Source organism: Embleya sp. NPDC050154 (genome assembly GCF_044460165.1).
Lineage (GTDB): Bacteria > Actinomycetota > Actinomycetes > Streptomycetales > Streptomycetaceae > Embleya.
This window is the reverse complement of sequence record NZ_JBITJP010000017.1, coordinates 1-56,339: the sequence shown is the minus strand read 5'-3', so window position 1 is coordinate 56,339 and position 56,339 is coordinate 1. Positions and strand designations below refer to the sequence as shown.

The window sequence follows — 56,339 nt, the reverse complement described above, 5'->3', positions numbered from 1 at the left end:
AGCCCGCCGACGAAGTCGGCCGGGACGGGCATCCCGCGCCACGCGTGCAGCGCGAAGCCGTCGGCGTAGCTCAGTGCGGGGCCGTCGCCGTTGTGCAGCCGCGACTGGTCGTCGCGGTGCATCGTGGTGGGCCGCTCGCTGACGAGCACGACCCGCTCGTACGGCCACCACCAGCCGATGTGCCGGGCCACCTCGCCGAGTTCGGCCAGGAGCGGGAACTCGAACTCGGGGAAGCGCTCCTTGAGTCCGTCGAAGACCGCGAGCCAGGCCGCGTCGTGCTGACCGCCCAGGGCACTGTGCGTGGTCGCGCGGACCTTGTCCGCGACGTCCCAGCGGCCTCGCGAGGCGGGGGTGCGCACGGACGGGTCCCACGCGCCGACGCCGGAGTGCACGGCCTCACGGATCCGTTCGGTGAGCTGCCGGGTGGGCTCCCACAGCCGATCGGCGCCCTCGGCCCAGGCGAGATCCCAGCCGGTTGCGCCGAGCGCCGCGGTGGCCTCGGCCTTGGCGGCCGTCCAGGGGCCGCTCCAGAGCCGTTCCTGCACGGGGCGGCCCGGACGGCCGGGCACCTTCACCGACAGCCGGGTGGCGGCGAGGTCGGCGGGCTTGCAACTGCCGGCCGCCACGGCGGCGGCCACCGCCGCCGCGAGGGGCGAGTCGTACCAGACCACCCGCTCCGGCTCGGGCATGCCGGCAGCCCGGTACACGGCCTTGATGGCCGCCTCGGCGGCGGGTCGGTCGGCGGGACCGGTGGCGGCGGCCACGTGCGCCCAGTCGGTGACGGCCTCCGCCAACGCGAGCCGATCCGCGAGGTCGAGCACGGCGAAGTGGCGGGGGACGGTCGCGTGGTGGGCGGTCGCGGTCGGCCCCGGTCGGCGGGTGGCGGCGGGCCGCGGGGTCTCGGGCCCGGTCGGCCCGGGCTCGTCGGCCGTGTGGGTCGGGGCGTGATGCGGGGCGCGCCTGGCGCGGAGGGCGGCCCGTGCCGCCTGGTCGGCTTCGGAGATCGCCGCTGGGGCGGGAGCCTGGGCGTCGGCTGCCGCAGGAGCCGGGGGAGCGGCCGGCGTCGCCCCTTCGGCCGCCCGGGCCGCCCGTGCTACGCGGTCACGGTGCGCGGCCCAGGACGCGGCGGCCGGGTTGGCGGGTGGAGCCGGCGGGGGCGGGACGACCGCCTTGCGCGGCAGCGCGATCCCGGGCAACTTGCGGGGCGGCGTGGCCATCGTGTCTCCCGTGACTTGCGGTTGCGTCTTGGTCGGCTTGGGACGATCGCGCCCACCGGCTCCGCCCGAAGCATCCGAAGGCGGAGCCTACGGTTCTACCGGCAACGCCGTGCCCGCCTCCACCCGGCCGGCTCGATGGCAGTCGGGGAGCGGCTCCCGGCGTTCGGCGGTGATCCACCGGAACACTTCGGCGGGTGCGGGTGCGTTTCGGCGCGCGGTGGGTGTGGCGACCGGTCGTCGTGCCCTGCGCGCCACGCCGGGCGTGCCGCGGTGTCTCCGCTCCGCGGCTCGGAGTTCGGCGCCGAGCCGCGTCCGGCAGGTCTCTCGCATCGCCCACCGCGCCGGCACCGGCGGAGGTTCGGTGCGGGCCGCCGAAAGCCCCGGGCGGGCCCTACACCCGGCTTCAACCCTCGACAGGGCCCCGCGGATGCGATGCCGCGCGTCGCGGCGCTCGGCGAAGCGTCGAATTCGACGCTAGTCCGCCACCATCCGGACCGCGCCCGGGATGTACTCGCGCTGGCGGACCACGCGATACCAACCCATCGGGAGGTCGATCGTGGCGTGCTCCTCGTGCACGATGCGGGTGGCCTCGTCGAGGCGGAGGTGCCCGATCAGCATCGGCTCCGGGGCCAGGTAGAGCGTGCCGCTGCCCACGACGGCGTGTGCGTGCCCGGTGGCCTCGCCGAGCGCGAGCACCAACCGCCCACGCGCGTCACGGGGTTTGGTCGGCAGCGCCTTCACCCCGTTCGGCACGGTCTGCTCATGGATCGGCTGCAACAGGATGTCGCCCTGACGAAACACGGCGAACCTCCATCGTGATAGTCGAATCAGGGTCGGCTCAACCCCACCGCCCCACACGCTAACCACCCCGACCGACACCCGCGCCCCACCCGTGCGCCGGACCCCGCGTGCGCCGAAGAGCGACAGCCGACTCGGCCATCCGCCGGCGATGTCCCCCAAGCACCGACCGGCCCGTACATCCTCGTCGGCGGCACAGCCCCGAGCGCCCGCCGGCGCCGCCCGGCCACGCGCGCTCGGCCGGGCCCGACCGGCCCCACGTGCCCACCGGCGACACCCACCCCGCAGCCCCGAAGGCCCAGTGCGACACCGGCTCCGCCCCGAACCACCCGATCCCGCCCCGCGCGTCCCACGCACCGACCGCACCGCACCGCCCCGCGCGCTCGCCGCTCAATAGCCCGTCGGGCGGATCAGGCCGGATTCGTAGGCGTAGACCGCTGCCTGGGTTCGGTCGCGGAGGCCCAGTTTGATCAGGATTCGGCCGACGTGGGTCTTCACGGTTTGTTCGGCCACCACCAACGCGGCGGCGATCTCCGCGTTGGACAGGCCCTGGGCGATCAGGGACAGGACTTCGGTCTCCCGCTCGGTGAGGTCGCCGAGGCGCTCTTTGAGCGGGGTCCGGGGAGCGCCGCCGAGCCGGGAGAACTCGGTGATCAGGCGCTTGGTGATGTTCGGCGCCAGGAGCGCGTCGCCGGCGGCCACCACCCGTACCGCGTGCGCGAGTTCCTCTGCGGAGGCGTCCTTGAGCAGGAAGCCGGAGGCACCCGCGCGCAGCGCCTCGTACACGTACTCGTCCAGGTCGAACGTGGTCAGCACGAGGACCTTGGCCGAGCCGTCGCCGGCACCGGTGATCCGCCGGGTGGCCTCGATGCCGCCCAGCCGAGGCATCCGGATGTCCATCAGCACCACGTCGGGGGAGAGTTCGGCCACCCGCCCGACCGCGTCGAGGCCGTCCACGGCCTGCCCGACCACCTCGATGTCGGGCTCCGCGTTCAGCAGCACGGTGAAGCCCTGTCTGACCATCATCTGGTCGTCGGCGATCAACACCCGGATGGTCACGAACGGTCCTCCAACGGAAGCCTTGCCACTACCTCGTAACCGCCGCCGGGAATGGGCCCGTCGGCGAACTCCCCGCCCAGCATCGCGACCCGCTCGCGCATCCCGAGCAACCCGTGCCCGCCGGTCGACGCGGCCGGTTGCCCGGGCGGCTCCGACGCCTCGGCCGCGGTGTTGGCGATCCGGATGGCCAACCCGGTCGCCTGGTAGCCCAGTTCCACCCGGATCGCCGCGCCGGGCGCGTGCCGCAGCACATTGCTGAGCGCCTCCTGCACGATCCGGAACCCGGACAGCTCCACCCCCGGCGGCAGCGCCCGCCGCTCGCCGGTGATCCGGGTGTCGACCCGCAGACCCGCGCCGCGCACGTTGTCGACCAACTCGTCCAGCCGGTCCAACGTGGGCTGCGGGGCGTGCCGCATGGCGTCGGACAACTCGTCCTCCGAGCGCAGCACACCCAGCACCCGGCGCAGTTCGGTGAGCGCGTCGACCGCGTTCGCGCGGATGCCGACCAGGTTCTCCTTGAGCGCGTCGGAGGGGTTCTCCACCAGGTGCGGGGCGACCTGCGCCTGGATGGAGATCACCGACATGTGGTGCGCGACCACGTCGTGCAACTCGCGGGCGATCCTGGTGCGTTCCTCCAGGAGGGTGCGCCGAGCCCGCTCCTCGGCGGTCAGTTCCGCCTGGACCACCAACTCGGTCCGGGCCACCCGACGCCCGCGCAGCGCGGCGCCGATCACCGCCGCGGCCGTCATCATCAGCGCGGCCTGCATCAGGTCGGACCGGGACCCGGGGAGGGGGTCCGCCATGCAGCCCAGTCCGGCCAGCACACTGATCAGCAGCGCCTCGGCCGCGATGCGCGGGCGCGAGCGCAGGGCCACCAGGAACAGCACGCCCGCGTGCACCGCGATCCCGGCTCCGGTCCACGGATAGAGCTGCGGGCCGGCCGGATCCGCCAACAGGGCGGTCAGCACCATCGCCGCGGTCGCCACCCACCAGGCCGGCACCGGCCGGAACATCGCGGCCACCACCGCCGCCGGCCCGATCCCGCCGAGCAGCAGGCCGACATCGTTGCCCAGGCCGTACTGCCACGCGCTCTGGTTGACGTTGATCGCCCCGACGGGGATCACCAGGACCACCAACAGCACCGCGGAAGCCGGTTGCCAGTCCCGCCAGCCACGCGGCAGCGGATCGGGTTTCGGGTTCCACAGGTCGTGCCGCAGCACGCGCGCCACCGCGGTCGCCGCCGTCCCGATCCGCCCGATCCTCCCCTTTCGCACAGGATCAACCCTAGGCATGCCCCACCTCCGCCCTCCGGGCGGGCTCCGAGCACGCCCCGGAGGCGACGCTAGGCGCCCTCCGCACCCGCGGGCGTCCCGCCCAGGGGCCCACCCGCGGGGTAGCTCGGAAGTACTACGGGTATCGGGGCGCGCCCGCGTGGCCGACCCGCGCCGCCCGGCCCTCGGCCGACCCGCGCACCCCGACCCGCGCAGCCCGGCCCGCACCGGCCCGCGCGCCCCGACCCCGCACCCTCAGCTCCGCTCCTTGACCCCCGCCAGCATGCCCTCGATGCGATCGGGCGGTCCCGGCCGGGAGAAGTACCAGCCCTGCCCCGCGTCGCAGCCGATCGCCCGCAGCCGCTCCGCCTGGACCGCCGTCTCGATGCCCTCGGCCGTCACCGTGAGGCCGATCGCGTGCGCCAGTTCGACCAGCGAGGCCACGATCCGGCCGTCCACCGGATCGGAGTCGCCGGGTTGGCGCAGGCCCTCGACGAAGGAGCCGGCGATCTTCAGCTCGCACACCGGCAGTCGGCGCAGATAGGCCAGGTTCGAGTAGCCGGTGCCGAAGTCGTCGATCGCGATCCGGATGCCCATCGCGGCCAGTTCGCGCAGTCGCTCCAGCGGACCACCGTCGGTGGACATGATCTGACTCTCGGTCAGCTCGAATTGCAGCCGACCCGGATCCAGGCCGGTCTCGGCCAGCACCCGCTCCACCTGACGGACCAGGCCCGGTTCGCGGCACTGGCGTTCGGCCAGGTTGACGCTGATGAACGGCGCGCCGTCCGGCTCCAGGTCCTGCCAGCGGCGCGCCTCGCGGCAGGCCTGCTCCAGCACGTGCATGCCCAGCGGCACGATCAGCCCGGTCTCCTCGGCCAGCCCGATGAATCGATCCGGACCGACCAGGCCGTTGCGCGGATGGCGCCAGCGCACCAGCGCCTCGACGCCGAGCACCCCGCCGTCGGCGAGCGAGACGAGCGGTTGGTAGTCGACGTAGAACTCGCCGTGGTGCAGCGCGGCGGGCATCTCCGCGGACAGCGTGTAGCGGGCCACCTCGCGGTCGTTGCGGTCGGTGTCGAACACCGTCCAGCGCCCGCGCCCGTCGGACTTGGCCCAGTACAGCGTTATGTCGGCAGCGCGCAGCGTGTCCGCCGGGCTGGTGCCGGCCACCGGCCGCTCGACGATGCCGATGCTCGCGGTGACCGTCAGGTCGTGGCCGCGGATCCGGAACGGCTCGCGCAACGCCGCGAACACGCCGTCGGCCAGCGCCACCACCTGCCCGGTCCCGGTGGAGTGTTCGACCAGGATGACGAACTCGTCGCCGCCCATCCGGGCCATCAGATGCCCGGCCTGGCCCGCGTACCGGCTCAGCCGCCGGGCCACCGCGACCAGGAGCTGGTCGCCCACGTCGTGCCCGAGGCTGTCGTTGACCACCTTGAACCCGTCCAGGTCCAGGTAGCACAGGCCGACCCGGTCCCCGGGGCCCGGGTGTTCGAACGCCGCGGTCAGCCGCTCGACGAACAACGCGCGGTTGGGCAGCCCGGTGAGCTGGTCGTGCATCGCCTGGTGGCGCAGCCTGGTGTGCAGGCGATGCCGGTCGGTGACGTCCTCCAGCATGCAGACCTGGTACTCCGGGTTGCCCTTGGAGTCGCGGACCAGGGACAGCGACAGATGCGTCCACAACGTCTCGCCGTCGGCCTTCTCGAACTGCTTCTCCAGGGCGAAGTGGTCGCGTTCGCCGCTGATCAACTCGTCGTAGAGCTTCCACATGTGGTCGGTGTCGCCGTCGTGCATGAAGTCGCGGACCTGCCGCTTGCACATCTCCTCGACGCTGGCCGCGAACATCGTGGTCATCGCCTGGTTGACGTCGATCACGTTGCCGTCGACGTCGCCGATCCCGATGCCGAGCGCGGCCTGATCGAAAACCGCCCGAAAGCGCGCTTCACTCGTGTGCAGTGCGTGCTCGGCACTGTCACGAGCGACCAGGACGGCGGCGTGGATGGCCTCCTGCTCGTCCAGGGTCCGTCTGCGCAGCGCCTCCGCGTAGCCCGCCGCGAGGGCGCCCATCAGCGCGGCGATCCGCTCCAGGTACGCCTCGGGGTCCTGGCCGCGGGCGACCGCGTCGCGGCGCAGGATGGGCCACCACGGGCCGACCAGGCCCAGCGTGCGCTCCAGCGTGCCGCTGCCGGTGAAGTGTTCGCCGACCAGGGACGCGCCCACGTCGCGCGCGGCGGCCGGGTCGAACGGCTCGGTGCGCAGCGCCTGCGCCATGCGCAGCGCCTGCCCGCGCAGGTATTGCTCGATCTCGGCACCGCTCAACGGGACGAAGCTGGTGCCCTCGATGGTGCGGGCCCAGTCGCGGGCGAACCGGCTCAGCGACGCCTCGGCCCCGTCGGCCCGCGCGTCGTCCGTTCCGCCGTTCACCCTGCGCTCCCCACGGTGGTCCGGGCGCACGCGCCGGCCCCCCGGCACGCCTGGACCCACGCTGTGCCCGGCGCCCACGATGGTCGATCCACCGCCCCACCTTTCCTCCTCGGGGGCGATCCGCCACCGCGCAATGTCGGTGCGGTCGCCGCTCGGACGAGCCGGCCGCAATCCCCGGCGGCCGTGTGAACGAGCCATATCACCCGTTATCACCCGTTCGGACGAGCCGGTTGGTACGTCCGGTGCGCCCCGACGATCGCGTGATCATCGTTGACGGTATCCGCCGCGGCGCGGAAACGTCTTGCAGTTGGACACGGCGCGAGGAGCATCACTCCGGAGAGGGACAGGTGGTGCGCGCGGGTCCGTACCGAATTGTGGCGTACGCCCTCGTACTCCGGCGCACGCAGGGCTCCCGACGCGACGACTGACGGACCATCAGGTTGCCACCCCCGGGCCACGGTACGCTCTACCGGCTTGCGTCGGCGAGGTGGGGCGCAGCCGCCGCGGGCGAACGACGCACCACCCGAGTGGGGGTCGTGGTCTCGATGTTGGTGGAACTCGCGGTCGGTGACGCGTACGGGGCCGGGTTCGAGTACGCGGATCGGTCGTTTGTGGCGCGAGGCAACACACTCGCCGGTTATGTGCAGCATCCTCGTCATCGTGACGTGCTGCCCGGCCGATACACCGACGACACGCAGATGAGTATCGCGGTCGCGGAATGGATACTCGGCGACGATCACGGAATCCCGGCGCTCGCGGACCTGTTCGTGCGGGCGTACAAGCGCGACGCGCGCGCCGGATACGCGCGGGGCTTTCGAGGCGTTCTGGAGGAAGTCGCGGACGGGGCGCAGCTCCTGGCGGTGCTGCGGCCGGAGAGCGACAAGAGCGGCGCGGCGATGCGCGCGGGTGTGCTGGGCCTGCTGCCCGACCTTGCCGAGGTACGCCGCACGGCGGCGCTGCAGGCCCGGATCACCCACCGCACGCTCGGCGGGATGACCTCGGCGACCGCCGCGGCGCTCGCGGTGCACTACTGCCGGTACGGCCTGGGCCCGGTCGCGGAGCTGCCGACCTGGCTGGCCGCGACGTTGCCGGCCTCCACCGGCCCGGCGGTGTGGGCCACGCCGTGGCGCGGCAAGGTCGGTTCGCCCGGCATGGACAGCACCCGCGCGGCGATCACCGCGCTGGCCGCGAACACCGGCACGGCCGCGCTGCTGAAGGCGTGCGTGGCGTACACCGGCGACGTGGACACGGTGGCCACGATCGCGCTCGCGGCGGCGAGTTGCTCCGCGGAGTACGCCCAGGACCTGCCGCCGGCGCTGTTGGCGGGCCTGGAGAACGGCCCGTACGGGCGGGACCATCTCGCGGGCCTGGACGCCCGGTTGACGGCCCGGTTCGGCTGAGTGCCGCCGCCGGCACCGCCCCGACCGTTTCCGGGGGGTGTGGGCCGGTGAAAGGTCGGCGAAAGACCGCCCCCGAGTCGTCCCGAGGCGCGCGCGGGCGACGCGACGGGATGGGCGGAAAGACGGTCGGCCCGAACCGCCGTCGGGCGACGAGCCGGACGGGCCTGCCGGCGGCTCGGTGACACCCCGGTCGGGCGACGAGCCGGACGCGCGAAACACGAGAGGCCCCCCGGCGGACCGGGGGGCCTCTCGCTTGCCTGGAGCCCCAATACGGAATCGAACCGTAGACCTTCTCCTTACCATGGAGACGCTCTACCGACTGAGCTATTGGGGCCTGCGCGGCGAAAACTTACCGGATCCGCGTTCGGTTCGCCAACTTGATCCACGAGCGGGTCCCGGGCCGGTTCGCCGGAGCGTGTTCACCACTCGCCGGGGCTCATCGTGAACTGCGCGTAGGGGACCGTCCAGACCACGTCGCGCGCGTCGGCCGTGTCCGCTTCGCCGCCCTCGGCGTAGGCGGTTCCGTGGTCGCTGGTGACGATCGCGAAGCAGGGCCTGCGGCAGCTCATGGCGCGAAACAACCGCCCGATGTGTCGGTCGACGTACTCCAGCGCGGCGGCGTGGGTGTCGCGGTTGTCGCCGTCGGCGGCGGTGGCACCGGGGGTGTGGAACCAGTTCGGGTGGTGGATGGCCGCGACGTCGACGAGCAGGAACAGCCGGCGGTCCGGGTCCAGGCCGCCGACCACCAGTTCGGCGCGGGCGACCTGGGCCTCGAACGAGATCGGTGAGGTGACGCCGAGTTCGGGGTCCCAGTGGCTCTCGGCGAACATGCCCGGCAGCACGGAGTCGAGCGCGCCCTGCTTGTCGAAGCAGCCGACGCCGCCGATGCACGCGGTGTGATAGCCCGCCTTGGTCAGCGCGCTGGGCAGGTCCGGGGTGTCGAACTGCCACGTGTGCGCGTTCGTGGACTCGGTGTCGCCGAGCCGGGCGGCGAACAGGCGCGGGTGCGGGCCGGGACCCGCGGGGGTGGGCAGGTAGCCCGCGAGGAACGCGGTGTGCGCGGCGAAGGCCAGGCTGGCCGGGGTGAATCGGCGCTGCCAGCCGCCCTCGGGCAGGACCCGGGAGAGGTTGGGCAGCCGGCCGGCCGCGGCGAGTTCGACGGCCACGTCGTACCGCAGCGCGTCGAGCGTGACGAGCAGTAGGTCCTGCTCGCCGACGACGGCGTTCATGTCGGGACCGGTCATATCGGACATGCCACCTTCTCCGCTTCTGCTCGGGTGTTCCGGGCCGCCGCCGGTGGCCCGCACGCGGGCGGCGAATGGATCGCCCATGCCTACCAGAGGGAGGCGACTCTTCGAGGGATAACCCCCTCGCCGGTGTCCGGGTCGCCGTGTATGTTGTTCTCAACCTAAGAACATCTCATTCGGAGAACAACCGTCGCGTCGGTATCGGGAACGTGAACCGCCGGGGCCGCGTCGGACGTGCAGCGCAGTGGGCACATCGGAGGGAAGTGCGACATGGCCGACACCGCCATCACCGAACGCGACTGGCTCGCGTCCTACGACCCCAGAGCCTGGGAACCGATCGCGGTGACCGTCGACATCGTGGCGCTGACGATTCGTCAACTCACCGGCGCGGCCGGGGGCGACCCCGACGGCGCGGCCGAAGGCCCGGCCAAGGCGCTGCACGTGCTGCTCGTGCGGCGCGGCGAGATGCCCTTCGCGGGCCGGCTCGCACTGCCCGGCGGCTTCGTGCGGCCCGTGGTCGACCCGGACGGCACGCGGCGCGAGGAGGACCTCGGCGAGGCCGCCGAGCGCGAACTGGCCGAGGAGACCGGGCTCGCCGCCGGCGCCCGGCTCGACCGGGTGCACCTGGAACAACTCGGCACCTACGGTGCGCCCGGACGCGATCCGAGGATGCGGATCGTCTCGGTCGCGCACCTCGCGTTCGCGCCGGACCTGCCCGACCCGACCGCCGGCGGCGACGCCGCGCACGCCCTGTGGGTGCCGGTGGCCGACGTCGATCCCGGCGCGCTGGCCTTCGACCACGCGCGCATCCTGGCCGACGGCCTCGAGCGCGCCCGCGCCAAACTCGAATACTCGCCACTGGCCACCGCGTTCGCGGGTGAGGAGTTCACCGTCACCGAACTGCGCGAGGTCTACCAGGCGGTGTGGGGACAGCCCATGCACGCCGGCAACTTCCATCGCAAGGTGCTGTCGGTGCCCGGCTTCGTCCGCGACACCGGCGCCACCACCGCGCGCGGCGGGGCTCGCGGCGGTCGCCGCGCCCGGCTGTACCGCGCGGGCCCCGCACGTCTGCTGCACCCGGCGCTGCTGCGCCCGTCCCCGGAGGAGGACTCCCGATGACCAGGACGCCCGGCACCACCTCGACCACGCCCACCACCTTCGAAGCCGCGCTCGACCTGCTGGTCGGAGCGCCGGATCCGCAAGGTGTCTTCGGGCCCTACGACGGCACGCCGGAGGCCTGTCTGCGTGCGGGCAACCGCACCTACCGACAGTTGGCCCGCCTGCTCCACCCGGACACCGCCCCGGCCGCCCGCCGGGCCGAGGCCGCCGCGGCCTTCACCGAGCTGGGCGAGTTGTGGAACCGCTATCAGCAGGACATCACCGGCGTGACCGGCCGCCAAGTGGTGATCACCACCAAGCGCCGGGTCTACTCGGTCGGCGAGGAGCGCGCGAGCGGCGACATCGCCACGCTGTACAAGGTCGGCTACCGGGCCGAGGACGACGGCGAGGCGCGCGCCCTGCTCAAGCTGCCGCGCTCGGTCGCCGACAACGACCTGATGGAGCGCGAGGCCACCGCACTGGAGCGGATCGCCCGCGAGGGCGACCCCGAGTACGCGAACTACGTGCCCCGGCTGATCGAGACCTTCCGGCACCGGGACGCCAAGTCGGGCGTCGAACGGCGTGCCAACGTGATCGAACGGGTGCGCGGCTTCCGCTCGTTGACCGAGGTGCGCGAGGCGTACCCGGACGGGCTGGACGCGCGCGACGTGGCCTGGATGTGGCGCCGCCTGCTGGTGGCGATCGGGTACGCGCACCGCGCCGGCGTCGTGCACGGCGCGATCACCCCCGACCACGTGCTGATCCACCCACGCGAGCACGGCCTGGTCCTGGTCGACTGGTGCTACTCGGTGCTGCTCGACGGCCCGGGCGACGCCGCCCGACCGGAGGCGATCCTGCGCGCCAAGGCGGTCGAGCACGTGCCCGCGATGATCGACCGGCACGCGGACCTGTACCCGCCGGAGATCCCCGGAAAGCAGCCGCCGGAGACCGCCGCCGACGTGTACATGGCGACCAAGTGCGTCACCGGCCTGCTCGCCCCGGACGCGCCCAAGCCGCTGCTGCGCTTCGCCCGGGGCTGCTCGTTGCCGGCTCCCGCGCGCCGCCCGCACGACGCGTGGAAGCTGCTCGGCGAGCTGGACGAACTGCTCGGCAAGCTCTACGGCCCGCGTCGCTTCCGGCCGTTCGCGATGCCCACGCGGCGCGAGCCGCGAGCCGCGGGCGGCGCCGACCGGACCGAGCGCGCCGGCGGCGAACCGGCCGACGGCAAGCCGGCCGCGAGCAAGCCGGCCGCGGGCACATCGACCGGGGGCGGGTCGGTCGCCGGCGGGTCCGTCGATTCCGTATAGAGCCGGCGCGGCCCGACGGCCGTCCCGGCGCAGTGATCCATTCGTCCCGATCGGGGAGTGAGCACCATGGGCAGTGGCAACTGGTCCACCAACGTCTACGACGCGGCACAGAGCTACAACGCGGCCGCCGGCCGCAGCGCGTTCCACTACAACCACGTCACCAAGCACAGCACGCCGCGCAGCGCCTGGAAGGCGCACGCGGACCTGGACCCGACCCTGGCGAGCACGCGGGAGAGCCGGGACAGCGACGAGCACCCCACGTCGCTGGCCATCTCGGTGCTCTTCGACGTGACCGGCTCGATGCTTCGGGTTCCGCAGACCCTGCAGACCAAGCTGCCCGAACTGTTCGGCCTGTTGCTGCGCAAGGGCTACGTGCAGGACCCGCAGATCATGTTCGGCGCGATAGGGGACGCGACGTGTGACCGAGTCCCCTTGCAGATCGGCCAGTTCGAGTCGGACAACCGGATGGACGACCAGCTCGGCAACATCCTCCTGGAGGGTGGCGGCGGTGGACAAAAGCGCGAATCCTACGAGCTGGCGCTGTACTTCATGGCCCGGCACACCTCGATCGACTGTCACGAAAAGCGCGGCAAGCGCGGCTACCTGTTCGTGATCGGCGACGAGATGCCCTACCGCAAGGTGCGCCGTTCCGAGGTCAAGGAGTTCATCGGCGACGACCTCGCCGAGGACATCCCGATCGAGCGCATCCTGGCCGAACTCCAGCGGATGTACGAGGTCTACTACATCCTCCCGGCCGGATCGTCCTACGTGGGCGACGCCGAGGTGCTGGGCGAGTGGAAGGGCCTGCTGCGGCAGAACGTGATCGAACTCGACGATCCGGACGGCGTGTGCGAGACGATCGCGCTGACCATCGGTCTCGCCGAGGACGCGATCGACCTGGACGAGGGCCTGGACCACCTGCGCGAGGTGGGCGCCACGGCCCAGGTCGCGAACGTCTCCAAGGCGCTGGCGTCCTACGCCCGCGCCGGCGGCGGCGTGGCCGTCTCCGGCTCGCTGCCGGGCCTGGACGGCGACGGCACGGGCACCCCGCGTCTGTGACCCCACGTCATGTCGCGGTCGTCGACCTGGGGTTCGGCGACGCGGGCAAGGGCACCACGGTGGACCGGCTGTGCGCGCGAGCGCGCGAGGAGGGACGGCCGGTCCACGCCGTGGTGCGCTTCAACGGCGGCGCGCAGGCCGCGCACAACGTGGTCACCGACGACGGGCGGCACCACACGTTCGCCCAGTTCGGCTCGGGCACCTTCACCCCGGGCACGCGCACCCACCTGTCCCGGTTCATGCTGGTGGACCCGCTCGCGCTGGCGGCCGAGGCCGAGCACCTGCGCGGGCTCGGCGTGCCCGACCCGTTCGCGCTGCTCACCGCGGACCGGGAGGCGCTGCTGACCACGCCGTACCACGCGGCGGCCAACCGGGCCCGGGAGCTGGCCCGCGGGGCCGATCGGCACGGGTCGTGCGGGATGGGCGTGGGGGAGACCGCGGCGTTCGCGCTGGCCCACCCCGAGGCGGCGCCGCGGGTGGGGGACTGCGGCTCGCCGCGGCTGTTGCACCGCCGGCTGAGCGCCGTACGGGACGCGCTGAGCGCCGAATTCGGGACACCGCTGGGGCCGGACGTGGCGGCCTGCGCGGAGGCGTTCCTGGGCTTCGGGCGGGCGGTGCGGATGGTGGATCGCGCGTACGCGCGCGAGCTGCTGCGCGGCGGTCCGGTGGTCTTCGAGGGTGCGCAGGGCGTCCTGCTCGACGAGTGGCACGGGTTCCACCCGTACACGACGTGGTCGACCACGACGTTCGCGAACGCCGAGACGCTGGCCACCGAGGCGGGCGAGCCGCTGTATCGGCTCGGCGTGCTGCGCACCTACACCACCCGGCACGGCGCGGGGCCGCTGCCCACCGAGGACGCGGCGCTGACCGCCGCGTTGCCGGACGCGCACAACGGGACCGGGCGCTGGCAGGGCGCGTTCCGGGTCGGCCACTTCGACGCGGTCGCGCATCGGTACGCGGTCGCGGTGTGCGGGGGCGTGCACGGGCTGGCGCTCACCCACGCGGACGTCCCCGGGCGGGCGCCGGTGGGCGTGGTCCGGTCGTACCGGGGGGTCGAGCCCCGAGTGGGTCCGGACGGCGACCTCGCGCATGCCGAGAGTTTGACCGGGCACATGTTCGCCGCGCGGCCGGTCGTGGAGCCGGGGCCGGCGCCCGCGGCGTGGCCGGAATTCGTCGCTGCCGAACTGGGTGCCCCGGTGACCTTGCTCTCGTTCGGACCGCGTACCGGTGACAAGCGTGAGGAGCCGGTACTAGGCTCCTATTACTCTCCGGTAACATAGCTGTCGGGGGGTCCGCGGGAGGTCGAGTTCGGGTCGGTGGTCAGCGGCTTTACCGGAACCGCGTACTCTCGAAGCAGAAGTTGACGGACCGTCAGAACTGAATGTGCCCTGTGTCACGCGTGTGCCCCCGCGCGGGCGTGGCATCGTGGCGCGAAGATCGATGGATCTTGGGGCCGGAACCGTGGGCCTGTCGCCGACCCGGTCGACGGGCATGACACCCTCGGACCGGCACCTGGGTGACCGGACGACCACAGGAGAACTGTTGTGAAAATCGTTGTCTGCGTGAAGTACGTACCCGACGCGACCGGGGACCGGGGCTTCAACGACGATGGCACCACCGATCGCGAGTCGGTCGACTCCCTGCTGTCGGAGCTGGACGAGTACGCGATCGAGCAGGCTCTCAAGATCGTGGAGTCCGGCGTCGAGGCCGAGATCACGTACCTGACGGTCGGTCCGGACGATGCCAAGGACGCGCTGCGCAAGGCGCTGGCGATGGGCGGCGACAAGGCCATCCACGTCAACGACGACGACATCGCGGGCACCGACGCGCTGGGCACCTCGCTGATCCTGGCGAAGGCGATCGAGCACGCCGGCTTCGACCTGGTCCTGTGCGGCATGGCCTCCACCGACGCCTCGATGGGCGTCGTGCCGGCCATGCTGGCCGAGCGCCTGGGCGTCCCGCAGGTCACCTACCTGGACGAGATCGCGGTCGAGGGCGGCACCGTCAAGGGCCGTCGCGAGGGCGACGTCGCCACCGAGCGCATCGAGGCCGCGCTGCCCGCCGTCGCGTCGGTCACCGACCGCACCGGCGAAGCCCGTTACCCGTCCTTCAAGGGCATCATGGCAGCCAAGAAGAAGCCGCTGGAGTCGCTCGACCTGGACGACCTGGGCATCGAGTCGGACCAGGTCGGCCTGTCCGCCGCGTGGTCGATCGTGGACACCGCGACCAAGCGCCCGCCGCGCGCCAAGGGCGAGGTCGTCGAGGACGAGGGCGAGGGCGGCGTGCAGCTCGCCGCGTTCCTCGCCGCCAAGAAGTTCATCTGAGTCGGTCAGCAGCACCGGACTGTTTCGACACGTTTGTGGCGGTCGCTCCCGGAGCGACCAAGCATCGCAACCCGGCCGGAGAAATCCGGGCTGTACCGGACAAGGAGAGAACCCCACATGGCCGAGATTCTCGTTCTCGTCGACCACGCCGACGGCGCGGTCCGCAAGCCGACCCTGGAACTGCTCACGCTGGCCCGCCGCCTCGGTGAGCCCGCCGCGGTCTTCCTGGGCAAGGGCGCCGAGGGCGCCACCGAGACACTGGGCAAGTACGGCGCGCAGAAGGTCTACGTCGTGGACGCCCCCGAGGTCGACGACTTCCTCGTCGCCCCGGCCGTCGACGCGCTCACCCGGATCGCCGAGAGCGGCGAGCCGGGCGCGATCCTGGTCGCCTCCTCCGCCGACGGCCGCGAGATCGCGGCGCGCGTCGCGGTGCGTCTGGAGTCGGGCCTGATCACCGACGCCGTCGACGTCGAGGCCGGCGCCGACGGCCCGGTCACCGAGCAGTCGGTGTTCGCCGCGACCTACCAGGTCAAGGCGCACGTCACCAAGGGCACCCCGATCATCACCGTCAAGCCCAACGCCGCCACCCCGGAGGAGGCCCCGGCCACCCCCGCCGTGGAGGCCGTGACGGTGGACTTCAGCGCCGCCGCCACCGGCACCAAGGTCGTCTCGCGCGCCCCGCGCGAGAAGTCCGACCGCCCGGAGCTGACCGAGGCCGACATCGTCGTCTCGGGTGGCCGCGGCGTCAACGGCGCGGAGAACTTCCACGTGATCGAGTCGGTCGCGGACGCGCTCGGCGCGGCCGTGGGCGCCTCGCGCGCGGCGGTGGACGCCGGTTGGTACCCGCACAGCCACCAGGTCGGCCAGACCGGCACCCAGGTCTCGCCGCAGCTCTACATCGCGGTGGGCATCTCCGGCGCGATCCAGCACCGCGCGGGCATGCAGACCTCGAAGACCATCGTGGCGATCAACAAGGACGAGGACGCGCCGATCTTCGACCTGGTCGACTACGGCGTGGTCGGCGACCTGTTCAAGGTGATGCCGCAACTCGAAGCGGAAATCAACAAGCGCAAGTAGCGCACGGGGACGCCTTCCAGGCCCCTTCGCGCGCGTGACGACCCCGCACCGGGACGACCGGTGGCGGGGTCGATCCATTCCCGCCGGGCCGACACGGGCGCCGGCGAGTCCCCGCCCCCGGACGCTACTTGCCGGCCGCCGGGCCGTACCACTGGAGTGCCTGCCCGGTAACGGCCGCGATGCAGTCGAAGTCTCGATCGCGGTGCAGGAGTGTCAGGCCCTGGAGTTCCGCCGTGGCCGCGACGACCAGATCCACGGCTCCGGCGCTGCGATGATGCCCCCGATCGGTGAGTTCGCCCTGGACCTGCCAGGCGCGGTCGTACGCCCGGTCGTCCACCGGAACCCAGCCGAACAGCAGCCGCATGTCCTCGATGCCCCGGGCCCGGTCCGCCGCCGTACGGGCGCTGTAGAAGAATTCGAGTTCGGTGATGGGGCAGGTCGCGATGAGGCCGGCCCCGGCGGCTTGGTCCCAGCCGAATTGCTCGGCGTCACCCCGCATGAATCGCGCGAGCGCGCTGGTGTCGATCAGGAATTGCGCGGCGCTCACCGACGGTAGTTTCGCTTGTCCTCGAGGACATCGAGGTCGAAGGCATCGGCGTCGGCCGCCGCACGCAACCGAGTGAGCGCGAGTGCACGCCGCCGATTGTCCAGGACTTCGCGGAGGGCGGTGTTGACCGTCTCCCGCTTCGTGCCGGTTCCCAAGGCCTGGGCCACGGCGGCGACCAGATCGTCGTCGAGGTCGATCACGGTTCGAGCCATCGATGCACCTCCGTTGATATCATCTATTGCGTCAATGATATCCGATCCGGAATCCGGGTGCCGGCCAGTGCCGGTCGCGGGTCCGCACCCGGGACCTCGGCGGCCTCGTTGGGGTGGAGCGCAGCCGCCATTCGTTGAATATGTTCCGAAATCCAGGGTGGCTCGAGGCCGGCCATCGGCGCCCGCGAGGTCGGGTCAGGTTCGGGTGCCGCCGGTGGCTTCGAGGGGGAGTGGGGGGAGTGGCAGGTTGGTGGACGACGCGGTGGGGGTGGTCGGGGGCGGCTTGGGGGTGCCGGTGAAGGTTGCCAGGCCGATGCCGATGAGGACGATCGCGGCGCCGAGGGATTCGAGCCGGCCGGGGCGTTCGCCGAGGATGGCCCAGGCGGTGACGATGCCGACGATCGGGACGAGGAGGCCGTAGGGGGCCACGGCGGAGGCGGAGCGGCGGCCCAGGAGGGCGAACCACAGGCCGTAGCCGAGCCAGGAGGACAGTACGACGGTGAAGGCCAGACCGCCGACGCCGCTCCAGGAGGCAGAGGTGAGCGCGTCCAGGTCCCGGCCGGGGCCCTCCACCGTCAGCGACAGAGCCAGCAGCGGAAGCGGTGCGGCGAGCGCGGACCACACCACCAGGCCGGTGCCGCCCGGGATGCCGGCCTTTCGGGTGAGCATGTTGCCGAAGCCCCAGGACGCCCCCGCGCCGATCACCAGTACGAAGGGCCACAACGACGCGCCCTGGCCCCGCCCGAACGCGATCACGCCCATCCCGAGGGCGGCCACCGCGAGCGAGATCAGCCGGGTCCGGCCCGGGATCTCGCGCAGCATGACCACCGCGAACAGCACGGTGAACATCGCCTGGCACTGGATCACCACCGAGGACAACCCGGCCGGCATCCCCGCGTGCATCGCGCTGAACAGGAACGCGAATTGGCCCACGTTGACCGTGAGCCCGACCCCGATGATCAGCCACCAACTCGTCTTCGGCCGCTTGATGAACAACACCGCCGGAAACGCGACGAGGGTGAACCGCAGCGCGGCCAGCAGAAAGGGCGGGAAGTCGTCGAGGCTCGCGTCGATCGCGACGAAGTTCACTCCCCAGATCACGCTGACGAGCGCGGCCCACAGGGAATCGGTACGGGTCATGATCAGAAGTGTGTGGCCCGGCCATCCATCAGGTCCATCTACATTTTCCGGACTTCAATCGGTAGTTTTCCTTTATGGAACTCAAGCGACTGAACATTCTGCGCGCGCTCGACGAACACGGCACCGTCGCCGCCGCCGCGCAGTCGCTGCACCTGACCCCGTCCGCCGTCTCGCAGCAGTTGGCCGTGCTCGCCCGCGAGGCGGACGCGGTGCTGCTGGAGAAGCACGGTCGCGGCGTACGCCTGACCGCCTCGGCGCACGTGCTGCTCGGCCACGCCGACGCGATCGCGACCCGCCTGGAGCAGGCCCGAGCCGACCTCGCGGCGCAGCGCGACGGGCGGATCGGCCGGGCCCGGATCTCCGCTTTCCCGTCCGGCATCTCCGGCCTGGTCGGGCCGGCGCTGGCCCGGCTCAAGGTGAGCCATCCGGGCTGGCGCTTCGAGGTGGTCCAGTACGAGACCGAGGAGGCGCTCCCGCTGCTGCCCGCCCGGGAACTGGACGTGGCGGTCGTGATGACGCACCCGGACATGCCCGCGCCCGACCATCCGCGGATCGAACTGCACCCGTTGTTGGACGAGCCGTTCGAGATCGCGCTGCCCAGCGGGCACCCGCTGGCCGAGCGGGCCGAGGTGTCCCTGGCGGCCGACCTCGCCGACGCCGACTGGATCATCACCGCGCCCGGGACCGCGTGCCACGGGTTGCTCCTGACGGCCTGTCATCAAGCCGGGTTCCAACCCCGCCTGGTGCACACCTCGACCGACTTCGGCGCTCAACTGGCGCTGGTGGCGGCCGGTCTGGGGGTGACGATCATCCCCCGGCTGGCCCAGCCGGCCCTGCCGTCCGGCGTACTGCTGCGGCCGATCGCCGCGCCCGCGCCGCGTCGGCATCTGATGGCGGCGGTCCGTCGGGGGTACGGCCCGTCGCCGCTGCTGAGCACGCTGCGGGCGGTCGGCGCGGAGCTCGCGGCCCGGGACCGAGCGGGAGCCGGCCGGCTCTGAGGGCCGGCCGCCCCCGGTCAACCCCGCGCGGCGGCCTCGGGCGTCTCGGCGGGATCCGGATCCGGCGTGCCGGAAGGCTCCTGCGGTTCGTGCTTGCCGAAGTACGCGACGGCCACCGCGCCGGAGACCGCGAGCACGAAGCCCAGCACGGCCATCCAGGCCAGTCCGTCCCGCGAGGTGTCGCCGAGCCACAGCACGCCCACCGCGCCCGGCACCACCGTCTCGCCGACCACGAGCGCCGCCGTCGCGCCGTTCACCGAGCCGATCTGCAACGCGATGGTGTGCAGGTACATCCCGCCGATGCCACCGATCAGTACCGCGTACAGCGCCGGGTCGGCGGCCAGCTTGCCAAGGTCGAACGGGTCGACGCCGTCCAGGATCCGTACGCCGATACCGAGTCCGCCGAAGCCGAGTCCGGAGAGCAGGCCCGCGACGATCGCGCCGTTGGCGCCGAGGAAGCGGACCAGCACCGTGCCGCCGACGATCACCACGAACGTGACGATCAGCACCCACCAGTGCGTGGCGCGCGGACTGTGCCCGTCGCCCTCGGGCCCGGCCGCGATGCCGAGCAGGACCAGCGCCCCGCAGACCACCCCGATCGAGGTCCAGTCGGCCCGGTACAGCTTGATTCCCAGCAGCTTGATCCCGAGTACGGCGGTGATCACCAGGTTCGCGCTGATGATGGTCTGGGACAGGAACAGCGGGAGCAGCCGAGCGGCCAACGCGCCCAGCGCGAAGCCGACGAAGTCGAGCAGGGTCCCGACGATGAACTCCCACGTGACCGCGGCCTTGGCGGTCGAGGACAGGCTCGGACCGCCGTACCCGGTCACCTGGGCGGTGCCGCCGCCCCGCTCGGCCCGCTTGGCCTCCTCCTCGCGCGCGGATCGCCGCGACCCGACCGCTTGCAGCACCGACCCGACGCCGTAACACGCGGAGGCCGCGACAGCGGTGACCAGTCCGACGATCACAGAAGACTCCCATGCACCAAGATTTCGGATGTACCGCGAGGACGGCTACGGACACCCTGCCGGCCACGCGAGGGTGCGACGCACGACCCCCGCGGCGGCCCGTCCGCGCGCGGCTCGATGCCGACCCTCGCGCGGCGCCCTCCCCGCCTCGTCTCGCCACGCCAACGATCGTGTTCCGTACCCGGTTTCCGATTCGGACCGGCGGATCACATCCCATACCTGCGGCGTAGGCGGACCGTACGCATCTCGGTTGACGACGAGCGACGCGCCGCCTCGGAAGAGGCATTCGGGGGAATCTCCTGCGCGCCTTGTGACGATTTGTAGACTTATGTCCGATCTTTCATGAATGCACAGGAAACCGAACGCCCGGATCCGCGCGACGGGCCTCGCGCTGTCCGGAGTCGTCACCCTCGGCGGTGTGATCCTCGTCTGCGTGTTCGCTGTCATGGGCTTCGCCAAGCCGCTGCCCGGCGGCCTCGGCCCCTGTATTCCAGGGACCTGTCCGGACACCTCGAATGTCGAACCCAACTCCGGTCCGATCCTGGGTCGAGACAACGGCATCAACATGTTCGTCGGCGGTGACTGGTCCGTGCGCGGATCCGCCGCGGAGGCCGAGGGCAAGCTGGTCGCCCTCGGCAACTTCGACTTGAACAAGACATCCCCACCCGGGTCCAGCGTCTACAACGTGGGCGTCGTGGGCGTCGGCACCCGGGTGCCCCCCGACAACGGTACGGACTTCCTCACCGTCGGCGGCAACCTCACGGTCGCGACCGGCCAGAGCCTGCTCGCCGAGGAGGGAGCGGTCAGTGGCGTGGTGCGCTACGCGGGCAACTTCACCGGTGGCACCGTGACGCCCGCCCCGGTGAAGGACGGGTCCGCGGCGGCGCCGTACGCCGGGCTGCGGCCCCAGTTGACCGACTCCTCGAGCTGCTACGCGTTCCCGGACGGGAGGCTTCGCGCCGCCACGGGCACCGCCACGAACGTGGGCTTCGAGACGCTGTTCACCGGTGACGGTACGTCCGATCTCCAGGTGTTCAACGTCGACTTCGACATGGTCAATCCCAATCCCATGACCAACGGCGACCAGGGCATCTCGTTCGTCGGAATCCCCGCGACCGCCACGGTCCTGGTCAACCTGACCGGAACGACCCGGGTGATCAGCTCCTTCATCGGCAGCACGAGCATCCCCGCCGGGCTGCGCGAGCGGCTGCTGTGGAACTTCCCCGAGGCCACGTCGGTGACCATCAAGGGCTCTGCCCAGTTCCAGGGCAGCGTGCTGGTGGGCAACCCGGCGAGCACCACGACCGTGTCGGTGCCGGGGATGAACGGGCGGTTCTTCACGGCCGGTTCGTTGATCCACGAGTCGACGTCGGGTTCCGAGTTCCACCGGTACCCGTTCGACGGTGACCTGCCGGACTGCGGCGGACCCACGTCGGCGTCGCCGTCCGTGTCGCCGTCGACCAGCCCGTCGGCCTCGCCGTCGGCGTCTCCGTCGACGTCCCCGTCCGCTTCGCCTTCGGCGAGCCCGTCCGCCTCCCCGTCGGCGAGTCCTTCGGCCAGCCCGAGCGCGAGCCCCTCGGCTTCGCCTTCGGCCAGTCCGTCGGCCTCCCCGTCCGCGTCTCCTTCGGCGTCCCCGTCCGCGTCTCCTTCGGCGTCGCCGTCCGCGTCTCCTTCGGCCAGTCCGTCGGCCAGTCCTTCGGCCAGTCCGTCGGCTTCCCCGTCGGTGTCGCCGTCCGCCTCGCCGTCGGCCAGTCCGTCCGGCTCCTCCTCGGCCTCGCCCTCCGCCAGCAAGTCGGCCGTACCCTCCGGTGCGCACACCAAGCCGCACGGCGGCGCCGGTGGTGGCCACGCCGGCGGCCCGGGCGGCGGCCACGGCGGTAACGGTGGCGGTGGTGACGGCGGTGGGATCGGCGGATCCGGTGGATCGCACCTCGCGCACAGCGGGATGCCCGGCAGTGCCGCGGTACTGCTCGGTGGAAGTGCGATCGTCATCGGCATCGGTGTGGCCCTGATGTTCATCTACCGCTCGCGTGGTCGTAGCCGCGCGTAGCACCCATCCGACCCCCGAACGGCCCCCGATCTCCGAGGAGATCGGGGGCCGTTCCTACCTCCGGCGGCCGGTCCCGTCTCGGCGGCCGTCGTCGAGGGCCGCTACCCGAGCCAGGCGCCCGCCGCGATCAGGAGCGCGCGTACGCCGGTCTCGATGGTCGGCTCGATCACCGGCGCGAAGTACGGCGAGTGGTTGGCCACCACCGGTCGGCTCGGACCGTCCGGACCGAAGTCGGCCGGGTCGTCGCCGCCGAACATCCAGAACACCGACGGCACGCCGGCCTCGGTCGCGAACAGGCCGAAGTCCTCGCTCGCGGACGCCGGGCCCATGATCCGGACCCGCTCCTCGCCCAACGCCGCCGCGTGCGCGGCCCGGACCCGCTCGGTCTCGGTCACGTCGTTGACGGTGACCGGGAAGTTGTGGATCGTCTCGATCTCCGGGTCCCTCGGCGCGCCCGCCCCCTGCGCCTCGGCAACCGTCAACCGCTCGATCGCGGCCAACACCCGGGCCCGCACACCCTCGTCGAAGCTGCGTACGTTGACGCCCAGTTCGGCCTCGGCCGGGATGATGTTGTCCTTCGTGCCGGCCTGCAACCGGCCCACCGTGACCACGGCCTGCTCCATCGGACCCACCGTCCGGGAGACCACCGTCTGCAACCGCATCACCAACGACGCGGCCATCACCACCGGGTCCACCGCGTGTTCGGGCTGCGACCCGTGTCCGCCCCGGCCGTGCAGCCGGATGGTGAGCGAGTCGGCGGCGGCCAGCATCGTGCCCGGGCAGTGCGCGAGCATCCCGGCCGGCCCGGGGGCCACGTGCTGACCGAGCACCACGTCCGGACGGGGGAAACGCTCCAGCAGCCCATCGTCGAGCATCGCCCGCGCGCCCCGACCGATCTCCTCGGCCGGTTGGAACAGCGCGACCACCGTCCCGTGCCACGTGTCGAGGTGGGTCGCGAGCACCTGGCACGCGCCCAGCAGGCAGGTCACGTGGACGTCGTGCCCGCACGCGTGCATCACCGGTACGCCGTCTGCGGTGGTGACCGTCGACGCGTAGTCGAGCCCGGTTGCCTCGCGGACCGGCAGCGCGTCCATGTCCGCGCGCATCCACACCGTGGGTCCGTCCCCGTTGCGCAGCACCGCGACCACACCGGTGCCGCCGACGCCCCGGGTGACCGTCCAGGCCGTGTCGAGCCGTTCGGCGATCACGTTCGCGGTGCGGTGTTCGTGGAAGGAGAGTTCGGGGTGCGCGTGCAGGTCCCGGTAGAGCTCCGCGAGGCCGGGCGGAACCTCGTCCGGTCCGGTCGGCAGGTTCCCCATGGGGCAGCTCCTTTCGCGACCCGCGCGCCGTGCGCGCGTCGTTCGACCGCGTGGTCCGACAAAGGATGTACGCGGCAACGGTCTCAACATACTGTGACCTCCGTAGCGGTCGTCGGAAGCGGTCGACAAGCATCGGAGGGGTCACATGAGCGGGATCTGCGAGGGACGCGTCGTCGTCGTGACGGGTGCGGGCAACGGCATCGGGCGGGCGCACGCGCTGGCGTTCGCGGCCGAGGGTGCCAAGGTCGTGGTGAACGACCTCGGCGGCGCGCGCGACGGCACGGGCGCGTCGGCGGGTCCGGCGCAGGCCGTGGTGGCGGAGATCGTCGCGGCGGGCGGCGAGGCGGTGGCCAACACCGACGACATCTCCGACTTCGCCGGCGCCGAGGCGCTGATCGGGCAGGCGACCGAGACCTATGGCCGGCTCGACGTCCTGGTCAACAACGCGGGCATCCTGCGTGACCGGATGCTGACCAACATGTCCGAGGCGGAGTGGGACGCGGTGATCAGAGTCCACCTCAAGGGCACCTTCGCGCCCGCGCACCACGCGGCGGCGTACTGGCGGGGGCTGGCCAAGGCGGGCGAGCACGTCGACGCCCGGATCATCAACACCAGTTCACCGTCCGGCATCTTCGGCAACGTCGGCCAGACCAATTACGGCGCCGCCAAGGCCGGTATCGCGGGCTTCACCATCATCGCGGCGCAGGAACTGGGTCGCTACGGCGTCACGGTCAACGCGATCGCCCCCACCGCGCTCACCCGGCTGACCGAGGACCTGGCCGGTTTCGCCGACGAGGACGCCGCCGCGAAGCTCGCCGAACAACTCGCTCCCGAGCACATCGCCCCGCTGGTGGTCTGGCTCGGCAGCCCCGCCTCGGCCGGCGTCACCGGCCGGGTCTTCTCCGTCACCGGCAGCTCGATCAGCGTCGCCGAGGGCTGGTCCAACGGGCCCACGATCGACAAGGGCGCCCGCTGGACGCCCGCCGAACTCACCGAGGTGATCCCGGACCTGGTCGCCAAGGCCGCCGGCAACGCCGACATGAGCGGCACCCGCAAGTAGTCCACCCGAAAGTGCTTCGGTCCCTGGGGCGGCCGCCGTCGATTTCGCTTCGGGCGGCGGCCGTTGCCACGGCGAGGGCGCCGCACGAACGAAGCCGCCGGCCGCGCCCCGGGGGAGTGGGGTGCGGCCGGCGGGGGTTGGGCGGTGGGCTACTTCGTGATGCCGAAGCGCTCCAGGCCGAAGGCCTTGATCGCGTTGGTGCGGAAGAGCTTGTCGCACTCGGCCTGGGTCAGACCCGCCTTCGTGGCGATGTCGAAGGCGACCTTGTGGGTGTTCGGGAAGGTCGAGTCGGCGTGCGGGTAGTCGACCTCGAAGCAGATCTGGTCGATGCCGATCACGTCGCGGTTCCGCAGGCCGATCTCGTCGTCGAAGATGCAGCCGTAGATCCGGTCCTGGATGTACGAGCTGGGCTTCTGGGTCAGCGACGAGCCGAACGCGTTGTCGTCGCGCTCCTCCCAAAGCTTGTCCGCGCGCTCCATCACGTACGGCATCCAGCCGACCTGGCCCTCGGCGTAGGCGATCTTCATCTTCGGGAAGCGGTCGAAGACACCGGAGAAGATGTAGTCGACCATCGAGCCCATGGCGTTTTGGAAGGTCAGCACCGAGGAGACGATGAACGGCGCGTCCGGCGACGTGGACGGCATCTTCGAGGACGACCCGATGTGCATGCAGACGATGGTGTTCGTCTCCTCGCACGCCCGGAAGAACGGGTCCCAGAAGCGGTCCTTGTCGTGCACCGACGGCAGTCCCAGCGGAACCGGGTTCTCCGAGAAGGCGACCGCGAACGAGCCCTTCGCCGCGCACCGCCGCACCTCCGCGGCGGCCAGGTTCGCGTCCCACAGCGGGATGATCGTCATCGGCAGCAGGCGGCCCTTGCCGTCACCCGCGCACCACTCGTCGATCATCCAGTCGTTGTAGGCCTGCACGCACAGCAGCGCGAGTTCCTTGTCCTCGCGCTCGTAGAACGCCTGGCCGCAAAAGCGCGGCAGGATGTTCGGGAAGCACAGCGACGCGTCCACGTGGTTCGCGTCCATGTCCTTGAGCCGCTCGGACTGGATCCACGCGCCCGGCCGAATGTCGTCGAAGGTGACCGGCGTCACGTCCAGGGTGTCGAAGCCGACCGCGGCCGAGAGCTTGGGGAACGGGTAGACCAGGTCGTCGTACAGCCACCAGTCGCACCACTCGCCGTCCTCGACACCGCGCTCGTAGGAGAACACGCCGCCGATGAAGTTGAACTTCGCCTTGTCGCGCACCACGCGCGGGCCCCGGTCCTTGTACTTGGCGGGCAGCCGCGAGGTCCACAGGTCCGGGGGCTCGACCACGTGGTCGTCCACGGAGATGATGCGCGGGATCTCAAGCGTCATGACCTGCTCCTAGGTGCACGTGCGGTGGGCCTCGGTGGCGGCGGTGGCCCCGCTTGCTGCGCGTGGACCCTGCGCTCTCCAGGAAACCTGCTGACGGGTCGTCAGCCAAGCCCCTGTTCTTGCTAACGTTATGCCGACACGGCATAGGTGGGTATCCATGGAACTGCGCGACCTGAGATGTTTCCTGGCCGTCGCCGAGGAACGGCACTTCGGCCGGGCCGCGGCACGGCTGTACCTGTCCCAACCGATGGTCAGCAAGGCGGTGCGCCGTCTGGAGCAGCAACTGGGCACCCGACTGGTGGACCGATCCTCGCTGCCGGTGGCGCTCACGCCGCTGGGCGAGGTGTTCCGCAGTCGGCTCGACGAGTCGTTGCGGGTGCTCGACGACGCGTGCGCCGAGGTGCGTCGGCGGGCCAGTTGGGACGCCGATCAGGTGCGCGTGGGATATACCTCGGGCCTGGGCCCATCACTCGTGTCCGCCGCGATCTCCGCGCTGCACATCCGCCACCCGGCGCTGCGCGTGCAGTGGACCAGCGAGCCGACCGCCCGTCAGGTGGCCGACGTGCGCGAGGGTGTCCTGGACGCGGGGCTGGGCTGGCTGCCGGACCTGGGCCCGGGCTTCGAGTCCGCGCGGGTCGGTACGTTCGCCTTCGTCGCGCTGCTCCCGCAGGAACACGCGCTCGCCGGGCGGTCGTCGGTGAACCTGACCGAGTTGGTCGGCAGCGGCGAGCCGGTCGTGGTGTGGCCGCGGCAACCGCACCCCCGGCTGTTCACCCGCGTCACCGAGGCGCTGCGGCGGTCGGGGGCGACCGAGATCGTCGAGGCGTACGGCAGCGTGGACGACGTGATCGCGCGCGTGGTGGATCGCCAGGGGGTGGGCCTGTCGCCGCGCGGGTGGGCCCGGCAGCGTCCCGTGCGCGGGGTCGTCCAGGTCCCGCTGACGGGGGCGCCGGACGTCGCGGTGACCGCCTTCTGGCGGGCCGACGCGGACCACGAGGGGGTCGGCGTACTGGTCCAACTGCTGCGCGAGGTGGCGGCGGCCAGCGACCTGGCCGATCAGCTCTGAGCGGGCCGCACACCGCATCCGCCCGCGCGGCCCCCGGTGACGCGTGCCCGCGGCCCGAGTGCGCTTCCGCACGACCCCGCACACCGCGTCCCGGCGCGCGGCCCCGATGGCGCGCGATCGTGCCCGAAGCGTTGGCGAGGCCCTTCACCGTCCCCAGTAAAGGGCCTCCCCTGCTCAACGGCGCGGCCCCGTCGCCGGTTCCCGCCGCGCCGGACTCATTGCAACAGGCGCCCCAGCCGTCCCGGCAGGTTGGGCAGCCCGGGAATCCCCGGCGTGCCCTGCTGCCCGGCGGGCTGGTTGGCCGCCGCGGCCTGGGTCGGGATCAGATTCGGGTCGATGGAGATCTCCGAGGACTGCATCAGCACCGTTCCGCTACCGACGAAGTCGTACTGGTGCTCCTCGCCGGACGCGCCGCCCAGACCGGTCAACCGCCGCGCCATGCCCAGCGCGCCGCGCATGTACTTGGTGTCGAAGTGGTGGCACGGCGTCGGGCAGTCCGCCCAGCCGAGCAGTGCCTCGGGGTCCACCCGGATCGGCGGCTCGACGAAGTGCACCGCGCCGTTGGAGGCGGCCACGAACTTGCCGGTGCCGATCAGGGTGACGAACCCCGGCACGATCGACTGCTTCAGGTCCAGGCCGGGCTGGAACGCGAGCAGGTTGGCCGCCCGGATGGTCAGGTTGCCCAGTTCCAGGTCGTACGAGTTGACGTCGAAGCCGCGGTCGGCGAGCAACAACCGGCCCTTGCCCTGCGCGACGATCCAGTCCTGGATGTACAGCGGCGAGTTGAAGTTCGCGGTGACCAACCGGTCGAGCGCGCCGACGCCCAGCGCCTCGAACTTGATCCGCCCGTAATAGGCGATCATCTTGCCCTTCTGCACGAACCACTCGCCGTCGAGTGCCACGCAGAAGGCGTACGGATTGACGTTGTCGTCCTCCGGCAGCGTTCGTGCGTCGAACACCGCGGGGCCGGAACCGAGGGCGGTCACAACTTCTCCTCGCTCGCCTGGACGTAGACCGTGCCCGTGCCCGACAGTTCCAATTGGAACGCCTCGCCGGAACCGCGTCCGATCACGTCGCGCCAACCCACGTTGGCACCGATCCGGTTGTCGATTCGGCCGCGATGTGCCACATATGCCTGCGGGTCGACGTGGATCGAGCGGCCCGGCTGGACCGGCAACTCGATCACGCCGCCGTGCGCGAGCACCCCGCACCAGCCGTGGCCGGTCAGCGTCGTGGTGAACAGCCCCTGGCCGGTCGCCTGGCCGCGGATCATGCCGCGCACGCCGCCCTGCGAACCCATGAACATCGTGCCCTGCTGCAACGAGTCCTCGAACACGAGCAGCCGGTCCGCCTCCACATGCAGGGTGTCCCCGGTGATCTGGATCAGGTGCACGTGCCGGCCCGCGTGGCCGAACATCACCGTGCCGTCGCCCTCGGCCTTCATCAGCGGTACCGACTCGCCCGCCAGCCGCCGCCCGATCATCCCGCCGACGCCTTGGGCTCCGGTGGTGGTCGGGGTGAAGGAGACCTCGCCCCGGTAGGCCAACATCGCGCCGCGCAGGCAGTACAGCGTCTGCCCCGGACGTACGGTGGCCTCGATCATCTTGGAGTTGACCTGGTCGAACGTCACGTCTGGCCCCCGATGGTCTGCCGCTCGGTGGGCTGTACGTAGACCAGCCCCTCGCCCTGGAAGCGCAGCTGCACGCTCTCGCCGGATCCCTCGCCGATGAAGGTGCGCCAGTTGACATCCTTGACGAACTCCTTGCGGAGTTGCCCGGTGTGCGCGACATACGCCCCCGGGTCCACCGACAGCGGTTCGCTCTGCGACACCCGCAGTACGATGGCCGGCCCGTCGGAGGTGACCGCGACCGTGCCCTGACCGGACACGGTCGTGGTGAACAGACCCTGGCCGCTGGTCGCGCCGCTGAGACCGGTGAACTCGGTGCCGGTGCGCAGACTCTGGTCGACGGCGAGCAGGTTGCTCGACTCGACGTGCAGTGTCTCGCCGGTCAGCTGGACGAGATTGATCTCGGTGGCCCGGTCGGCGAACCAACAGGTGCCCTCACCGCTCACCTCCATGAGGGTCATGCCCTCACCGGTGAGACGACGGGTCACCATGCCGCGCAGGCCCTCGCCCCCACCCGACAGTCGTTTGAAGGTCATCCGTCCGTCATAGGCGATCATCGTCCCGTTCCGGGCCTTGACCGCCTCTCCGCTCATGCCCACCGCGAGAACTCGCGTGCCATGCATCACAAAGGTCGCCACGGTCCGGAAGCTAGCAGCGGGCCACCGGTTGCCGGAGGGTGGAAACCCCTCATCTTGCCGGGGTTTTACCAGCGGCGGGGCGATCGGCGGCGGGACCGCGGGTGCGGGAGGAAGCGGTGGTGTCGCCGGGACGACCGGGGCAGCGGTCGGGCGTCGTCGCCCGAACCGGCACGCGGTGCGACGGGCGCCTCGGTGGAGGACGCGGACGGCGCCCGCCCGCCGGGTCCGGCCTGCCCGGTGGAGCCGACCCGGGAAGAGCGGAGAACTCCCCACATGTCGGCCGTTCGGCGTCGGGGGTCGGGCATGTGACGGTCTGTCAGGTGCATCGGGTGGCGATTCGGGCGGTACGGCCACGCCGTTGCGTCGGCGCGGAGGGCCTCTTGTAGCTTGAGAGGGCAGCCGGCCGGATCCGGCGCATCGGCAGGCCGCGGACCGCGAGGAGTGCACCACCATGACGATGTTCGCCTCGCCCGAGGACGCCCGCAGTCGGCTCGGCGCCGTCGACTACCTGACCGACCCCGGCATCGCGACCGCCGTCTTCCTGGCCGACGCGCTCGGCAAGCCGCTGCTGATCGAGGGGCCGGCGGGGGTCGGCAAGACCGAGCTGGCCAAGGCGGTCGCCGCGGCCGGCTCCGCCGAGCTGATCCGGTTGCAGTGCTACGAGGGCCTGGACGAGTCCCGGGCGCTGTACGAGTGGGACTACCGCAAACAACTGCTGCGCATCCAGGCGGGCGTGGACGGGTGGGACGAGGCGCGCGCCGGGATCTTCGCCGAGGAGTTCCTGCTGGCCCGGCCGCTGCTGACGGCGATCCGTCGGGACGAGCCGACCGTGCTGCTGATCGACGAGACGGACAAGGCGGACGTCGAGGTCGAGGGGCTGTTGCTGGAAGTGCTCTCCGACTTCCAGGTCACCATTCCCGAGCTGGGCACGATCACCGCCTCACGGCGCCCGTTCGTGGTGCTCACTTCGAACGCGACGCGCGAGCTGAGCGAGGCGCTCAAGCGGCGCTGCCTGTACCTGTACATCGACTACCCGACGCCGGAGCGCGAGCGGGACATCGTGCTCACCCGGGTGCCCGGCATCCGCGCGCAACTCGCCGAACAGGTGGTCCGCACCGTCGCGTCGCTGCGCGCGTTGGAACTCAAGAAGGCGCCGTCCATCGCCGAAACCCTGGACTGGGCAAGGACGTTGATCGCGCTGGAGGCCGACGTGCTGGACGAGGAGGCGATCGCGCGCACGCTCGGCGTCGTGCTCAAGCACTCCTCCGACCACACGCGGGCCGCGAAGGAACTCGGCCTGCCCGGCATCGGCGGCTGATCGCCGATGTCCCTCCTGGACCGTCACACCGGATTCGTCCGGGCACTGCGGCACGGCGGATTGCCGGTGTCACTGGCCGAAGGGCTGGACGCCGCCCGCGCGTTGACCGTGCTCGACCTCGGAGACCGGGAGACACTGCGGGCCGCCTACGCCGCGTCGCTGGTCAAGCGGCACACCCACCGGGACGTCTTCGACACGCTGTTCGAACTGTGGTTCCCGGTGGGCACGGCGGCGACGACCGAGGTCGATCCGATGGACGCGGCGCCCGAGGAACCGGCCGGCGCGGCGCGGGGCGGGGCAGATCCGGACGTCGCCGACGCCGAGGTCTTCCGCGACCGGCTGCGCGAACTCCTGCTCGGCGAGGACGACATCGCGCTGCGCCGGTTGGCGCGCGAGGCGGTCGGGCGGTTCGGCGCCTTCGACGGGTCCTCGGGGCCCTCGTGGTCCGCGAACATGGTCGGTCGCGCCCTGGACCCGCGAACGCTGATGGCGGGCCTGCTGCGCGCGGTGCTGGGTGGCGAACTCCCGGGCGGGGTGGCCGAACGCAACGCGCGACGGATGATCCAGACCCGGATGGACCGGCTGAACGGGCACGTCCTCGCCGACGTACGCCGTCGACTCGCCGAGGAACGCGGTGTCGACCGGGTCGCCGAGACCGCGGTCAAGCCGGCGGTGGAGAACCTCGACATCCTGCGCGCGAGCCGGACCGACCTGATCGCGCTGCGCCGGGAGATCCAACCGCTCGCGCAGCGCCTGGCCACCCGGCTGACGATCCGTCAACGGGCGGGCCGGCACGGCCGTCTCGACTTCCGCCGCACGGTGCGCGCGTCGTTGTCCACCGGCGGCGTGCCGCTGACCACCCACCACCGGCCGCGCCGGCCGCACAAGCCCGAACTGGTGGTGTTGTGCGACGCGAGCGAGTCGGTCGCCTCGTTCGCCCATTTCACCCTGATGCTCGCCTACGCGCTGCGTGAACAGTTCGCCCGGGTAAGGGCGTTCGCGTTCATCGACACGGTGGACGAGGTGACCCGGTTCTTCGAGCGACCGGGCGGGGACGTCACGGAGGCGATGCGCCGACTGACCGCCGAGGCGAATCTGGTGCGGCTGAGCGGACACAGCGACTACGGACACGCGTTCCGAGTCTTCGTGGAGCGCTACGGCGACGTGATCGGGCCGAAGACCTCGCTGCTGGTCCTGGGCGACGCGCGGAACAACTATCAGGACCCGGCCCTGGCCGCCATCGAGGCCATGGTGGCGCCGGCCCGGCACGCGTGGTGGCTCAACCCGGAACCGGAGCGCGACTGGGACACCGGCGACTCGATCGCGAGCGTGTACGGTCGGCGGATTTCCATGATCGAGTGTCGCAATCTGACCCAACTGGGGTCGTTCATCGGCGAGTTGGCCTGATCGCGAGCAGTCGACCGCAGCCCGGGGATGGCCGCGAAAGTTCGGCCGAAGGGCTCGATCGAACGTGTTCGTACATTCGGGGGAGTGCCTTGACGTGCCGACTTGACTACCTCTCGGCAAGCCGCGAGGGTACGTGCCGTGATCACGGCACACGTCGATGCCCCTGCTCCGCGAGGCGGGCGGGAGAGATGCCTCGACGGTCGCCGCCGGCTTTTGAGGATGGGTGACAAATGCGAGCTCAGGCCGACGCTCCCGCATGGCGCAAGAGTTCGAAGAGCGGCGGAGGCAACTGTCTCGAGGTCGCGGTCCTCGACGGTGTACTCGTGCGCGACTCGAAGCAGTCGGCAATCGGTCCTCGGCTGCGATTCGCCGGAGCCCAGTGGCGGCTGTTCACGACGCTGACGGGTGCGGCCCGGGTATCCCGGTAGAACCCGCGGAGAGATGGTCGAGCGCTCGTCGAATCAACTCCTCCGCCTGATCGAGATGGGCGATCTGTTCGAGTCGCCAGAAATCCTCCAGGTAATTCAACGGCGCCTCGACCTCCGAATTCTCCCGAATGGTCAGATGCTTTTCCTCGGGACCCTCGACGGAGAGCACCAGACCGTCCTCGGGATCGCGGAACTCGAAGATCGTGTAGCCGAGATTCACGATCGAATTCAGTCCGGCGCTCAGCGGCGCGATCCGTACGAAGACCCGAGGGTATTCCCGGACCGTCAGCAGATGGCGCAACTGCTCGCACATCGCGGAAACCCCGCCGACCGGGCGATACAGCACACCTTCGTCGATCACGAAGTTCAACAGCGGCTCGTCCTCGCCGTTCTGCAGGATCCGCTGCCGGTCCAGGCGCAGCCGAACCTGCTCGTCGACGTGCCGGCCCGGGCTGAGGTGTTCCAGGATCGCCCGCGCGTACCCCTCGGTCTGCAACAGGCCGGGGATGCGCAGCGGTTCGAAGTTGCGGATCAGCGTGGCCGAGGACTCATAGCCCAGGAAGGTGAGCAGGGCCGGGGAGACGATCGTGCGATACGCACTCCACGGGGTGCGTCGCCGTGCGCCTCTGGCCAGGGCCAGGAGTTCGTCCACCCGGGTGCGGTCGGTGATGCCGTACTGCTGGATCAGCGCCCGCAGATCGGTGACGGTCACCCCCACGCCGCCGGATTCGATGCGGATCACTTTCGAAAGCGACCATTCCAGACGGGTCGCCACATCGCGTTGGGTCAATCCGGCCGCTTCGCGAAGTCGCCGCAGCTTGTCGCGTAAGCGCCGACGCAAAATCATCGGATCCTGGCTCGTCGGCATCCATGCCCTCCCCGTGGTGGTCGAAAAGATCACCCATCGGCTTTCCGGTCGGCCATCTCGCGTCTGGCGAGGTGGCAGAAAGCCAACGCACGACCGACATATCGAGCTGTACTGCATGGGGATACCCCACGGCAAGAGGCCCGGCACCCGAGGTCCCGCCACGCGTCGTGCCGGGCGGGAAATTCGGCCGGCCGCGCGAACTCGCGAGCCTGGGGCCGAGGTGGCGGGTGGGTGTGCGGATGCGAGTGGGGCGCGAAGCGGGTGGGCGCGAGCGGCCTTCGAGGCGGTCGTACATCCACCCGGTCGGTGCGAACGTGGCCGGTTTGTCGTCGCCCGATCGCCGGGTTCGATCTGTCAGGCTCGATCCCATGGACGCGAATCGGCTCGCCGTGGACTTCTGGGACAACGCCTACGCGGACGGGATGTACGCCGACGCCGGACCCGATCCGTTCGTGGACCGCATCCTCGCGGTGGCCGCGCCGGGCACCTCGGGCGTCGAGATCGGCTGCGGCAACGGACGCAACCTGATCCCGTTGACCGAGGCGGGCCTGGACCTGGTCGGCGTCGACCCCTCCCGCCTGGCACTGGAGCAACTGGCCGCCCGTGCCCCGGAGTCGACCCTGGTGCACGGCACCCAGGAGGATCTGCCGCCGGGTCGACGCTACGACCTGGTGATCGGCATCCAGGTGCACCAGCACGGCACCCGCGACGCCGCCCGCGAACTGCTGCGCGGCTCGCTGGCCCGGGTCGCCCCCGGCGGCCTGCTCGCGCTGCGGACCGCCTCCGCCGAGACCGAGGCGGTCGAGGCACACGAGGTGCTGGACGCCACGAAGGACGGCGGCAGAACCTTCCGCTACCTGGAGGGCTTCAAGGCCGGCCTCGTCGTGCACTACTACGGCCGACTCGAACTGGAGTCCCTGCTCCGCGACTTCGAACCGGTACTGCCGCTGCGCGCGGAACACACCGAACGCCGCGACCCGCCGGCGGGCATCTGGACCCACTGGGAGACGATCGTGCGCAGGCCGGCGTGACCGGGCCCGATCGGTCCCGCGCGGGCGCGGTCGCTCTTGTGATGGTTGTCGACCTGGGCTAGAGATCATCCGGAGGCGAGAGTCGATCGATCGTGAAGGAGCCTGCCATGACGGTGACCACCGAGCGGCGCGGACGGGTGCTGGTCGTCTCGATCCGGCGGGAGGCCAAGCGCAACGCCATCGATCAGCGGGTGGCCGACGGGATCGAGGCGGCGCTCAACCTCCTCGAAGACGATCCGGAGCTGTGGATCGGGGTATTGACCGGCACCCCGACGGTCTTCTCGGCCGGCACCGATCTGGCCGCCGGGCTGAGCCCCAAGGGTGAACGCGGCGGCGAGTACGGGGTGATCCGCAGGCGGCGGAGCAAGCCGTTGATCGCCGCAGTGGAGGGGTTCGCGCTGGGCGGCGGCTTCGAGATCGTGCTCGCGTGCGACCTGGTGGTGGCATCGAGCACGGCGCGGTTCGGACTGCCCGAGGTCAAACGCGGACTGATGGCGATCTGCGGCGGCACGTTCCGGGCCCCCCGGGCGCTGCCGCTGAATCTGGCCAAGGAAATGCTCCTGGTCGGCGACCCGTTGCCCGCCGAACGGCTGTACCAGGCGGGCGTGGTCAACCGGGTGACCGAGCCGGGCGAGGCGCTGGCGGGCGCCCTCGAGTCGGCCGAGCGGATCTGCGCGAACGGCCCGGTCGCGGTGCGCGCGAGCCTGAAGGCGGTCGAGGACGTGGTCGCGGCCGACGACGAGCTGGGGTGGAGCAGCACCGCGGAGGGGTTCGCGAGCATCACCGCGTCCGAGGACATGAAGGAAGGCGTCGCCGCGTTCCTGGGCAAGCGGGCACCCGAGTGGACCGGCCGCTGAATCGCTACGCCTCCACGTGCGCGGCCGTACCACCCGTCATCCGCAACAATTCGGCGTACGTGGTCGGGTACATGTGGTTGTGGTCGCCGGCCCCGGCCCAGACCACCTCGTGCTTGTCCAGCCAGGTGTCGACCAGGGTGCGGATCCGGAACGGGTGGCCGACCGGGGCCACGCCGCCGACCTCCTGGCCGGTGGCCGAGAGCACGAACTCCGGGTCGGCCCGGCGCATTTTGCGGATGCCGAGCAGGCGGGAGACGACCCGGGTGTCCACCCGGTGCGCCCCACTGGTGACCACCAGCAGCGGTTGGCCGTCGGCGGAGAACACCAGGCTGTTCGCGATCGCGCCCACGTCGCAGCCCAGTACCTCGGCGGCGGCCGCCGCGGTCGGCACCGTCTCGGCGAATTCCCGAATCTCTCCCGTGCCGCCGAGCGCGCGCAGCGCCTCGGCGACCTTCTCGACCGGCGTATGCATGAGGTGAGACTAGTACCCGTGCGGTGCTACCTTGACCGGCCATGACAGCCAATCGTCGGGTGCTCTTGATCAGTGGGTCGTTGCGGGCGCAGTCCACCAATTCCGCGCTGGTGCGGACCGCGCGGGCGGTCGCGCCGGAGGGGGTCGAGACCATCGTCTTCGACCAGTTGCACGCGCTGCCGCACTTCAACCCGGACGAGGACCGCGAACCGTTGCCGCCCGCCGTGGTCGAGTTGCGGACCGCGATCGACGCCGCCGACGCGGTGCTGTTCTCCACCCCCGAATACGCCGGTGCGCTGCCCGGCTCGTTCAAGAACCTGCTGGATTGGACCGTCGGCGGCGTGGAGACCAGCGACAAGCCGGTCGCCTGGATCAACGCGTCCACCAACCCGAACGGCGCGGCCAAGGCACACGAGTCGCTGCGCGTCGTGCTCGGCTACACCGGAGCCGACGTCGTCGAATCGGCCTGCGTACGCGTCGGCGTGGCCCGCGACGCGGTGGGCCCGGACGGCCTGATCGCCGACCCCGAGGTACGCGCGGGCATCTCCGCGGCCTTGACCACACTCACCCACGCGGTTCCCCCACGCGACTGACCGCCCCGGCCCGTGGAGCGGTCGATGGCCCGGGCGCTGCTTGCCCGGGTGAGGACCGGCTGATCCATCGCCGGAAGTGGCCTCCCGAACGGTGTTTCGCCGCTCTATGCTGACCCCGCCATCGAGACGGGGGTTACGCGTGCCTGTGATCGTGATCGCTCTGGGGATCGTCTTTCTGGTCGACATCCTGCGGGTGTGGTTGCCCTCGCTGATCACCGTGTACGGCGACGCCGGGGCCACTCCCGCCGAACAACTGGGCCTGTTCGCGATCGCGTGGTTCGCGGTCGCCTTCGCGGTGGTGCCGCTGTGCCGTCGGGTCGGCGGACGACCGGTCGCGGTCCTGGCCGGCGTGGCCATGGTGATGCTGCGGCTGTGGCTGCAGTTCACCGACGGCGGCGACGCGCAGCTCTACCTCGCGTGCCTGGCGCTGGTCGCCGCGCTGTGCTGGCTGATCGCGGTCGCGCACACCGGCTGGGACGCGAGCGTGGGCGTGCCGGCCGGCCTGGCGGCGGCGGTCGCGCTGCACGCCGGGCTCGGCACCCTCGACCCGATGTGGCTGGAGGTCTGGCGCGGCTGGGCCGTACTGGGCACGCTCGCCGTGGTGTTCGTCGCCGCGCAGGTGTGGATCCAGGCCCCGGCCGTACCCGCGCCCGGGCCGGTGTTGTGGGCCGTGTTCGGTCCCGCGCTGTTCCTCACCGGCGTGTTGTTCGGCAACGTCGGTGTCGCACATGCCGCCGCCGGTGAACCACGATGGGGCGTACCGGTGTTGGTGGCCGCATGGGCGCTCGCGGTGCCGGTGTCCCGGCTGCGCGGGGTGTGGGTGCTGCCAGTGGGTCTGGCGCTGCTGATCGCCGGCGTGGTCGGCGCGGGCTACCTGGAGACGAGCGCGCACGACGGCGTCGTCGGCCTGGCCCCCACCGGCGCGGCCGGTTGGCAGGCGCTGGGCGTGCTCGGCCTGGGTCTGGTCCTGGGCGACGCCGCCGCGCGGACGCGGCCCGCGGTGCGCTGGGCGCCGGCCTGGAGCATGGTCGGCTTCTTCGCGCTGACCTTCCTGCACTATGCCCGCTACGACATCGAGATCGGCGTACTGGCTCGCGGGCGGGTGCTGCTCCTGGGGGTGCTCGCGCTCGCGGTGCCCGCCGGCCTCGCGGCGGTACGGGACCGGCGCACACCCACCGCGCCCGAGCCCGAGCCGGAGGCCGCGCCCGTGCCCGCCCGGGCGCCGGTGCGTGGTCGGAGCCGGACCGTGGCGCACGGCGGCGGGCACGGCGGCGCCCGGTCCGACGTCCCGCTCGGCGGCCGAACCCGCGCCGGCCGGCCCGCGCAGCGACCCGGCCACCGGCCCGGCGCACGTCCCGGCGCCAAGCCCGCCACCGGTCGTGCGGGCAGTCGACCGGGAGCACCCGCCGTCGGCGGTCCCGCCGGACGCAAGGCGGATCGGGGTCGGGAACTCCCGCCGCCGCCGTCCCTGGCCGAGCGCGTGCACGCGCCACTCGCGCTGGCGACCGTCTTCCCCGTACTGATCGCCCTCGCCGCGTTCGGGCTGCGCCCGGGTGCCGGGTCGGCGCCGGAGCCGGACGTGGCGGCGGGGACGATGCGGGTGGTCACGTACAACATCCGCATGGGGTACGGCGTCGACGGGCGGTTCGACCCGGATCGCACGGCGGACACGATCCGGGCGTTGAAGCCGGATGTGCTGGTGCTCAACGAGGTGGACCGGGCCTGGTTCCTCAACGGCGGCCACGACGTGCTGACCCTGCTCGCGCGCCGGCTCGACCTGCCCTACCGGTTCGCGCCGGCGGCCGACCCGCAGTGGGGCGACGCGGTGCTGACCCGCAAGCCGATCCGGCACCTGGAGTCGATCAAGTTGCCCGCCGGCGGTGCGCCGACCGGTGCGCAGGCGTTGGGCGTGGTGATCGAGGCGGCGCCCGGGAAGCTCGTCGGCGTCGTGTCCACTCATCTCCAGGACGCCGACGACAAGGTCCCGCAGGAGCAGGCGGAGCGGGCCGCGGCGTTCGCCGTGCGGTTGGGGGCGTCGGCGCCGGTGGTGGTGCTCGGCGACATGAACGCGACGATCGACAGCCCCCAGATGCGGGCGTTCACCGGGCGCGGACTCGTGGACGGCCTGGGCCGGGTGCGGCCGTTGCGGACCTATCCGGCGGATGAGCCGAAGCAGGAGATCGACCAGGTCATGGTGGACCCGCGGTTGCGGGTCGCGGCCGTCGACGCGCCGCCGTCGACGGCGTCCGATCACCTTCCGGTCGCGGTGACGCTCGTGTATTGACCCGGATCGGGCGCGGGCGGGGAGGGCCCGCGTACGGTCGACCGCCGGGCGGCGGCAGGCGAGCGGGCCCGCCCGGGATCGACGGGTCACCCGGGCGGCGGCCTTGCGGGTGGGGAATGTGGGCACCGTCCTTCGGATGGCCACCATCGCGGTGGCTGCGGAGGAGGGGTGTGGGACGGTGACCGAGCGCGACGAGCCCGATCCGCATCGGTGGCAGGCGCTCGCGGTCTGTCTGATCGCGGGGTTCATCACCCTGCTGGACGTGTCGATCGTCAACGTCGCGCTGCCGTCCATCCGCGAGGGCCTCGGCGCGAGCGAGAGCGAGATCCAGTGGGTGCTGTCCGGCTACGCGCTGACCTTCGGACTCGCCCTGGTACCGGCCGGGCGGATCGGCGACGCGCGCGGTCGCCGGATGATGTTCATGACCGGCCTGGCGCTGTTCACCGGCGCCAGCGCGCTGTGCGGCGCGGCGCAGACCTCGCAGTGGCTGGTCCTGGCCCGACTGCTCCAGGGCATCGCCGGCGGCATTCTCACACCGCAGGTGTCCGCGCTGATCCAGCAGATGTTCTCCGGCCGCGAACGCGGCCGCGCGTTCGGCATGTTCGGCACGGTGATCGGCATCTCCACGGCCGTCGGCCCGCTGCTCGGCGGCCTGATCATCAAGGCGTTCGGCGCCGAAGAGGGCTGGCGATGGGTGTTCTACGTCAACCTCCCGATCGGCATCGTCGCGTTCGTGTTGGCCTGGCGCCTGCTGCCGGGGCCCGACCACGCGCATCGGGCCTGTCTGCGCGAACTCGACCCGATCGGCGTGCTCCTGCTCGGCTCCGGCGTGGTGTCGCTGCTGCTTCCGCTGGTCGAGGAACGCCAGTGGAAGGGGCCCGCGAAGTGGCTGCTGGTGCCGGTCGCGGCGGCGTTCTTCGGTCTCTTCGTGCTGTGGGAGATCCGCCAGGGCCGACACGGTCGCAAGCCGGTGGTCGACCTGGCGCTGTTCAAGGTGCGTTCGTACACGCTGGGCCTGCTGGTGATGTTGTTCTACTTCGCCGGATTCACCTCGATCTTCTTCGTCTTCACCCTCTACTTCCAGTCCGGACTGGGCTACAGCGCACTGCTCGCGGGCGTGGCGATCACCCCGTTCGCGCTCGCCTCGGCGGTGGGCGCCTCGATCGGCGGACGCCTGGTGAACCGCTTCGGACACGCGCTGGTGACCGGCGGCCTGGTGCTGGTCGCGGTCGGCCTGGGCGGCGCGATCCTGGCGGTGTACGAGGTGCCCGGGGAGGGGGCCGGCTGGGCGCTGGTGGCGCCGCTGGTGTGTGCGGGGCTGGGCAGCGGAATGGTGATCTCGCCCAACCAGACGCTGACCCTGGCCGAGGTGCCCCCAGCGCAGGGCGGGTCGGCGGGCGGGGTGTTGCAGACCGGCCAGCGGATCGGCTCGGCGATGGGGATCGCGGCGGTGGGGGCGGTCTTCTTCTCCCGACTGGCGGCCGTGCACGGGCAGGACTGGGCCGGGCCGCTGCGTCACGGGCTGGTGGTCTCGGTCGGGTTCGTGCTCGCCGCGTTCGTGGTCGCGTTCCTGGATCTGCGCAAGGAACGCGCGCCGGCGCCGGCCGAGGCGGGCCGGGGCGGCTCGCGGGTGACCCGGTAGCGTCCGGGCATGACCTTCGACATCCACGCGGCACTGCCCTCCGCGCTCGCGGATCGGGCCGGAGCCTGGGAGTTCATCCGCGCGTTCGCCGCCGACCGGTCCCGGGCGATCGGCGCCTCGGACGGCTACGACCCGACGGAACTGGACGCGAGCGCCGCGCGACTGGGCGTCCCGTTGCCGACCGCGCTCCGGGAGCTGTACGAACTGGTGGGGCGGCGCGCGGACCTGACGAGCAATCACGATGTGCTGCTGCCACCGGACAAGCTCTACATCGAGGACGGCGTGCTGGTGTTCCGCGAGGAGAACCAGGGCGTCGCGTGGTGGGGCATACGGCCGGACGGCGACGATCCCGCGGTGATCGCGAGCTACAGCCTGGCCGAGCCCGACGTGGAACGGTGGTCGGCCTGGCTGCCCCGGTTCTCGCTCGCGGCGATCGAGACGGTGCTGTCCGAAGTGCTGCTGTTCGACGACGAACTCGTCGAGGCGATCGAGTTCGCCCCCGAGGAAGTGGAGCAACTCCCGGAGGGACTCACCGAGTTGGCTTTTCCCGGATATCCCGAGTGCGAGGACCCCGGGAACCGGGTGCGCTGGTTCGCCGGCCCCGACCTGCTGGCCCGCTACGACGGCGGGATGATCCTGGTCCGCGCCCGCACGGAGGAGGACCTGGAGCGGTTCTTCGACGCGGTCTGCGGCGAAGAGGAGGACGAGGACGGGGAAGAGGACGGTAGGGACGGCTGACCCGCCGTCACCACGCGCCGAGGCCCGGAGCACCCCCGACGGGGCACCCCGGGCCTGGGCGATCGCAACGACCCGATCGCGACGAGATCAGGACTGACTGTTGCGGAACGGCTCCTTGGGCTTGCCCAGGTTCGGCTTGCCCAGCACGTCCTTGGACGACAGCGCGTAGATGCCGTGATTGGTCAGCACCCACACCACGTTGCGGTCCCACTCGACGTAGACGCCGTGCGTCTGGTTGCCCATCGCCCACTCCGGGAAGGTGCCGTCCTCGGTGGGCCAGTCCTTGGTCTTGGTGCCGAACGCCTTCGGCACGAAGTACGCCTCGATCTCCGGCCGGGCCGGGTTCCCGACGTCGAAGACCTGGGCGCCCGCGTTGTAGAAGCCGTACACGAGCGTGCCGTCGTCGTGCCGGCCCGGGTTGGTGTAGTAGCCGGTGCGCTTGGGGCCGAAGCTGCCCCGACGCTGGCAGTAGTCGGTGATCCCGGCCGACCTCGGCGGCGTGGGTCGGGGTAGTTGGCCGACGATTCGGGGGTTGGCCACGTCCCGCGCGTCGATCTGGTAGATCGGCTTGTACGGCTCGTAGCAGTCCTCGGTCAGCGGGTACCCGGAGAGGTAGATCATCCCGGTCTTCTCGTACTGCGACACGTCGATGTTGTCGCCCTCGGTGCCCGCCACCGACGGCGGCAGGTCCACGTGGCCCACCTGACGCATCCGCGCCGGGTCCGAGATGTCGAGGATGGTCATGCCCAGACCGCCCTGCACCGCGAAGCCGTACCGGCCGCCCTGCTCGACCGGCTTGGGCACGAACAGCGACATCCGTGCGCCGAGCCAACTGGTCCGGTTGCCGCAGCGCGGGTTCTTCGCGTACGCGTCGTCCTCGCCGGTGACCTGGCCGGGCAGGTGCCAGGTGTCCAGGAGCTTCGGCCTGGTCGGGTCGGACATGTCGTAGGACTGGTAGCCCGCCGAGTGCAGGTTGGTCGGGTACTCGGTGTTGGCGAAGGTGTCGTTCGGCGCGACGGCGATGAACATGTACTTGCCGCCGTCCCAGTACGGCACGTCCAGTGAGCCGGAGCCCTGCTGGGCCCTGGTCGGGTCGCTGTTCAGCGGGTCCGGTTGGGTCGAGTCGGTGCTGACGGTCGAGATCAGCCGCCAATCGGCCTTCCGGGGCCCGTCCAGGCGATAGACCTTGAAGCCCTTGAGCCCGGGCTTGGTGCGCAGCTTCTCGACACCGGCGGGGTTGCCGTACTTGTCGTGACCCGGCTCGTCGGTCAACTCGCTGATCTGCCGCTTGTCCTCGAAGGACTGCACCATCACGTAGGCGTTCAGCCGTTTGTTCCACTGGATCGTGGACGCGCCCCAATAATCGCCCGCCGCCCATGTGCCGTTGGCCTTGAGTTCGTCGCCGCCGACGTCCTCGCGGGTCATCCGCTCCACCACCGTGACGTGCTTGACGTCGGTGATGTCGTAGACGCGGCCTTCGGAGCGGTCGTACTGGAACATGTACCGGCGCCCGCCGAAGTCGACGATGTTCTGCCACGTGTGGAAGAAGTCCGGGGTGAAGTCGTAGCCCTCGTAGGCGGCTTCGACGTTCATGTTCTTCACGTACTGCCTGGCGTCGTACTCGGCGCGGCGGCCCGGGAACGGGTGCGGGTTCTCCTCGTCGAGCGGGGTCGCCGCGGGCGCCAGGAACGTGCCGTCGAGCTGCATGCCGTAGGCGTTCGGGTCGGCCGGTTGCGGACGCCGCTCCTGGCACACGAACGGGATGTTGGGATCCTGCTTGCCGGCCGCGGCGTTCGCGGTGTGCGGCGAGGGACCGGCGGCGTCGTCGCCGTCGGGGCCGCCTGGGTAGCCGGCGGTGGTGACCGCCACCAGGGCGGCCACCGCGAGGGCGCCGGATCTGCGATATCTGCCGGATCTACCGAATCTGTTGCCGGGGGCGGGCTTGCGGCGCATCTGACGAACCTTCCGACACGGGACAATGACGGGGAAGTGCGCTTGCGGTGGGACGGGGTGCCACGCGGGGACGGCGCCGAGGTCGCCGGCGGGTTCGGCCCGCTTTCCAGCAGGCGGCAGCCTCCGAACGCGCCGTGATGGCCGGCCGCACCGCTCCCCGTTACCTCTTCGCAGGCGAATGCCACATCCTGCGAAGCAACCCGACCCGGTGGCCCCGGAAGCTCCGGTGCCACCGCGCGTTGGTCGAGGACCGCGGTGCCGACGGACCGGCACGCTCCGCGGCGCGGAACGCGTCGGCGTCGTGGCCGAACAACAACGGCGCGTCGTTACCCGACCCGATCGCCCGTATCCGGGCGAACGGCTCGTCAAGAAGCTGTCGCCACGTGCATGATGGCTGCGTTGGCGCATGTCCATCCAATGCCGATCCGGCGCCACAACATCACCAAACAGGTATGCGTCCCCGTCGGGTTCGCACCATCGGACCGGTACGGGAGCCTGCGTGGACCTGCTCGACGGACGCCTCAAGTTCCGCCATCTGACCCTGATCACGGCGATCGCCGAGCACGGGGGAGTCAGCCGGGCCGCCGAGGCACTGCACCTGACCCAGCCCGCCGCGACCCGCACCCTGCGCGAGTTGGAGACGATGGTCGGCGTCCCGTTGTTCGAGCGGGGCCCGCACGGGATGAGCCCCACGCTGTACGGCGACGCGCTGGTGGCCCACGCGCGGGTGATCCTGGCCGAGGTGCGCCGGGCGGGCGACCACATCGCGAGCCTGCGCGAGGGGCAGACCGGTACGGTCACCGTCGGCACGCTGCTCGCGGGCACCAGCGTGCTGCTGCCGCGCGCGGTCTCCGCGCTCAAGCGGGACCGGCCCGGGATCACCGTGATCGTCCGCGAGGCCACCTACGACGTGCTGTACCCGCAACTGCTCGCGGGCGAGATCGACGTGGTGATCGGTCGGCTCGGCCGGGCCGCGGACGCCGGTCGGGTACGGCAGAGCGCGCTGTATCGCGAGCCGATCCGGCTGGTGGTGCGGCAGGGCCACCCGCTCCTGGACAGCGCGCGCGCTCTCGCCGACACGATCGCGCATCCGTGGATCCTGCCGCTCGAACAGACCGCGTTGCGCAGCGAGTTGGCCCAGTTGTTCGTGCGCAGCGGACTGCCGCTGCCGGCCGACCGGGTGGAGTGCACCTCGATCCTGACCATCCGGGCGCTGCTGCTGGCCACCGACATGATCGCCGCGCTGCCCGAGCTCGTGGTCACCGGCGACGAGCGGCTCGCGGTGTTGCCGGTGCCGCTGGAATCGGTGCGCCGCACGGTGGGCACGACGCTGATCGCGGACCGCACGCCGACGCCGGCGGTGGGTGCGTTCCTGGCCTGTATCGGCGAACAGGCCGTCGCGTTGCGGGCCGCGCTCGGCGACGAGGCGGCGCTCGACCCGGACTGAGCACGCCCGACCCCCGGCCGCGGGGCCACGAACCGCGGCGCTTCGGTACGGTTCGGTCGATTCCCGGATATTCCCCGTCGCAACGGGTAGCCGGCACCCCGATCCGGGTGCGACAGTTCCTGCAACGCGTCAAGGGTTTCCCGAGCCCCGTGCCGGCCACCTACCGGATCGCGCCGCGCGTGTCCATGGTGCTCGACCCCCTCGCGGGGTATGCAGCCTCCCCCCACGATCGGGGGGCTTGTCGGATCGTCCCTCGGGCGGTTGATCAATAGCGTCGAGATGGCGCCAAGCCACCGCGCTCACCCGACCACCCCTCACCCAGAACCGGGACGCCCCATGACCTTGACCGCACCAATCCTGGATAAGCCGGATATATCGCAAGAGCGTCGGGGCAGTGACTTCGCACCGCTGCTCGCCGAACTGAAGACGGCGGGGCTGCTGGAGCGGCGCACCGCCTGGTACGCCCGGATGATCGGCCTGAACCTGCTCCTGCTGCTCGGCTCCTGGGCCGCGGTGCTCTGGGTCGGCGACTCCTGGTGGCAGCTCGCCCTGGCGATCCCGGTCGCGCTGTTCACCACCCGGGCGTCCTTCGTCGGCCACGACGCCGGTCACCAGCAGATCGCCCGCAAGGCGCGCACCCACCGCGTGCTCTCGCTGCTGCACGGCAACCTGCTGATGGGGATGAGCTGCGGCTGGTGGAACGCCAAGCACAACAAGCACCACGCCAACCCGAACCACCTGGAAAAGGACCCGGACGTCTCGGTCGGCGTGCTGGTCTGGGACGCCGACCAGACCGCCGGCCGAACCGGCCTGATGGGCTGGCTGACCCGGCACCAGGCCCGGCTGTTCTTCCCGCTGCTGCTGCTCGAAGGGCTCAACCTCAAGGTCAACGGCCTGATGGCGCTCAAGGAGCGCACCCCTCGCGAGCGCCTGGTCGAGGGCTCGGTCCTGGCCGTGCACTACGCCCTGTACTTCTCCGTACTGCTGATCGCGATGTCGCCGGTGAAGGCGCTGGTCTTCGTGTTCGTCACGCACGCGCTGCTCGGTCTGCATCTGGGCATGGCGTTCGCGCCCAACCACAAGGGCATGCCGACGCCCGAGCCGGGCGTGAAGTGGGACCACCTGCGGCGCCAGGTGCTGACCTCGCGCAACGTCACGGGTGGACCGGTCACCGACTGGATGCTCGGCGGCCTGAACTACCAGATCGAGCACCACCTGGTGCCGAACATGCCGCGCGTCAACCTGCGCCGGGCGCAGCCGATCGTGCGCGCGCACTGCGACCGGCTCGGGGTGCCGTACCTGGAGACGAGCCTGGTGCGGTCCTATCGGCAGGCGCTGGGTCACATGCACGGCGTGGGCGCGTCGCTGCGCGCCGAGCACGCCGGGTAGGCCGGGTAGGCCGGCCGCGGCGGGATGCCGCGGGCGAAGGCCCGCGGCAAGGTGCGCGGAAACGGTGCGCGGAAACGATTGATGTGTTGTACATCTATCCCTAGGGTGGGGCCGACCATCCCCTTCCCCACCCAGGAGCGCCGTCCCGTGGCCGGTCCCGCCCCCACTCCGCAGGACCCACGGCAACGCTTCCTGGTACCGGTCCTGGGCGCGTGCGGCATCGTCGCCGCGCTCATGCAGACCGTGGTGGTACCGCTGCTCCCGGATCTGCCCGCGCTGACCGGCAGCTCGGCGTCGACGGTCAGCTGGACGCTGACCGCGACCCTGCTCAGCGGCGCGGTGTGCACGCCGCTGCTGGGCCGGGCCGGCGACATGTTCGGCAAGAAGCGCATGCTCGTCGTGGCGATGAGCGTGCTCTCGATCGGCTCACTCATGTGCGCGCTCACCTCCGACATCGGCGTCCTGATCGTCGGCCGCACCCTTCAGGGCATGGCCACCGCGGTCGTGCCGCTGGGGATCAGCATCCTGCGCGACGAGCTGCCGCCGGCCAAGGTGGGCGGCGGCGTGGCGATGATGAGCTCGACGCTGGGCATCGGCGCGGCCATCGGGCTCCCGCCGGCCGGTCTGGTCGTCGATCACGCCGACTGGCACGCGCTGTTCTGGGGAGCCACCGCGCTGGCCCTGCTGGTCCTGGTGTCCATCGTGCTGGTCGTGCGCGAGTCGCCGGTGCGCAACCCCGGCCGATTCGACGTGATCGGCTCGCTCGGCCTGGCCGCGTTCCTGGTCTGCCTGCTGCTCGCGGTGTCCAAGGGCACCGCGTGGGGCTGGACGAGCACCCGCACGCTGGGCCTGCTCGGCGCGGCCGTGCTGATCCTGCTCGCGTGGGGCGCGCACCAGTGGCGGGTGAGCACCCCGCTGGTGGACCTGCGGGTGACCGCGCGGCCGGCCGTGCTGCTGCCCAACATCGCCGCGCTGTTCATCGGCTTCTCGTTCTACGCCAACAGCCTGTCCACCGCCCAACTCGTGCAGACGCCCAAGGACAGCGGCTACGGGCTGGGCGTGTCGGTCGCGGTCGGCGGCCTGTGCCTGCTGCCCGGCGGGGTGATGATGGTCGCGCTCTCGCCGATCTCCACCCGGCTCACCGCCACCCGAGGGCCCAGGTTCTGCCTCGGCGTCGGCGCCATCCTGCTCGGCCTGGGCTACGTGGTGCGGATCTTCACCAGCCACGAGTTGTGGACCATCATCCTCGGCGCGACCGTGGTCGCCTCCGGCACCGCGATGTGCTATTCAGCGCTGCCGATGCTGGTCATCCGGGCCATCCCCGCCGCGCAGACGGCCGCCGCCAACGGCATCAACGCGCTGATGCGCACCATCGGCCAGGCCGTGTGCAGTGCGGTGGTGGCGGCCGTGCTCACGTCGTACACGATCGACGTCGGCGGCCTCGTGCTGCCCGCCCTGCACGCTTACATGGTCGTCTTCGTGATCGCCGGCGTGGTGGCCTGCTGCGCGCTCGTCGCGTGCCTGTGCATCCCCGAGCCCACCGGCCAGACGGCCGCGGCCATTCCGCCGCAGCCGTCGAGCTCCGCTCAGGAGAGCAAGCCTTGGTCGGCCGCCCCTAGCCCAGACCCAACCGGTCGAACATGATCAGCCCGTCCTCGAACACGGTCAGGTCGAGCACCTTCGCGTCCTTCGCCTGGATCGCCGCGGTGAACGCCTGCTCGTAGGCGAACATCGGTACGTCCTTGGCCAGTTCCTGTTGCACCAGCGCGTACGCGGCGCGCCGGCCCGGCGCGTCGGTGCCCGCCCGGGCCCGATCCAGCGCCTGGTCCACCGCCGGGTTCTTCCACTGCATGTGGTTGTCCTGGCCCTTGGAGTGCAGGAAGTTGTACAACACCGGCTCCGGGTCGTCGAAGGACAACACGAACTCACCCGCGTCGAACTGCCGCTGGATCTGCACCTTCTGCAGGTATTGGGTGCCCTCCAGGAACTCGGTCTTCATGGAGATGTTCTTCATCTCGGCGAGTTGCGCCAGCCAGTACTCGGCGGTCACGTGCGAGCCGGGACTGTTGTACGTGCTGTAGGTGAAGGACAGCGGCTTGCCCTCGGCCGCGAGCGCGTCCAGGAGCCGCTGTGCCTCGGCCCGGTTGTTCGCCGGCATCGGCGCGTCCGGCGCGGCGAAGTCCGAACCCGGGCGCAGGAACGTGCTCAGCGGCTTCCCGGCGTTGTCGGTGACCACCTTCGCGCGCTGGGTCGGATCCATGATCAGCGCGAACGCGCGGCGTGCGCGGGGATCGTCGAACGGCGGCCGACTGGTGTTGAACAGCGTCATGAACCCGCCGCTCTTGGCCTCGGTCAGCACCGGCAGGCCCGCCTTGCGGGCGTCCCCCATCAGCTTGGCCTGGGCCGTGGTCAGCACCTGGGCCTGGTTGGCGCTCAACATGGCCAGCCGCTGCGTCTGGTCGACCACCGGCTTGAGGGTCAACTCCTTCAGCGGCGGCCGTCCGCCCACCTGCCAGTACTTGGGGTTGCGCTCCAGGACCATCTGCTGGTCGCGCACCCAGCTCTTGAGGCGGTACGGCCCGGCGCCCACCGGCTTGGCGCCGAAGCCCTTCGGGTCGGCCTTGATCGCGGTGGGCGAGCCGATGAACGCGAGGTTGTGCGCGATCACCTTGTCGAAGTGCGCGTTCGGCGCCGGCAGCGTGACCTTGAGGGTCCGGCTGTCGGCGACGGATATGCCGAGCCCGGCGACCACGCGCGCCTGCATCGACTTGTTCGCCGGATCGGCGTGCCGCTCCCAGTTGAACCGGACCGCCTCGGCGTCCAGCGCGGTGCCGTCGGAGAACTTCAGATCCGGCCGCAGACGCAGCGTCCAGACCCGGCCGTCCTCGGCCGCGGTCGCGCTCTCGGCGAGCTGGGGTTGGGCCCGCCCGGTCTTGGGATCGATCCACAGCAGTACGTCGAACACTGCCGCGGCCTGGGTCCCACCGGTGATCTGGGACAGGCTCGCCACGGTCGGGTCCAGGCTGCGCGCCTCCTGGGTGACCAGGACGGTCATCGCGGCACGCGACGAGCCGCCGGTGCCCGATGATTGCGAGCCGCAGGCGGCGGTGGTCAGGGTCAGCCCGGTCAACGCGGCGAACAGGGCCGCCTGCCGGGGGAGCACGGATCGCACGGTGGTCGCTCCTCGCACGGGCCCATCCCGGGTCGGGCGGACCCTGGGTCTCCATGGGTGCTGCGTCTCGACGAGCAATGGGGATCAACCTAGGGTCACTCCTGACTCACCGTCAACAACCGTTCCATGCAGAGTGATCGCCCCGGGGCGGTGGGTGATCGACGCGGAGCCTGCGGGCCGGTCGGGTGATTCATGCGATTTCCGTGGTAAATCGGGCATAGGACGCTGTGTTTGTCGGCCCTCGACGGACACGGCGTCCAAGCCCGAGACCCCCGAACGCAACGCACGCCAGGAGACCGCATGACGACCGCCGCACTGTCGCCGGAACTGCTCGCCGAGCTGCGCCGCCCGCGCGCGTACCCCGCGGTGTCCTTGACGCTGCCCACGCACCGGCACCGCCCGGAGAACCAGCAGGACCACATTCGGCTGCGGAACGTACTGGCCGAGGCGGAGAAGCGGCTCTCGGCGGATCCGGAGGTCGGTCGGGAGGCGCGGATCAAGACCGTGGACCGCCTCAAGGCCGCGGCGGCCGAACTGGATCCCGAGCACTTCCTGGACGGCCTGGTGCTGTACGCGTCGGCCGAGGAGCACTACGCGTTCACCGTGGAGGCGCCGGTGAGCGAGCGGGTGATCCTGGCGACCACCTACCTCACCCGCAATCTGGTGTCCGCGGCCGAGCGGCTCACCCCGTACTGGGCGCTGGTGCTCAGCGAGCACGAGGTAAGGCTGTGGCACGGCCGGGGCGACGGGGTGCACGAGATCCGCGACGGCGGCTTCCCGGTCACCTCGGGCGGCCCCGAGCGGGACGGACCGCCCACCCGCGAAGGCGGCGGCATGGGGGTGAGCGAGGACTTCCGGCGGCTGTTGAACGAGGCCGACGAGCAGTTGGCGCGCGCGCTGGCCGGGCGCCCGGGCAAGGTCGTCGTGGTCGGACTGCGGCCGCAGGTCAAGGCGTTCCGTGAGGGCACCCGTAACGGCGCGCACCTGGCCGGGACCGAGTTGGAGGTCGGCGGCGTCGTGGAGGCCACTCCCGCGCAATTCGCCGAGATCCTCGCGCCGGCACGGGCCGCGCTGGCGGCCGAGGCGACCGCGGCGGCGCTGCGCGGGTTGGACGACGCGCGCAGCGCCAAGCGGTACGCCGGCGGCATCCAGGAGACGTGGGCGCCGGCCCGGGCCGGTCGCGGCGCCCTCCTCGTGGTCGAGGAGGGGCTGCGGGTGACCGGGCGCCTGGTCACCGTCGACAGCACCGGGGAGATCGCGCTCCAGGTGCTGACCGGACCGCACGCCGAGGACGCGGTACTGGCCGGCCGGGCCGAGGACGACATCGTGGACACCGTGGTCGAGGCGGTGTTGGAGGCGGACGGCGAAGTGGTCTTCGTACCCGACGACACCCTGAAGGAGGCCGGCGGCATCGCGCTGGCGCTGCGCTACTGAGCCGCGCCGGCGGGCGGACGACCGGCGGGCCCGGAACGTGACGAGTGCGGCGGCACCCGGAGGGGGCGCCGCCGCACTCGTGTGACACGTGTCATGGTGGGGGTGGGGCGGCGATCAGTGCAGATCGCGTTCCAGCGCCTCGAGATCGTCCTCGTACGCGGTGCTGGTCTCGAATCGGTAGATGATGCTGCGCGGATCCGCGTCGTCGAACGGCGCGTCCAGCCACTCGCCCGGCTCGGTCGGCTCGATCGCCGACACCCACAGGGTGGAATCGCCGGGTTCGAGGCCGAGTTCATCGGCGCGCTGGGCGATCTCGTCCGGGTCGTAGACGTCGAACAACACCGCGACCGCGCTCGACGCGCTGTCCGTGCCGGTGTCGCGCGGGGACGTCGGCGGTTCGGCGTCGCCGGCCTCGGCGTCGGCCCGGCGGGCGTGGTCGACGAGCGTGATCAGGTCCTTGATCACATAGTCCCGGCGGATCAGCACGGTGACCGCCTCCGGGTTGGTCGGACCCTCGTACTCGGCTTCCTCGCTGCTGCCGGGCACCTCGAACGGGGTGACCTCGTCATAGGCGTCGTACAACAGCTCGTCGTACGCCTCGGCGGCGGCGGCGAGCGCGTCGTACGCGGCGAACACGGCCGGGTCGCTCTCGCCCTGGCGGGCTTCGACGGCGGCCAAATGGTCGTCGATCGCCGATTTGAGAACGTCCGCGGCGGCACGGACCTGCTCTGGCGTGGGCTCTGCGACACCGGTCATGGGCTGACGTTATCCGCAAGAGCCCCACGCGCGCACAATGGTTCACTGATGGCGGAGTCGGAGAGTCACCAAAAGGCCGGTCACCGCGCCTCGGCGCGGCCGCCGGGGAATGGAAACATGGCGGACTACGAGTTTCGGCAACTGGACATTCCGCGCGGCACGTCCCGCACCGACGCGTGCCGGATCCTGACCGAGCATGCGGAGTACGGGTATTGGGAGCTGGATCGGTTGCTCCTGCGCGGCGACGGGAGTCGCCGGGTGGTGCTGCGGCGCCGCATCATCCGGCAGGTGCGCACCATGTGACGGATCGTCACAAAAAAGAGGACTGCCCGCCCCTGTCCTCCCAGGGGCGAGCGGTCCTCGGGTCGTGCGTCGCGTCCGTCGTGCTCAGTCCTGCACGGGGCGCGAACGGCGGTAGAGCACGAAGCCGCCGAGCAGCAGCGCGGCGCCGATCGGGGCCACCACCAGTGCGTCCGAACCGGTCTGCGCGAGCGAGCCGCCGTTGTTCGTGGACCCGCCGGTGCCGCCGCCGCTGGTGCCGGTGGTGTCGCCACCGGTCGTACCGCCCGTGACCCCACCCGTCGTGCCACCGCTGGTGCCACTGGTGGTCGGCGGCTTCGTCGTCGGCGGCTTGGTGGTCGGCGGCTTGGTGGTCGGGGGCTTCGTGGTGGGCGGCTTCGTCGTCGGCGGCTTCGTGCACGGGGGGCACGAGGTCGGCGGCTTGGTGGTCGGGGGCTTCGTCGTCGGCGGGTGCGTGGCGGGCGGGTTGTGCGACCCGTTGACGCAGTTGTTGCCGAACGCCGGGTTCAGCGCGCCGACCACGTTCACCGTGTTCCCGCACACATTCACCGGGACGTGGATCGGGACCTGGATGTTGTTGCCCGACGCCACGCCGGGTGAGCCGGCCGCCGCACCCTGGGCTCCACTGCTGGCGCCGGCCACGCCGACCGCCGCGGACGCGAGTGCGCCCGTGGTGGCGACGACGACCAACAACCCCTTCTTGGCGAGCTGGTGCATGTAAGTACCCCTGTGTCTCTCTCGCGAGGGGCGGGGGATGTTGACCCCGCACGGACGTCAACGAGAGCCGACGCAGGAGGTCACCGGGGCTGGGTCGATTCGCTCGTACGGCTGAGTTTCGGGATCCTCCGGAACCGGATTCCGATCGTTTTTGATCGCTCCGATTCCCAGGCGGGCGCTTGGTCGACCGATGGCGACCGCGCTTCGGGATACGGGAACATCGGTGCGAAAGCACCGTCGCGGCCCCGCCGGCGGTCGCCGCGCGGCCTCGTGGGGAGCGCCGGGGTCGGCCCGGGTGATCCCGATGAGGACCTGCGCGGTCCCGGCGCGGACCGCCCCGTCCGGCCCGCTGCCCGCGGGCGGTCGTACCCGCACGGACCACACAGCGGGACGGCCCCGAGACCGCGTGGGTCTCGGGGCCGTCCGCACGCCAACGAGCGTGTGGGCCTGGATCAGGCGTTGATGCAGGTGTTGCCGAACGCGGGGTTGAGCACACCGATGATGTCGACGGTGTTGCCGCACAGGTTGATCGGGATGTGGATCGGAACCTGGAGGTTGTTGCCCGAGAGCACACCGGGGGAGCCGACGGCCGCACCCTCCGCCTCGGAGTTCGCCATGGCGCCACTGGCGCCGGCGAGCACAAGACCACCGCCGGCCGCGACGATGAACGCGACCTTGCCCATCTTCTTCATAATTCTTCCGTCCTCCTTGTCGACACCACGACGCGCTTGCGCGCCGCACAAGGGGAAACGACGGGATCGGGCGGAGGCTACGCGCGAGCCGAGGTATTCACTCGATCGGGCCCGAACCCGGTGAACGCCCGGGCTCCGGGACCAACCGGCGTGCGGCCGGGGTGCCGGGAGCCATCCCGGGCCCGACCGCACGCCGTTCGCTCACGCGTTGTCGAGGAAGTGATCCAGCACCCGCACGCCGAACTTGAGCCCGTCCACCGGGACCCGCTCGTCGACACCGTGGAACATGCCCGCGAAGTCGAGGTCGGCCGGCAGCTTCAGCGGCGCGAACCCGAAGCAGCGGATACCCAGATCGGCGAAGGACTTGGCGTCGGTGCCGCCGGACAGGCAGTACGGCACCGCGCGCGCGGCCGGGTCGTGCGCGCGTAGCGCGGCCGACATCGCCTCGACGAGCGCGCCGTCGAATCCGGTCTCCAGGGCCTGGTCGGTGTGCACCGTCTCGCGGCGCACCCGCGGGCCCAGCACCGCGTCCAACTCGGCGTGGAACTCGTCCTCGAAGCCCGGCAGGAACCGGCCGTCCAGGTGCGCGGTGGCCTGCCCGGGGATCACGTTGACCTTGTATCCCGCGTTCAGCATGGTCGGCTGCGCGGTGTTGCGGATGGTCGCGCCGATGATGCTCGCGATCGGGCCCAGCCGCTCGATGGTGGACTCGATGTCGTCCGGGTCGAGTTCGATGCCCAGCGCGTCCGAGATCTCGTCCAGGAACGCGCGCACGGTCTTGGTGACCCGGATCGGGAACTTGTGGCGACCCACTCGGGCGACGGCCTCGGCCAGTTCGGTGATCGCGTTGTCCTTGGCGATCATCGAACCGTGGCCGGCGGTGCCGTCCACGATCAGCCGCATCCAGTCCATGCCCTTCTGGGCGGTCTCGACCAGGTACAGGCGCAGATCGTCGTTGACCGTGAAGGAGAAGCCGCCGACCTCGCCGATACCCTCGGTGACCCCCTCGAACAGGTCGGCGTGGTTGTTCACCAGGTGCCGTGCGCCGAACACGCCGCCGGCCTCCTCGTCGGCCACGAACGCGAGCACGATGTCGCGCGAGGGCAGCCGGCCGGTGCGGACCCGGTCGCGCAGCACCGCGAGCACCATCGCGTCCATGTCCTTCATGTCGACCGCGCCGCGGCCCCACACGCAGCCGTCCTCGACCTCGCCCGCGAACGGGTCGTAGGTCCAGTCCGCGGCGTTGGCGGGCACCACGTCGAGGTGACCGTGGATCAGCAGCCCCGGCCGGGAGCGGTCGGTGCCCTCGATCCGCACGATGGTGCTGGCCCGCCCGCGCTCGGATTCGTAGATCTTCGGTTCGAGGCCGACCTCGGCGAGCTTCTCGGCGACGTACTCCGCGGCGGCGCGTTCTCCCGGACCCGAGCCGTCACCGTAGTTGCTCGTGTCGATCCGAATCAGATCGCGGCACAGGTCGACGACCTCGTTCTCCGCGGTGGTGGTGGGCTGGGGACGGACAGCCTCCGTCATGACGGGCTCCTCGGGAAAGGCGGAACGGCACGTGTGTACGGGTGTACCACCATCCTGCACCCGTACGCGGGGTCGGCATGGACCCGGGCGGTGTTCTGACGACCAGTCAGTTGAATGGGACGGCCGAGCGGGTCGCGCACGGGGCGGCGACAGCGTGGCGACAGGGCGGCGAAGGAGCCGCGACGGGCCGTCGACGAGGCGGCGAAGCAGCCGCGGCAGGGGCGGCGGCGAGGACCTCAGCGGAACGTAGGGAGATGCCTCTGACCGGGTGGATCGAGCCGCTGCTACCTTCCGGATCAGGATGAACAAGCAGACCAAAACGGCGAGTCGGACCATCGGGAGGGACGTCACATGAACGGCACCGCGTGGGGCCTGACCGGTCCCGAATTCCTCAAGCTCTACGGCGGGATCCTGGCCGGCCTGTTCGTCCTGGCGATCGTGCTGCGGATCGTGATGGCGTGGGCGGTCCGCGGCCAGGCGAGCCGGGCACCGCTGGGCGCGTACGACGCCGCCTACCTCGCGGGCGGGCCGATGCGGGTCGCCGACACCGCGCTGGCGTCGCTGATCACCGAGGGATACGTACACGTCCAGCGCGCCGGCAGGGTCACCGTCGCCACCGGATCACGGCCGGCGGAGCCGGTCGCGGCGGCCGTGATGGACTGCCTGCGCACCACCCGGGGCACCCGATTCGCGCTGCTGCGGGCCTGGTCGCGCAGCAGCATGATGGCGCAGATCGAGGGCAGCCTGGTCGAGCGCGGGCTCGCGCACTCCCCGTTGGCCCGTCGGATCGGCAAGATGCCGGCGCGGCTGATGCTCGTGCTCGCGCTGGTCGGCATCGCCCGCTTCGTCAACGGCCTGGCGCACAGCAGGCCGGTCGTATTCCTGGTCCCGCTGTTGGTGCTCACCTTCGTCCTCGCGGGCCTGACGAGTGCTCCCTTGCGAGCCACCGGGGCGGGCCGCAGGGCACTGCGTGAGTTGACCACGCAGCTGCGGGCGGACCGGCGCTCCGGTGCCCTGGTCGGCTCCGGCGCGTTGGTGGGCCTGTTCGCGGTCGCCTGCCTGGGCATGGCCGCGCACCCGGACCCGGAGGCCCGGACCGCGCTGGTGGCCTACGGCGGCAGCAGCGGCGGCGGCGGAGGTGGTGGTGGCGACGGCGGCGGCAGTGGCTGTGGTGGCGGCAGCAGTTGCGGTGGCGGCGGGGGTTGTGGCGGCGGCGGGGGCTGCGGAGGCTGACCTCCCGACGGGGAGCGGGAGCGGGGGTGTGGCGAGCGGATCGGCCTTCGGGCCGATCCGCTTTCGCGTTGTGCCGTTTCGCGTTGTGCCGTCGCCGTGTTGTCCCGCCACACACGCAGGACAGGCACATACGCGGTTCCCACCGACGATCGGGAAGAGCCGCGCCCGAAAAGGAGTTCTACGTTTCGCCGTTCCTTCCCGGTGCGGGCAACCACCCACCGTGCTGCCCGAGTCGGGCGGAATCAGGCGCCGACGGTCACGTTGCACCATCCGGGTGCGCGGCCGTTTGTGGCTCGGGTGCGAGGGGAGCGGCGCCCATACACGGTGCGACCCCTGCTCGGTCCGATCCCGCGTCACCCGGTGGCGCCGCACCTCGGCGCGGCTCGGAACCGCCGGTTGCCCGGGCCGTGGCCGCGCGGCGCGCCCGTGGTGCGGCACAGGACTGGAGGGAGTCTGCGTTGAGTGTGATCGAGGTTGCCCCGACTCGGATCGACCCGGTGCGTTGGCCCGATGTGGCCGAGGTGCCGAGGCGGCCGGTGCGTGCGGCGGCCGCCCGGTTCCTGTTCGAGCGGGCGGTGGCGCGGTTGCCGCTGCGGGTGTGGATCGACGGCGCGGTGTTCGGGAACGGGGGAGCGACGGCGCCCCGGATGCGGATCGTGCGACCCGACGCGTTCTTCCATCGGGTCGGCGCGGGCGGACTGATCGGCTTCGGCGAGGCGTATCAGGCGGGCGACTGGGAGGCGGACGACCTGACCGCGGTGTTGACCGTGTTCGCGTCCCGGGTGGGCACCCTGATCCCGCCCGCGCT

Annotated in this window: 49 protein-coding genes, 1 tRNA gene and 1 pseudogene (1 of these 51 running past the window's edge); 27 read left to right on the top strand and 24 right to left on the bottom strand. The window is 71.4% G+C overall.

Annotated features, from left to right (window positions below; translation table 11 throughout):
* From ACIBSV_RS31325 to ACIBSV_RS31305, 5 genes are all read right to left on the bottom strand, one after another.
* On the bottom strand, positions 1-1,217 hold the 5' portion of the coding sequence (locus ACIBSV_RS31325; RefSeq protein ID WP_395868967.1) for a DUF6745 domain-containing protein. The gene continues 340 nt to the left of window position 1, outside the view; only the first 1,217 of its 1,557 coding nucleotides appear in the window; the start codon lies at positions 1,215-1,217; its stop codon lies beyond the left edge, outside the window.
* 474 nt (positions 1,218-1,691) lie between these two features.
* Positions 1,692-2,018 carry a hypothetical protein gene (locus tag ACIBSV_RS31320; RefSeq protein WP_395868965.1) on the bottom strand — a complete coding sequence of 109 codons (327 nt, stop codon included), beginning with the start codon at positions 2,016-2,018 and terminating at the stop codon, positions 1,692-1,694.
* A gap of 387 nt (positions 2,019-2,405) precedes the next feature.
* Complete coding sequence (locus ACIBSV_RS31315) at positions 2,406-3,074, bottom strand: response regulator (protein ID WP_395868963.1); 669 nt, start codon at positions 3,072-3,074, stop codon at positions 2,406-2,408.
* On the bottom strand, positions 3,071-4,366 hold the full coding sequence (locus ACIBSV_RS31310) for a sensor histidine kinase (RefSeq protein WP_395868961.1): 1,296 nt from the start codon (positions 4,364-4,366) through the stop codon (positions 3,071-3,073). The genes ACIBSV_RS31315 and ACIBSV_RS31310 overlap by 4 nt, the downstream gene beginning before the upstream one ends.
* A gap of 234 nt (positions 4,367-4,600) precedes the next feature.
* On the bottom strand, positions 4,601-6,769 hold the full coding sequence (locus ACIBSV_RS31305; protein ID WP_395868959.1) for a putative bifunctional diguanylate cyclase/phosphodiesterase: 2,169 nt from the start codon (positions 6,767-6,769) through the stop codon (positions 4,601-4,603).
* A 545-nt stretch (positions 6,770-7,314) separates the two neighbouring features.
* Between ACIBSV_RS31305 and ACIBSV_RS31300 the strand changes: the two genes are divergently transcribed.
* Positions 7,315-8,169, top strand: coding sequence for an ADP-ribosylglycohydrolase family protein (locus tag ACIBSV_RS31300; RefSeq protein ID WP_395869254.1), 855 nt, complete (start codon positions 7,315-7,317; stop codon positions 8,167-8,169).
* Positions 8,170-8,427: 258 nt separating this feature from the next.
* On the opposite strand, the gene ACIBSV_RS31295 is transcribed toward ACIBSV_RS31300, so the two are convergent.
* Together ACIBSV_RS31295 and ACIBSV_RS31290 are read right to left on the bottom strand one after the other, a co-directional pair.
* Positions 8,428-8,503 (bottom strand) — tRNA-Thr (locus tag ACIBSV_RS31295).
* An 85-nt stretch (positions 8,504-8,588) separates the two neighbouring features.
* Entirely contained in the window at positions 8,589-9,398 is an 810-nt protein-coding gene (locus ACIBSV_RS31290) for an STM4013/SEN3800 family hydrolase (protein WP_395869252.1), read from the bottom strand.
* A gap of 288 nt (positions 9,399-9,686) precedes the next feature.
* On the opposite strand from ACIBSV_RS31290, the gene ACIBSV_RS31285 reads away from it, so the two are divergent.
* The 6 genes from ACIBSV_RS31285 to ACIBSV_RS31260 all read left to right on the top strand — a co-directional run bounded on the left by ACIBSV_RS31285 (position 9,687) and on the right by ACIBSV_RS31260 (position 16,281).
* Positions 9,687-10,535, top strand: a complete 849-nt coding sequence (locus ACIBSV_RS31285; RefSeq protein WP_395868957.1) for an NUDIX domain-containing protein — start codon at positions 9,687-9,689, stop codon at positions 10,533-10,535.
* On the top strand, positions 10,532-11,821 hold the full coding sequence (locus tag ACIBSV_RS31280; protein ID WP_395868955.1) for a lipopolysaccharide kinase InaA family protein: 1,290 nt from the start codon (positions 10,532-10,534) through the stop codon (positions 11,819-11,821). Before ACIBSV_RS31285 ends, ACIBSV_RS31280 begins: the two co-directional genes overlap by 4 nt.
* Positions 11,822-11,887: 66 nt before the next feature.
* The gene (locus ACIBSV_RS31275) at positions 11,888-12,880 is read left to right on the top strand and encodes a hypothetical protein (RefSeq protein WP_395868953.1); all 993 of its coding nucleotides are present in this window, start codon (positions 11,888-11,890) and stop codon (positions 12,878-12,880) included.
* On the top strand, positions 12,877-14,160 hold the full coding sequence (locus tag ACIBSV_RS31270) for an adenylosuccinate synthetase (RefSeq protein WP_395868951.1): 1,284 nt from the start codon (positions 12,877-12,879) through the stop codon (positions 14,158-14,160). Before ACIBSV_RS31275 ends, ACIBSV_RS31270 begins: the two co-directional genes overlap by 4 nt.
* Before the next feature lie 282 nt (positions 14,161-14,442).
* Positions 14,443-15,204: an electron transfer flavoprotein subunit beta/FixA family protein gene (locus tag ACIBSV_RS31265; RefSeq protein ID WP_395868949.1), complete on the top strand. Its 762-nt coding sequence runs from the start codon at positions 14,443-14,445 to the stop codon at positions 15,202-15,204.
* 117 nt (positions 15,205-15,321) lie between these two features.
* A complete protein-coding gene (locus tag ACIBSV_RS31260; protein ID WP_395868947.1) occupies positions 15,322-16,281 on the top strand; it encodes an electron transfer flavoprotein subunit alpha/FixB family protein in 960 nt (319 codons plus the stop codon).
* Between the two features lie 124 nt (positions 16,282-16,405).
* Here ACIBSV_RS31260 and ACIBSV_RS31255 read toward each other — a convergent pair whose 3' ends face one another.
* The 3 genes from ACIBSV_RS31255 to ACIBSV_RS31245 all read right to left on the bottom strand — a co-directional run bounded on the left by ACIBSV_RS31255 (position 16,406) and on the right by ACIBSV_RS31245 (position 18,180).
* Positions 16,406-16,828 (bottom strand): PIN domain nuclease, encoded by a 423-nt coding sequence (locus ACIBSV_RS31255; protein WP_395868946.1) that lies wholly within the window; start codon positions 16,826-16,828, stop codon positions 16,406-16,408.
* Positions 16,825-17,040, bottom strand: coding sequence for a type II toxin-antitoxin system VapB family antitoxin (locus tag ACIBSV_RS31250; protein WP_395868944.1), 216 nt, complete (start codon positions 17,038-17,040; stop codon positions 16,825-16,827). Before ACIBSV_RS31250 ends, ACIBSV_RS31255 begins: the two co-directional genes overlap by 4 nt.
* A 195-nt stretch (positions 17,041-17,235) precedes the next feature.
* Positions 17,236-18,180: an EamA family transporter gene (locus ACIBSV_RS31245; protein WP_395868942.1), complete on the bottom strand. Its 945-nt coding sequence runs from the start codon at positions 18,178-18,180 to the stop codon at positions 17,236-17,238.
* 74 nt (positions 18,181-18,254) lie between these two features.
* On the opposite strand from ACIBSV_RS31245, the gene ACIBSV_RS31240 reads away from it, so the two are divergent.
* Positions 18,255-19,178 carry a LysR family transcriptional regulator gene (locus ACIBSV_RS31240; protein WP_395868940.1) on the top strand — a complete coding sequence of 308 codons (924 nt, stop codon included), beginning with the start codon at positions 18,255-18,257 and terminating at the stop codon, positions 19,176-19,178.
* Positions 19,179-19,195: 17 nt separating this feature from the next.
* Here ACIBSV_RS31240 and ACIBSV_RS31235 read toward each other — a convergent pair whose 3' ends face one another.
* Positions 19,196-20,146, bottom strand: a complete 951-nt coding sequence (locus tag ACIBSV_RS31235) for a hypothetical protein (RefSeq protein ID WP_395868938.1) — start codon at positions 20,144-20,146, stop codon at positions 19,196-19,198.
* Between the two features lie 346 nt (positions 20,147-20,492).
* On the opposite strand from ACIBSV_RS31235, the gene ACIBSV_RS31230 reads away from it, so the two are divergent.
* Positions 20,493-22,196, top strand: a complete 1,704-nt coding sequence (locus tag ACIBSV_RS31230) for a choice-of-anchor A family protein (RefSeq protein ID WP_395868936.1) — start codon at positions 20,493-20,495, stop codon at positions 22,194-22,196.
* Between the two features lie 101 nt (positions 22,197-22,297).
* Here the strand turns inward: ACIBSV_RS31230 and ACIBSV_RS31225 are convergent, their stop codons facing one another.
* A complete protein-coding gene (locus ACIBSV_RS31225) occupies positions 22,298-23,515 on the bottom strand; it encodes an amidohydrolase (RefSeq protein ID WP_395868935.1) in 1,218 nt (405 codons plus the stop codon).
* Between the two features lie 145 nt (positions 23,516-23,660).
* Between ACIBSV_RS31225 and ACIBSV_RS31220 the strand changes: the two genes are divergently transcribed.
* On the top strand, positions 23,661-24,575 hold the full coding sequence (locus ACIBSV_RS31220) for an SDR family oxidoreductase (RefSeq protein WP_395868933.1): 915 nt from the start codon (positions 23,661-23,663) through the stop codon (positions 24,573-24,575).
* Positions 24,576-24,724: 149 nt separating this feature from the next.
* On the opposite strand, the gene ACIBSV_RS31215 is transcribed toward ACIBSV_RS31220, so the two are convergent.
* Entirely contained in the window at positions 24,725-25,939 is a 1,215-nt protein-coding gene (locus ACIBSV_RS31215; RefSeq protein WP_020551241.1) for an amidohydrolase family protein, read from the bottom strand.
* 157 nt (positions 25,940-26,096) lie between these two features.
* On the opposite strand from ACIBSV_RS31215, the gene ACIBSV_RS31210 reads away from it, so the two are divergent.
* A complete protein-coding gene (locus ACIBSV_RS31210) occupies positions 26,097-27,005 on the top strand; it encodes a LysR family transcriptional regulator (protein WP_395868931.1) in 909 nt (302 codons plus the stop codon).
* 215 nt (positions 27,006-27,220) lie between these two features.
* Here the strand turns inward: ACIBSV_RS31210 and ACIBSV_RS31205 are convergent, their stop codons facing one another.
* The 3 genes from ACIBSV_RS31205 to ACIBSV_RS31195 are packed head-to-tail and all read right to left on the bottom strand — an operon-like array spanning position 27,221 to position 29,255.
* Positions 27,221-27,991 carry an AIM24 family protein gene (locus ACIBSV_RS31205; protein WP_395868929.1) on the bottom strand — a complete coding sequence of 257 codons (771 nt, stop codon included), beginning with the start codon at positions 27,989-27,991 and terminating at the stop codon, positions 27,221-27,223.
* The gene (locus ACIBSV_RS31200; RefSeq protein WP_395869250.1) at positions 27,988-28,608 is read right to left on the bottom strand and encodes an AIM24 family protein; all 621 of its coding nucleotides are present in this window, start codon (positions 28,606-28,608) and stop codon (positions 27,988-27,990) included. Before ACIBSV_RS31200 ends, ACIBSV_RS31205 begins: the two co-directional genes overlap by 4 nt.
* 23 nt (positions 28,609-28,631) lie before the next feature.
* Complete coding sequence (locus tag ACIBSV_RS31195) at positions 28,632-29,255, bottom strand: AIM24 family protein (RefSeq protein ID WP_395869248.1); 624 nt, start codon at positions 29,253-29,255, stop codon at positions 28,632-28,634.
* A 472-nt stretch (positions 29,256-29,727) separates the two neighbouring features.
* Between ACIBSV_RS31195 and ACIBSV_RS31190 the strand changes: the two genes are divergently transcribed.
* From ACIBSV_RS31190 to ACIBSV_RS31180, 3 genes are all read left to right on the top strand, one after another.
* Complete coding sequence (locus ACIBSV_RS31190) at positions 29,728-30,588, top strand: AAA family ATPase (protein WP_395869246.1); 861 nt, start codon at positions 29,728-29,730, stop codon at positions 30,586-30,588.
* 6 nt (positions 30,589-30,594) lie between these two features.
* Positions 30,595-31,995 carry a VWA domain-containing protein gene (locus ACIBSV_RS31185; RefSeq protein WP_395868927.1) on the top strand — a complete coding sequence of 467 codons (1,401 nt, stop codon included), beginning with the start codon at positions 30,595-30,597 and terminating at the stop codon, positions 31,993-31,995.
* 230 nt (positions 31,996-32,225) lie between these two features.
* Positions 32,226-32,423 (top strand): DUF397 domain-containing protein, encoded by a 198-nt coding sequence (locus ACIBSV_RS31180; RefSeq protein ID WP_395868925.1) that lies wholly within the window; start codon positions 32,226-32,228, stop codon positions 32,421-32,423.
* Here ACIBSV_RS31180 and ACIBSV_RS31175 read toward each other — a convergent pair.
* Positions 32,386-33,408, bottom strand: coding sequence for a helix-turn-helix domain-containing protein (locus ACIBSV_RS31175; protein ID WP_395868923.1), 1,023 nt, complete (start codon positions 33,406-33,408; stop codon positions 32,386-32,388). The genes ACIBSV_RS31180 and ACIBSV_RS31175 overlap by 38 nt on opposite strands.
* A 251-nt stretch (positions 33,409-33,659) precedes the next feature.
* On the opposite strand from ACIBSV_RS31175, the gene ACIBSV_RS31170 reads away from it, so the two are divergent.
* Entirely contained in the window at positions 33,660-34,322 is a 663-nt protein-coding gene (locus ACIBSV_RS31170) for a class I SAM-dependent methyltransferase (RefSeq protein WP_395868921.1), read from the top strand.
* 107 nt (positions 34,323-34,429) lie between these two features.
* Positions 34,430-35,179 (top strand): enoyl-CoA hydratase-related protein, encoded by a 750-nt coding sequence (locus tag ACIBSV_RS31165; protein ID WP_395868919.1) that lies wholly within the window; start codon positions 34,430-34,432, stop codon positions 35,177-35,179.
* 4 nt (positions 35,180-35,183) lie between these two features.
* Here the strand turns inward: ACIBSV_RS31165 and ACIBSV_RS31160 are convergent, their stop codons facing one another.
* A complete protein-coding gene (locus ACIBSV_RS31160; protein ID WP_395868917.1) occupies positions 35,184-35,651 on the bottom strand; it encodes a YbaK/EbsC family protein in 468 nt (155 codons plus the stop codon).
* Positions 35,652-35,692: 41 nt separating this feature from the next.
* Here ACIBSV_RS31160 and ACIBSV_RS31155 point away from each other — a divergent pair, with 41 nt between their 5' ends.
* From ACIBSV_RS31155 to ACIBSV_RS31140, 4 genes are all read left to right on the top strand, one after another.
* Complete coding sequence (locus ACIBSV_RS31155; protein ID WP_395868915.1) at positions 35,693-36,244, top strand: NADPH-dependent FMN reductase; 552 nt, start codon at positions 35,693-35,695, stop codon at positions 36,242-36,244.
* A gap of 139 nt (positions 36,245-36,383) precedes the next feature.
* Positions 36,384-38,528 carry an endonuclease/exonuclease/phosphatase family protein gene (locus ACIBSV_RS31150; RefSeq protein ID WP_395868913.1) on the top strand — a complete coding sequence of 715 codons (2,145 nt, stop codon included), beginning with the start codon at positions 36,384-36,386 and terminating at the stop codon, positions 38,526-38,528.
* 136 nt (positions 38,529-38,664) lie between these two features.
* The gene (locus tag ACIBSV_RS31145; RefSeq protein WP_395868911.1) at positions 38,665-40,170 is read left to right on the top strand and encodes an MFS transporter; all 1,506 of its coding nucleotides are present in this window, start codon (positions 38,665-38,667) and stop codon (positions 40,168-40,170) included.
* A gap of 9 nt (positions 40,171-40,179) precedes the next feature.
* The gene (locus ACIBSV_RS31140) at positions 40,180-40,908 is read left to right on the top strand and encodes an SMI1/KNR4 family protein (RefSeq protein WP_395868909.1); all 729 of its coding nucleotides are present in this window, start codon (positions 40,180-40,182) and stop codon (positions 40,906-40,908) included.
* 87 nt (positions 40,909-40,995) lie between these two features.
* Here the strand turns inward: ACIBSV_RS31140 and ACIBSV_RS31135 are convergent, their stop codons facing one another.
* On the bottom strand, positions 40,996-42,861 hold the full coding sequence (locus ACIBSV_RS31135; RefSeq protein WP_395868907.1) for a hypothetical protein: 1,866 nt from the start codon (positions 42,859-42,861) through the stop codon (positions 40,996-40,998).
* 499 nt (positions 42,862-43,360) lie between these two features.
* On the opposite strand from ACIBSV_RS31135, the gene ACIBSV_RS31130 reads away from it, so the two are divergent.
* From ACIBSV_RS31130 to ACIBSV_RS31120, 3 genes are all read left to right on the top strand, one after another.
* Entirely contained in the window at positions 43,361-44,308 is a 948-nt protein-coding gene (locus ACIBSV_RS31130; RefSeq protein WP_395868905.1) for a LysR substrate-binding domain-containing protein, read from the top strand.
* A 336-nt stretch (positions 44,309-44,644) separates the two neighbouring features.
* Positions 44,645-45,697, top strand: coding sequence for a fatty acid desaturase family protein (locus ACIBSV_RS31125; protein WP_395868903.1), 1,053 nt, complete (start codon positions 44,645-44,647; stop codon positions 45,695-45,697).
* 147 nt (positions 45,698-45,844) lie between these two features.
* A complete protein-coding gene (locus ACIBSV_RS31120) occupies positions 45,845-47,341 on the top strand; it encodes an MFS transporter (protein WP_395868901.1) in 1,497 nt (498 codons plus the stop codon).
* Here the strand turns inward: ACIBSV_RS31120 and ACIBSV_RS31115 are convergent.
* Positions 47,313-48,869 carry an ABC transporter substrate-binding protein gene (locus tag ACIBSV_RS31115; RefSeq protein ID WP_395868899.1) on the bottom strand — a complete coding sequence of 519 codons (1,557 nt, stop codon included), beginning with the start codon at positions 48,867-48,869 and terminating at the stop codon, positions 47,313-47,315. The genes ACIBSV_RS31120 and ACIBSV_RS31115 overlap by 29 nt on opposite strands.
* Positions 48,870-49,169: 300 nt before the next feature.
* Here ACIBSV_RS31115 and ACIBSV_RS31110 point away from each other — a divergent pair, with 300 nt between their 5' ends.
* Positions 49,170-50,303 (top strand): chemotaxis protein, encoded by a 1,134-nt coding sequence (locus ACIBSV_RS31110; protein ID WP_395868897.1) that lies wholly within the window; start codon positions 49,170-49,172, stop codon positions 50,301-50,303.
* Between the two features lie 114 nt (positions 50,304-50,417).
* Here ACIBSV_RS31110 and ACIBSV_RS31105 read toward each other — a convergent pair whose 3' ends face one another.
* Positions 50,418-51,059: a hypothetical protein gene (locus tag ACIBSV_RS31105; protein WP_395868895.1), complete on the bottom strand. Its 642-nt coding sequence runs from the start codon at positions 51,057-51,059 to the stop codon at positions 50,418-50,420.
* A gap of 117 nt (positions 51,060-51,176) precedes the next feature.
* Here ACIBSV_RS31105 and ACIBSV_RS31100 point away from each other — a divergent pair, with 117 nt between their 5' ends.
* Positions 51,177-51,362 carry a DUF5703 family protein gene (locus tag ACIBSV_RS31100; protein WP_395868893.1) on the top strand — a complete coding sequence of 62 codons (186 nt, stop codon included), beginning with the start codon at positions 51,177-51,179 and terminating at the stop codon, positions 51,360-51,362.
* A gap of 84 nt (positions 51,363-51,446) precedes the next feature.
* Here ACIBSV_RS31100 and ACIBSV_RS31095 read toward each other — a convergent pair whose 3' ends face one another.
* From ACIBSV_RS31095 to ACIBSV_RS31085, 3 genes are all read right to left on the bottom strand, one after another.
* Positions 51,447-52,076: a chaplin gene (locus tag ACIBSV_RS31095; RefSeq protein WP_395868892.1), complete on the bottom strand. Its 630-nt coding sequence runs from the start codon at positions 52,074-52,076 to the stop codon at positions 51,447-51,449.
* A 452-nt stretch (positions 52,077-52,528) separates the two neighbouring features.
* A complete protein-coding gene (locus tag ACIBSV_RS31090) occupies positions 52,529-52,768 on the bottom strand; it encodes a chaplin (RefSeq protein WP_395868891.1) in 240 nt (79 codons plus the stop codon).
* A gap of 201 nt (positions 52,769-52,969) precedes the next feature.
* Positions 52,970-54,298, bottom strand: a complete 1,329-nt coding sequence (locus ACIBSV_RS31085; RefSeq protein WP_395868889.1) for a M20/M25/M40 family metallo-hydrolase — start codon at positions 54,296-54,298, stop codon at positions 52,970-52,972.
* Between the two features lie 351 nt (positions 54,299-54,649).
* Here ACIBSV_RS31085 and ACIBSV_RS31080 point away from each other — a divergent pair, with 351 nt between their 5' ends.
* Both ACIBSV_RS31080 and ACIBSV_RS31075 read left to right on the top strand, forming a co-directional pair.
* Positions 54,650-55,531 (top strand): TIGR04222 domain-containing membrane protein, encoded by an 882-nt coding sequence (locus ACIBSV_RS31080; protein ID WP_395868887.1) that lies wholly within the window; start codon positions 54,650-54,652, stop codon positions 55,529-55,531.
* A 458-nt stretch (positions 55,532-55,989) separates the two neighbouring features.
* Positions 55,990-56,339: pseudogene (locus tag ACIBSV_RS31075) on the top strand (hypothetical protein); the annotation flags it as partial.

Bases quoted from the DNA above. Each gene is read 5' to 3' on its own strand.
- ACIBSV_RS31195 (WP_395869248.1), bottom strand. From the start codon at position 29,255: ATGCATGGCACGCGAGTTCTCGCGGTGGGCATGAGCGGAGAGGCGGTC.
- ACIBSV_RS31105 (WP_395868895.1), bottom strand. From the start codon at position 51,059: ATGACCGGTGTCGCAGAGCCCACGCCAGAGCAGGTCCGTGCCGCCGCG.
- ACIBSV_RS31185 (WP_395868927.1), top strand. From the start codon at position 30,595: ATGTCCCTCCTGGACCGTCACACCGGATTCGTCCGGGCACTGCGGCAC.
- ACIBSV_RS31230 (WP_395868936.1), top strand. From the start codon at position 20,493: ATGCACAGGAAACCGAACGCCCGGATCCGCGCGACGGGCCTCGCGCTG.
- ACIBSV_RS31125 (WP_395868903.1), top strand. From the start codon at position 44,645: ATGACCTTGACCGCACCAATCCTGGATAAGCCGGATATATCGCAAGAG.
- ACIBSV_RS31135 (WP_395868907.1), bottom strand. From the start codon at position 42,861: ATGCGCCGCAAGCCCGCCCCCGGCAACAGATTCGGTAGATCCGGCAGA.
- ACIBSV_RS31225 (WP_395868935.1), bottom strand. From the start codon at position 23,515: ATGGGGAACCTGCCGACCGGACCGGACGAGGTTCCGCCCGGCCTCGCG.
- ACIBSV_RS31300 (WP_395869254.1), top strand. From the start codon at position 7,315: ATGTTGGTGGAACTCGCGGTCGGTGACGCGTACGGGGCCGGGTTCGAG.
- ACIBSV_RS31155 (WP_395868915.1), top strand. From the start codon at position 35,693: ATGACAGCCAATCGTCGGGTGCTCTTGATCAGTGGGTCGTTGCGGGCG.
- ACIBSV_RS31260 (WP_395868947.1), top strand. From the start codon at position 15,322: ATGGCCGAGATTCTCGTTCTCGTCGACCACGCCGACGGCGCGGTCCGC.
- ACIBSV_RS31165 (WP_395868919.1), top strand. From the start codon at position 34,430: ATGACGGTGACCACCGAGCGGCGCGGACGGGTGCTGGTCGTCTCGATC.
- ACIBSV_RS31140 (WP_395868909.1), top strand. From the start codon at position 40,180: ATGACCTTCGACATCCACGCGGCACTGCCCTCCGCGCTCGCGGATCGG.
- ACIBSV_RS31250 (WP_395868944.1), bottom strand. From the start codon at position 17,040: ATGGCTCGAACCGTGATCGACCTCGACGACGATCTGGTCGCCGCCGTG.
- ACIBSV_RS31110 (WP_395868897.1), top strand. From the start codon at position 49,170: ATGACGACCGCCGCACTGTCGCCGGAACTGCTCGCCGAGCTGCGCCGC.
- ACIBSV_RS31080 (WP_395868887.1), top strand. From the start codon at position 54,650: ATGAACGGCACCGCGTGGGGCCTGACCGGTCCCGAATTCCTCAAGCTC.
- ACIBSV_RS31210 (WP_395868931.1), top strand. From the start codon at position 26,097: ATGGAACTGCGCGACCTGAGATGTTTCCTGGCCGTCGCCGAGGAACGG.
- ACIBSV_RS31310 (WP_395868961.1), bottom strand. From the start codon at position 4,366: ATGCCTAGGGTTGATCCTGTGCGAAAGGGGAGGATCGGGCGGATCGGG.
- ACIBSV_RS31095 (WP_395868892.1), bottom strand. From the start codon at position 52,076: ATGCACCAGCTCGCCAAGAAGGGGTTGTTGGTCGTCGTCGCCACCACG.
- ACIBSV_RS31220 (WP_395868933.1), top strand. From the start codon at position 23,661: ATGAGCGGGATCTGCGAGGGACGCGTCGTCGTCGTGACGGGTGCGGGC.
- ACIBSV_RS31160 (WP_395868917.1), bottom strand. From the start codon at position 35,651: ATGCATACGCCGGTCGAGAAGGTCGCCGAGGCGCTGCGCGCGCTCGGC.
- ACIBSV_RS31190 (WP_395869246.1), top strand. From the start codon at position 29,728: ATGTTCGCCTCGCCCGAGGACGCCCGCAGTCGGCTCGGCGCCGTCGAC.
- ACIBSV_RS31245 (WP_395868942.1), bottom strand. From the start codon at position 18,180: ATGACCCGTACCGATTCCCTGTGGGCCGCGCTCGTCAGCGTGATCTGG.
- ACIBSV_RS31280 (WP_395868955.1), top strand. From the start codon at position 10,532: ATGACCAGGACGCCCGGCACCACCTCGACCACGCCCACCACCTTCGAA.
- ACIBSV_RS31275 (WP_395868953.1), top strand. From the start codon at position 11,888: ATGGGCAGTGGCAACTGGTCCACCAACGTCTACGACGCGGCACAGAGC.
- ACIBSV_RS31170 (WP_395868921.1), top strand. From the start codon at position 33,660: ATGGACGCGAATCGGCTCGCCGTGGACTTCTGGGACAACGCCTACGCG.
- ACIBSV_RS31100 (WP_395868893.1), top strand. From the start codon at position 51,177: ATGGCGGACTACGAGTTTCGGCAACTGGACATTCCGCGCGGCACGTCC.
- ACIBSV_RS31175 (WP_395868923.1), bottom strand. From the start codon at position 33,408: ATGCAGTACAGCTCGATATGTCGGTCGTGCGTTGGCTTTCTGCCACCT.
- ACIBSV_RS31215 (WP_020551241.1), bottom strand. From the start codon at position 25,939: ATGACGCTTGAGATCCCGCGCATCATCTCCGTGGACGACCACGTGGTC.
- ACIBSV_RS31090 (WP_395868891.1), bottom strand. From the start codon at position 52,768: ATGAAGAAGATGGGCAAGGTCGCGTTCATCGTCGCGGCCGGCGGTGGT.
- ACIBSV_RS31145 (WP_395868911.1), top strand. From the start codon at position 38,665: ATGGCCACCATCGCGGTGGCTGCGGAGGAGGGGTGTGGGACGGTGACC.
- ACIBSV_RS31200 (WP_395869250.1), bottom strand. From the start codon at position 28,608: ATGATCGAGGCCACCGTACGTCCGGGGCAGACGCTGTACTGCCTGCGC.
- ACIBSV_RS31290 (WP_395869252.1), bottom strand. From the start codon at position 9,398: ATGAACGCCGTCGTCGGCGAGCAGGACCTACTGCTCGTCACGCTCGAC.
- ACIBSV_RS31285 (WP_395868957.1), top strand. From the start codon at position 9,687: ATGGCCGACACCGCCATCACCGAACGCGACTGGCTCGCGTCCTACGAC.
- ACIBSV_RS31180 (WP_395868925.1), top strand. From the start codon at position 32,226: ATGCGAGCTCAGGCCGACGCTCCCGCATGGCGCAAGAGTTCGAAGAGC.
- ACIBSV_RS31085 (WP_395868889.1), bottom strand. From the start codon at position 54,298: ATGACGGAGGCTGTCCGTCCCCAGCCCACCACCACCGCGGAGAACGAG.
- ACIBSV_RS31240 (WP_395868940.1), top strand. From the start codon at position 18,255: ATGGAACTCAAGCGACTGAACATTCTGCGCGCGCTCGACGAACACGGC.